The following is a 55661-nucleotide window of genomic DNA, read 5'->3' on the forward strand; positions in this document are numbered from 1 at the left end:
GGGCGTGGCCGCGGTGATGGCGAGCCTGCCAGAAGGCGCGCCCTGCGACGCCGCACGACCGGTGCCAGTGCTGATGATCCATGCGACCGCCGACCCGGTGCTGCCCTTCGACGGGGGCGCCGTCGCCCGGCCGCAGGGGCTGCCCATGCCGGTGCGCCTGGCCGGGCCCGTGATGTCGGCGGGCGAGACGGCGGCCCTGATCGCGCACCGCAACCGCTGTGGTGCCGCGCGGACGATCGAGCTCCCCGACCTTGCACCCGACGACGGGATGCGCGCGCGCCAGCGCACCTACGAGGGCTGCGCCGCGCCGGTGACACAGATCGTGATCGAGGGCGGCGGCCATGCCTGGCCTGGCACACGGCTCGCCTCGGGGGTGGAGGCGGCACTGGGCCCGCCCGCGCGCGACGTCTCGGCCACGCTTGAGATCGAGGCCTTCGCGCGCGAGAACCTGGCAGCCACGCCCGGCGGCTGACCGCCCGGGCTATCGCGCCCGCACGCGGCCCATGCTATGCGGTGGCGCATGGCAAAGACCCAAACCCACCGCGCGCCCGCCCTGCCCTCGAAGCAGCAGATCCTCGACTGGCTGGCCGAGAACCCCGGCGCGGGCGCCAAGCGCGACATCGCGCGCGCCTTCGGCATCAAGGGCGCGGCGCGGGTCGAGTTGAAGCGCCTGCTGGCCGAGATGCAGGAGGAAGGCGCGTTGGAGCGCCGCCGCCGGCGCGTCACCCGCAAGGGCCACCTGCCGCCCGTCACCGTGCTGATCGCGGGTGCGCCGGACGCCGAGGGCGACATCCTCGCGACGCCCAAGGGCTGGGAGGGCGAGGCGCCGCCGATCCTCTACGTGCCGCGCAAGGGCGATCCCGCGCTGGGAGAGGGGGACCTCTTCCTCGCCAAGCTCCACCCCGTCGAGCCTGCGGAGGAGGGTGGCCCCGCCTACGAGGCGAGGCTGATCAAGCGCCTCGCCCATGGGGCGCGCAGGTTGCTCGGCATCTATCGCGCGGCGGCCGAGGGCGGGCGGATCGTGCCGGTGGACAAGAAGGCCGATACCGAGTGGCTGATCCCCGCCGGCGCCGCCAACGGGGCGCAGGACGGCGAGCTGGTCGAGGCGGTGCAGGAGGGGCATCCCCGCTTCGGCCTGCCGCGCGGGCGGGTGACGGCCCGGCTGGGCGACCCGATGGCGCCGCGCTCGATCTCGCTCATCGCGATGCACCAGCACGGCATCCGCTACGAGTTCCCCGAGGAGGTCCTGGCCGAGGTGGGACGCATCGAGCCCCCGACACTGGCGGGGCGCGAGGACCTGCGGGCCCTGCCGCTGGTGACCATCGACCCCGCGGACGCGCGCGATCATGACGACGCCGTCGCCGCCATGCCCGATGACGACCCGAAAAACCCGGGTGGCCATGTCGTCTGGGTCGCCATCGCCGATGTCGCCTGGTATGTGCGGCCGGGCTCGGCGCTCGATCGCGAGGCGCGCAGGCGGGGCAATTCCACCTATTTCCCCGACCGCGTGGCGCCGATGCTGCCCGAGGCCCTGTCGGCGGACCTGTGCTCGCTGCACGAGGACGTGGACCGGCCCTGCCTCGCGCTGCGGATGGTGCTGGACGCCGAGGGCAACAAGATCGCCCACCGCTTCGCGCGCGCCATGATGCGCTCGCGTGCCTCGCTGACGTATGCGCAGGTGCAGCAGGCCGAGGACGGTGCGCTGGACGCCGCGACCGCGCCGCTGCTGCACGACGTGGTGAAGCCGCTCTTCGCCGCCTATCGCGCGGCGGCGGCGGCGCGCGACCGGCGCCAGCCGCTCGATCTCGACCTGCCCGAGCGGAGGATCGTGCTGGACGAAGACGGCCATGTGGTGAGCGTAGACTTCCGCGACCGATTCGATGCCCACCGGCTGATCGAGGAGTTCATGATCCTCGCCAACGTCGCCGCCGCCGAGACGCTGGAGTCGGTGCGGCGCCCCCTGCTCTACCGCGTGCACGAGGAGCCGAACCCCGAGAAGCTTGAATCCCTGCGCGAGATGGTCGAAGCGGTGGGCCTGACGCTGGCGAAGGGCCAGGTGCTCAAGACCGCGCATTTCAACCGGCTGCTCCATGCCGCAGCCGGCACGCCGCATGCCGAGATGGTGAACATGGGCGTGCTGCGCAGCCAGACGCAGGCCTATTATGCGCCCGAGAACTTCGTCCATTTCGGACTGAACCTGCGGCGCTACGCGCATTTCACCTCGCCGATCCGGCGCTATGCCGACCTCGTGGTGCACCGGGCGCTGATCGCGGGGCTGAAGCTGGGCCCGGGCGGGCAAACGCCGGACGAGGTCGAGGCCCTGTCCGAGACAGCCGAGCACATCTCGGCCACCGAGCGCACCTCGATGGAGGCCGAGCGCGACACCAACGACCGCTATCTCGCGGCTTTCCTTGCCGACCGGCAGGGGGCCGAGTTCGACGCGGTGATCTCGGGCGTCGCGCGCTTCGGGCTGTTCGCGAAGCTTGCAGACAGCGGCGCGGACGGGCTCATTCCGATCTCGACGCTGGGTGACGAGTATTTCCGCCACGACCCCGAGAGCCAGACGCTGACCGGCGAGCGCAGCGGCATGGTGCTGGGGTTGGGCCAACGGGTGCGGGTGCGGCTGCGGGAGGCCGACCCGATCACCGGCGGGCTGATCCTCGAACTCCTGTCGGTCGAGGGCGAGCCGATGCGCCGCCCGCGCGGCGACGGGCGAGGCCGGGGCAAGGGCACCCCCAAGCGCAGGCTCGCGCGCGACAAGATCGAGAAGGCCCGCGCCGCCCGGCGGGAAAAGCGGACGCGCTGAAACCCGCCTTCACACGCCGATACGTCGTCAAGCCTCTGATTTGCGGGGCAGAGAAAACGCGCATCCCCGGCGCCGCCGGAAGGCTGCCGCTGCGGGGTCAGCTCAGTTCGACCGCCCGGATCAGCTTGCGCTCGAGCACGCGCAGGACCTGCACGAGATCGCGTCCCCGCTTGAGGATGCGCCCGTCCATCCCGACGACCGAATAGGCGCCCTGCCGGGCCGCGTCGCGCGGGCGTTTCTCGATGGTGTAGAGCGGCCGCTCGGCGCTGCGGCGGAAGATCGAGAATACCGCGCGCTCGCGCAGGTGGTCGATGCCGTAGTCCCGCCATTCGCCGATCGCAACCATCCTCCCATAGATCCTGAGGATCACGGCAAGCTCGGCCCGGTCGAAGGTGATGACGCCCGCGTCCCGCACGGGCAGGAACTGGTATGGCGGCTCGATCTCCATGGTAGCAGGATGACACCCCGCCGGCGGCAATTGCAAGCCGTTTGGCACGCATCCCGCGCCGGGCGCCGGCCGGGCACTGCGCCCGCCGCAGCGCGGAAATGCAGAACGGCCACTGGAAAGAAACGAGCAGGGGCGGTAAAGGCGACTGACCGCTCCAACCCAGACAGGTGCCCTTCCGATGCGCGACTTCCAGCTTCCCGGCCGCTCGCCCCTCTATGTCTCGAACGCGATCTGCGCGACGTCGCATCCGGTGGCCGCGAAGGTCGCGATCGACATCCTCGAGGCCGGGGGCAACGCGGTCGACGCAGCCATCGCCGGCGCCGTGCTGCTGGGGCTGGGAGAGCCCGCCATGACGGGCATCGGCGGCGACATGTTCGCCCTCGTCAAGCCCGCGGGCAGCGAGACGGTGATCGGCATGAACGCCTCGGGCCGCGCGCCCAAGGGCGTCTCGGCCGACGCGCTGCGGGCGAAGGGCTGGAGCGCGATGGACGTCAACGACGCCAACTCCATCGTCGTGCCGGGCGCCATCCGCGGCTTCGAGAGGCTTGCGGCCGACCACGGGCGGCTGGGGCTCGACCGGCTTCTGGCACCGACAATCCGCTATGCGGAGGAAGGGCTCAGGGTGGTCCCCCGTGCCGCCTTCGACTGGGCGCGCGGCGAGCCGCGGATGCGCGGCGCGATGCGCCGCCACTACCTGCACGGCGACCGGCCGCTGCGAGAGGGCGACCTGTTCCGCCATCCCGGCCAGGCCGAGGTGCTGCGGCGGATCGCGAAGGACGGATCGCGCGCCTTCTACGAGGGCGAGGTGGCCGAGGACATGGTGTCCTCGCTGAACGCGCTGGGGGCCGCGCACACGATGGAGGACTTCGCGGCCTGCGAGGCGGTTTATGTCGATCCGGTCGCGGGCACCTATCGCGGCGCCGAGCTGATCGAGCTGCCGCCGAACGGCCATGGCGCGACCGCCATCCTGATGGCGCAGATCCTGGGGCATTTCGATGTGGCGGCCCTCGACCCGCTGGGCGCGGACCGCGCGCACCTCGAGATCGAGGCGGCGAAGCTCGCCTATGCCGCGCGCAACGAGGTGATCGCGGACCCCGACCACATGACCTACCGGATCGAGGATTTCGTCTCGCCGCGTCTTGCCGCCGAGTTCGCCGCGCGGATCGACCGAACCCGCGCGATGGCCTGGCCGACCGACCCGATCGGCCACCCGCACAAGGACACGATCTACATTACCGTGGTGGACCGCGACCGGATGGCGGTGTCGCTGATCTATTCGGTCTACCACGACTTCGGATCGTGCCTCGCGTCCGAGAAGTTCGGCATCAACTTCAACAACCGGGCGGCGGGCTTCGTCCTGACGAAGGGCCATCCGAACGAGATCGCGGGCGGCAAGCGGCCCATGCACACGATCATTCCGGGGATGCTGAAGCGGGACGGCCGCGTGGTCATGCCCTTCGGCGTGATGGGCGGGGCCTATCAGCCGCACGGGCATGTGCGTCTGGTCTCGAACATCCTCGACTTCGGCATGGACGTGCAGGCGGCACAGGACGCGCCGCGGCTGTTCCACCAGGACGGCGTCGTCGGCATCGAGCGCGGCTATGCCCGCGAGGTCTGGACGGCGCTGGAAGCCATGGGCCACCGCACCGGCCCGCGCGAGGTGGCGATCGGCGGCAGCCAGGCGATCTGGATCGACCACGAGCGGGGCCTGCTGATCGGCGGCACCGACCCGCGCAAGGATGGCGTCGCGCACGGCTATTGACGGGCGACGGGGGCCTCGCGCCCCACGCCCGACGGCGTCGCAATCAGTGCCTGCTTTCGGGGTCCAGCACGTAGTTCGCGCCGTCATGGGCGGCGAAATACTCGGCGATCTCGGGGTGCTCGACCGGCTCGCCCGACTCGTCGGGCAGCAGGTTCTGCTCCGAGACATAGGCGACGTAGTAGCTGGTCTCGTTCTCGGCGAAGAGATGGTAGAAGGGCTGGTCCTTGCGCGGCCGCACTTCCTCGGGGATCGACTGCCACCATTCCTCGGTGTTGGCGAAGACCGGATCGACGTCGAAGATGACGCCTCGGAAGGGGTAGAAGCGATGCTTCACCACCTGCCCGATCCTGAACTTTGCCACCGCGCGGAGCATCGGCTCCATTTCCCTTGATTCATGCATCCCGGTGGTCTAGCGCCACCGGGCCGCTGTGTCGATATTGCAGCGCCGCAATGCCGCAGCCCGGACCGTCATGCTCGCTCAGATCTTCTCGATCACCGCTCCCGTCTTTCTGCTCGCGCTTGCGGGCTATTTTTGGGCACGAATGCGGGCGCCGTTCGATCTCGACTTCGTCACGCGGCTCTCGCTCACCTTCTCGGTTCCCTGCCTGATCTTCGCGACGCTGGTGCGGGCCGAGATCGACCCCGCCGCCTTCCGCGACATCGCGGTCGCAAGCCTTGTCGCCTATGCCGCGATCACCCTGGCCGTCGCGCCGATCCTGTGGCTGGGCGGGCTGTCGCAGCGGACGTTCCTTGCGCCCGTGATCTTCGGTAACACGGGCAATGTCGGGCTTCCCGTCGCGCTCTTCGCCTATGGCGAGCAGGGGCTGGCGCTGGCGATGGTGGTGTTCGCGGTGATGGCGATCCTGTCCTTCACGGTGGGCATCTACATGGTCGCGGGCGTGGGCCGCCCGTCCGAGGCGCTGAAGCAGCCTCTGGTCTACGCCTCGATCCTGGGCGGGCTGTTCGCGGTGATGGACTGGGACCTGCCGGAATGGCTGATGAGCGCGCTGGGGCTTGCGGGACAGATCGCGATCCCCTTGATGCTGCTGACGCTGGGCGTCTCGATCGCGCGCCTCAGGGTCGGCGACATCGGGCGCGCGGCGCTGGTGTCGATCGCGAAATACGCGGTCTGCGCGGGCGTGGCGTTCGCGACGGCCCGGGTCGTGGGACTGCCCGAGGTCGCGGCGGGCGTGCTGCTGCTGCAGCTGGCGATGCCGGTGGCGGTAACGAACTACATGCTGGCCGCGCGCTACAAGTGCGACCCCGACGCGGTCGCGGGGCTGGTCGTCGTCTCGACGGTCCTGTCGCTCGGCGTCATTCCGGCGGCGCTCGCCTTACTGCTCTGAGCGCGTCGGGGGATTCCCGGCCTGAGGATTCTGCGCTAAACTGCCGGCCAAATGGCAAGAACCGAGCAGCCCATCCTCTCCGCCGCCCGTCTTGCGGGTGTCCTGGCCACGGCGCTTCTGCTGGGGTCCTGTGCGTCCACGCCCTCGGGTCCGCCGCGCAGCCAGGACGACATCTGCGCGATCTTCGACGAGCGTCCGGACTGGCGCGACGCCACGCTGGCCTCGGCGGCGCGCTGGGGCGCGCCGGTCGAGGTGCAGATGGCGATCATGTGGCGCGAATCGAGCTTCCGCGGCGACGCCAAGACCCCCAAGAAATACGCGCTGGGCTTCATCCCCTGGGGCCGCATCTCCTCGGCCGAGGGATACAGCCAGGCGATCGACGGCACCTGGGACTGGTACCGCCGCGAGACGGGCAACGGCGGCGCCGACCGCGACGATTTCGAGGATTCGGCCGATTTCGTCGGCTGGTACATGGCCAAGACCCGCGACACCAACGGGCTGGCGATGCAGGACGCATTCAACCAGTACCTCGCCTATCACGAGGGCCACACCGGCTATCGCAGCGGCAACTGGCGCTCGAAGGGCTGGCTGATCGGGGCAGCCGACCAGGTGGCGTCGCAGGCGAACCGATACCGCGCGCAGCTGGCAAGCTGCTGAGCGCTCAGCGCCAGAGACCGCGCCAGACGCGCGCGATCGCGCTGCCGCGCTCCTCGATCTCGTCGATCACCGGGTCGACATTGCGCCGGAACGCGAGCCGCGCGAGCCGCCAGAGCGTGATCAGCGCAAGCGTGAGTACCGTCACGAACACGATGTTGAACCAGGGCGTGAGGTCCTGATCCGGGCCCTCGGCGCGCTCGAGGTCGATGGCGTTCGGGAACCACGAGAAATAGGGCACGCGCCAGCCGTAATGGGTGACGATCACCCAGCGCGGCGCGTCCTCGGTCGACTTGAGGTTCTCGGCGCGCGCTGCCACGTCGGCGCTGTCGAACTTGAGATACCAGGGGAAGGACCAGTCGGTGTCCTCGTTGCGGTAGACCCGCTCGCCGCCACTGGGCGTGATGGTGTTGATCCGCATCTGGTCGCGCGTGATCAGCACCTCCTTGCCCTGCGGATCGGTGCGCTCCTCGGCCACGCGCACGACCTCGGTCCCCAGCACGCGCACGATGTCGCGCGATGGCAGGCTGTAGTGCAGCGCCGCCGCGTAGGCACCGATCAACAGAAGGGCAAGCGTCCAGCGGACATAGGTCATCGCGCGGCTCCGGATGCGGGGGCGTCAGTTGATGAAGAAGGCGAGGAGCGCGATCACGATCAGCGGCAGGAAGATCACGCCGACCAGCAGGCGCTTCTCGAGCGAGCGCTCGTACTGCGCGAGGCCGCGGTCGACATAGTCCTCCTGCGTCAGCGGCTGGCCGCGGCTCTCGGCGTATTCCTCCTCGAGCGCGCGGCGCCGCGCCCAGCGCATGTACCAGTCGAGCGCGGCATAGAGCCCGACCAGGAGCCCGAACAGCACGACGCTGGCGATCACGATCCTCAGCATGGATGCGCTCCTTCCTCCCGGTCAGATATAGCCGCCCGCGGCGCGCCGATCAAAGGGGCGCCCGTACCACGGCGAAGGAGACAAGATTCGAGAGCTTGGACATCTCGGCGCCTCCCGGTGCGACCACCCCGCAGGAGGCGGGCGCCGCCCCCGGCGGCTCGCGCAGGCAGTAGTCGAAGCTGCCCATGTCGAGATTCATCGCCATGCGCGGCGCGAGTTCGGCCACCACGGCGCGCGCGGCCTCGTGCAGCGTGAGCGGCCAGCGGCTCTGCCACAGGCCGATGCCGGCCGCGTCCTCGACGATCAGGCGCCGGATGTAGGCGGGTGCGTTCTCGACCTCGGCGACATCACTGTGGCCATCGACGACCAGCAGGTGGCTCTGCATCAACGACACGCCCGACGCCACCGCCTCGCGCAGGAAGCGGGCGCGGGCCTCGAAGCCGGTCAGGTCGTGCATCGCGCCGCCAAGCGGCACGGCGCCGCGATGCGCGAGGCGCGCCGTGCGCCCGTCGGGCTCGATGATCAGGATGCCATCCATCCGCGCGAGATGCCGCCCGATCAGCTCGCCCCGCCGCACGAACAGTCCGACGGGATCGGGGCGCCCGCCCTCGCGGCTCTCGCGGGCGGTGTAGGCGCCGGTGACCGTCACGCGTTCCTCGCCTGGCGCGGGGTCGGGAAGCGGCAAATCCTCGGGCAGCAGGTGCAGGGCGAAGCGCGCCTCGCCCCAGCAGGAATGCCAGACCAGCGTCGGCGACGGCGCGGGGCAGGCCGCAGCCTGCGCGCCAAGGACGGCAAGCGCCGCCGCGAGGACACCCGCGGCAAGCGGCAGGAGCGCGCCGACCCGCGCCATGGCCGATCGCGCGCGGGCACGAAGCCAATCGTGACGCCGTGGCATCACCGGACGGGCACCGAAGCCGGCGACGGTTGCGGTCTCCGCGCCCACCAGGCCGCAGGCCCGCGCCCGGCCTGCCGCCAGAGGAGCGCGCGGATCGGCCACCCGCCGGCGCGATGCCGGGCGCGTGCCCCCCGCCCGGCAGAGCCCGCGCGTTTGCCCGGCCGGGCCCCGCCATTCGGCGCATGGAAACACATCGCAACCGAAGGGCCGAGCCGGATGGTGGCAGGCAGGCTGCGGTCGTTGCTGGGGCCGCCATGGCCACACGCGGCGAAAGGCTGGGCGCGCGTCGTTCCGGTCATCGCCATCCCCCGTGCATCGGCACGCATCCTTGTGCGCTGGCCCCACGAAAAGCAATCCCTTCCAATGGCGCGCAACCGATCGAGGCGAGCAAGACTTAGGCGGGGCAACGCGCCTGCGACGACCGCTTCGTCTTGCGCGCCGGCTCGACGCCTCGGGCACCGCGGGCAAGGCGCGGCGACAGGTCCGAGGGTGGCGGCGCGCGGGAGTGCGGATGGAAGGAAAATGGCGGACCGGCGCGCGGCCGGTCCGCCAGGATGCGGGATCGGACGGACCTCAGTCGCCGAGGACTCGGATCGGCAGCCGCGGCGCCGCGTCGACCGCCAGCGTCTCGCCGCAGTCATGGACGAAGCTCACCGCGATCGCGGCCCGGCCCGCCGGCACCTCCGCCGGCACCCGAACGCCGAAGGCCAGATCGCCCTCGGGATCGAGCACTGGCGGAGCCCCGATCGTCGCCTCGGCCTGGAACCAGCGCCCGGCCGCATCGACGACGAAGGCGTCGAGATCGACCGGCGCGCAGTTCCGCCCGGTCGGGCGGACGGGGTCGAGGCGGACCTCGCTCCATCCTCCCGGCCGGGCATCACTGGCGCGGTGCCGCTCGCCGGGGAAGGCGAGGACGGAACCCGCCCGAACCTGCCCGCCAGCGGGCGCCGCGCCCCCGGCCGCATGCGCCTCGACCGCCGCGAGACGGCCCGAGAGCGCCTCGACCCCCGCCGCGATCCCGTCGATCGCCACAGGCAGGGCCGCCAGCCGCTCCCAGTTGTCGCGCGCCCAGACGAGCGCCCCGGTCAGGAACACGATCATCACCCACTGGTCCTTCAGCTTGCGCAGCGTCGTCCACGCCTCGCGGACCGCCGCCTTTCCCGCAGTATCGGCTGTCATGCTTGCCCCCTTCCGGCGCCGCCGGGGCGGGAGCGATGCCGAAAGCGGCATCGCGCGCCCGGCCGGAGCCATCGTTTCTTGATGTTGTTGATTGTCGGGAGCGGAGCGAACGGGCCGCAGCCAGAGGCACCGTCGCGCTCCGGCGGCCGCGGGGAGAGGGCGGTCGCTGCCGCCCGGTCCCCCGCCACGCAGCCACACTAGCGGCCCATAACAAACAAAGGGTTAACGCCAGTCCGTGCATGGCGGTCTTGCGCGCGCGCCCCTTGCGGGGGGCGGGCGCGGCGGATATCGGTGGTGCGGTCACGACCACGGAATCCCCCATGCCCGCGAGCGCCGCCGCGCCTCCCGCCCTGCCCGACAGTGCCCGCTCGTGGCGGCGGCTCGCGCTGTCGTTCCTCATGGCGGCAATAGGCGGCGTGGGGCTGTGGTCCACCGTCGTGGTGCTGCCGACCATCCAGGCCGAGTTCGGCGTCGACCGCGGCGGCGCCTCGCTGCCCTTCACCGCCACGCTGATCGGCTTCGCGGCGGGCGGCGTGGTGATGGGCCGGGTTGCCGACCGTTTCGGCATCGCGGTGCCACTTGGCCTGGGCGCGGTGATGCTGGGCGCAGGCTATGTCGCGGCGGGGCTGTCGCAGAGCTACTGGCAGTTCCTGCTGGCGCAGGCGCTGCTGATCGGGATGCTGGGCAGCTCGCCCAGTTTCGGGCCGCTGGTCGCGGATGTCTCGCACTGGTTCCGGCGCCGGCGCGGCATCGCAGTGGCGATTGCCGCCTCGGGCAGCTATGCGGCGGGAGCGATCTGGCCGCCGGTGATCCAGTGGGCGACCGAGGCCTGGGGCTGGCGCGCGGCGCATATGGGCGTGGGCCTTTTCTGCCTCGTCACGCTGCTGCCGCTGTCGCTGATGATGCGCGAGCGCCCGGTGCTCGACGACACGCCCCTACCCGCGCGCAGGGCGTCGGGCGGGACGCGGCGCTCGGTGATGGCGCCGGGGAGACTGCAGGCCCTGCTCGCGCTGGCGGGCGTGGCCTGCTGCGTCGCCATGTCGATGCCGCAGGTGCACCTGGTCGCCTATTGCGTAGACCTGGGCTACGGCCCCGCGGTGGGGGCCGAAATGCTGTCGATGATGCTGGGGCTGGGCATCGCGAGCCGCCTCGCCTCGGGCTTCATCGCCGACCGGATCGGTGGCCTGGGGACGCTGATCCTGGGTTCGGCCCTGCAGGCCGTGGCACTGGTGTTCTTCCTCCCGTTCGACGGGCTCGTCTCGCTGTACCTCGTCGCGGCGCTGTTCGGCCTCAGCCAGGGAGGCATCGTGCCGAGCTATGCGCTGATCGTGCGCGACCATTTCCCGGCCCGCGAGGCCGGCAGCCGCGTCAGCATCGTGCTGATGTCGACCGTTCTGGGCATGGCGCTGGGAGGCTGGATGTCGGGCGAGATCCACGACCTCACCGGCAGCTATGCAGCGGCCTTCCTCAACGGCATCGCCTGGAACCTGCTCAATCTCGGCATTGCGCTGTGGCTCATGATGGCCGGTCGCGGCGGGGCCTCAGCGCGGCCGCAGCCAGTGGCGGTCTGACGGCATGGACAGCGCGGCGACGATCGTGGCGGTGGGCGCGGGCTTCCTGCTCGGCGGCATGGTCAAGGGGGCGATCGGCCTCGGCATGCCGGTGGTGGTGCTGGCGATCCTCGCACCGATGATCGGGCTGAAGGCCACCCTCGCGGTGCTGGTGTTTCCCGCGGTCGCGGCCAATATCTGGCAGGCGCTGGCGGGGCCGATGCTGCGCGACCTGGTCGCGCGGCTCTGGCCGTTCCTTGGCGCCGCGGTCGCGGGCATCTGGCTGGGCGTGAGCGTGCTGGCCGAGGCAGATACCGACATGCTCGAGGCGCTGCTGGGCGCCATGCTCGCCACCTATTCGGCCTTCGCGCTGCTGACGCCGCAGCTACCGCCACCCGGACGGCGCGAGGTCTGGCTGTCGCCGCTCGCGGGCGGCACGGGCGGCCTCATGTTCGGCATGACGGGCATCTTCATCGTGCCCGGCATCCTCTATCTTCAGACGCTGGGGCTGGGGCGCGACGCCTTCGTGCAGGCGCTGGGGCTCACCTTCCTCACCATCGGCGCCACCATGGGGCTGGCGATGGGCAGCCACGACCTGCTCTCGCCCGAACAGGCGGCGGTGTCGGCGGCGGCGATCCTGCCGGCCTTCGCGGGCATGTGGATCGGCCAGCGGGTGCGGCACCGCATTTCCGAGTCGCTGTTCCGGCGCGTGTTCTTCGTGGCGCTTCTGGTGGTCGGCGTCTACATGATCGCCCGCATCCTCGGCTAGGCCAGCAACCTCGGCAGCGCCAGCACCACCCCGGGCGCGGCAAGGATCAGCGCCACTCGCACCAGTTCCGCCGCGAAGAAGGGCAGCACGCCCAGGAAGGTCTCGCGCATCGCGACGCCCCCGGAGAGCTGCGAGATGATGAACACGTTGAGCCCCACCGGCGGCGTGATCAGGCCCAGCTCGACCACGATCAGCGCGAGGATGCCGAACCAGACCTTGAGTTCGGCCGCGTCCATCCTGAAGGCCGCGCTCGCGGCGGTGGCATAGTCGCCGCCGTTCAGCTCGACCAGCGCGGGCCAGAAGAACGGCACGACGACCAGGATCATCGCCAGGCTCTCCATGAAGCAGCCGAGCACGATCAGCGCCAGCAGCATCACCACCAGCACCGTCATCGGGTCGAGCCCGGAGGTCCCCGCCCACTCGGCCAGCGCCGCGGGCAGGCCGGCGCGGGTGAAGAAGCCCTTCAGCACCTCGGCACCGAACAGGATGAAGGTGATCATGCCGGCGGTCACCGCAGTCTCGCGCAGCGCCTCGGCGGCGCCGCCAAGGCCCAACCGCCCGTCGCCCGGCCGAAGCATCGCGTAGGCCGCGATCACGAAGACGCCGAAGGCCGCCGCGGGCGTGGGCGTGAACAGCCCCGCGCCGAGCCCCAGGATGATGGTGCCGAAGATCAGCACGACCGGCACGAGGCGGCGGTAGGCGCGGGCGCGCTCGGCGCGGCCCAGCTCGGGCGGCAGCGGCGCGAGGCCTGGCGAGAGCCGGACCCTCAGCCAGATCACCCCCACGAACCCCGCGACCGCGATCAGGCCCGGGACCAGCGCCGCGCGGAACATCTCGATGATCGAGGCCTCGACGATGATGGCGTAGATCACCAGCGCCACCGAGGGCGGGATCAGGATGCCCAGCGTCCCCCCCGCCGCCAGCGTTCCCGTCGCGAGCCGCGGGCTGTAGCCGAGCGCCGCGAGTTCCGGCAGCGCCACCCGCCCCATGGTCGAGGCGGTGGCCAGCGACGAGCCACAGACCGCGCCGAAGCCCGCGCAGGCCCCAACCGCCGCCATCGCGACACCGCCGCGCACCCGGCCCAGCGCCGCGCTCATGCCGCGGAACAGATCGCCCGAGAGATCGGCCTTCGCCGCCAGCAGCCCCATCAGCACGAACAGCGGCACGACCGACAGATCGTAATTCGCCACGTTCTGCCAGAGCAGCGTCTTGAACTGCAGCAGATACGGCTCGAAGCGCAGATATGGCAACTCCAGCGACAGCGCGTAATTGCCGCCGATGCCCACCGCCACCATGGCGAGGCCCACCGGCATCCTGAGCGCGAGCAGCAGGAACAGCGCCCCGAGCCCGAGGACGCCGATCAGGTGCGGATCGTTCATGCCTCGCCTCCGGGGGCCAGCACCGCCTGCACGGCCGCGACCAGCGCCCAGAGGCCGAGCGAGACCAGCCCCGGCAGGTAGAACGGCCATTCCGGCCAGCCTAGGATCGGCGAGAGCACCCCGTCCGCGCGCGTCTCGGCCATGCCGTCCACCATCATGACCGCAAGGAACAGCGCAAGCCCCGCCATGCAGCCCAGCCACAGCCGGTCGAGACCACGCCGCGCCGCGCCCGGCAGGGCGGACACGAACAGATCAACGGCGACATGGCCCCGCCGCGCCTGGCACCACGGCAGCAGCATCAGGGCCGCCGCCGATACCGCGAGGCGCACGAAGTCCTCGTAGCCCGGCAGTCCCGCGACGCTGCCGCCCCAGAGCAGGGCCACCCGGTGGGCGGCGAAGAGCGCGATGTTGGCGGTCGTGACCAGCACGATCAGCGCCAGCACCACACCCCCAGCGACCGCCCAGGCGGCCGCGAGACGCGTGACGAGCCCGACTACCCCGCGCGGCGCGGCGCCCGCGCCGGATGCGCTCACGCCTCAGTTCCCATGCGCGGCCATGGCGCGGCGGGCCTCGTCGACCAGCGCCTGCCCGTCGATGCCCTGCGCGGTGATCTCGGCCACCCAGCGGTCGGTGACGCTCGCGGCCTTCGTGATCAGCTCCTCGTAGGCGGCGCCGTCCAACTCGACCACCTGACCGCCGGGCGAGCCCGCCTGCAGCGCCTTGCCCGGCGCCTCGACCTCGTCCCAGACTGCGCCGATCTCGGCCGCGAGGTTGGCGCCGGAGTTGGCGTCGATAATGGCGCGCAGATCCTCGGGCAGCCCCTCGTAACGCGCCTTGTTCATGGCGAACAGGAACACCGCGGCACCGAAGCGCAGGCCCCCCGGCCCCTCGACCGAGGCGGCCGTCAGCTCGTGCAGCTTGAGCGGCGGCACGATCTCGAAGGGCACCAGCGCGCCGTCGACCACCTTTTTCGACAGCGCCTGCGGCAGTTCGGGCACCGGCATGCCGACGGGCTCGGCGCCCCAGGCCTCGATCATCCAAGCCCCCGTGCGCGAGGGCGTGCGCAGCTTCTTGCCGGCGAGATCCGCGGCCGATGCGATCGGCCCGTCGACCATGTGCAGCGCGTTGCCGGCATGGCTGTGCACCAGCAGCGGATGGACATCCGCGAAGTCGGGCGCCAGCGTCGGCATCATGTCCTGGATCGCCAGCGTTGTCTGCTTCGCCGAGCCCTGGTGGATGCCCGGCAGCTCGAACACCTCGACGCGCGGGAACACGCCCGGCGTGTAGCCCGGCAGGGTCCAGACCACGTCCACCACGCCGTCACGCACCTGGCGGTAGAGCTCGGGCGGCTTGCCCCCCATCGACATGGCGGGAAAGATCTCGACCTTGATGCGGCCCTGGGACGCCTCCTCGATCCGCTGCGCCCAGGGCTCGATCAGCCGCGTCTGCGCGGGCGCCTTGGGGCCGAGGAAGTGCTGCACCGTGAGCGTGACCTCCTGCGCCGCCGCAGGCAGGGCCATGAGCGCGCCGACCAGCGCGGCGCCGAGGGTGAGATGGGCTTTCATCCGGTCCTCCCGTTGGATGCCCGTCCGCGTCTGCCGCGCGGAGCGGGGGGTTGCGCGGGGCTCAATATGGCAGCCCCACGTAATTCTCGGCCAGCACGGTCTGCGCCGCGCGCGAGGCGAACAGGTAGTCGAGCTCGGCCTCCTGCATCCGCGCGCCGAAGGCGCCCGTCTCGGGGAAGCGGTGCAAGAGCGATGTCATCCACCACGAGAACCGCTCGGCCTTCCAGACGCGCGCGAGCGCACGGTCGGAATACGCTGCCAGACCCACCTCGTCGCCGCCACGGTAGAAGCCGATCAGCGCGTCCGAGAGGTAACGGATGTCCGAGGCCGCGAGGTTCAGCCCCTTCGCCCCGGTGGGCGGCACGATATGCGCGGCATCGCCCGCGAGGAACAGCCGCCCCCAGCGCATCGGCTCGGCCACATAGGAGCGCAGCGGCGCGATGGACTTCTCGATCGAGGGGCCGGTGACCAGGGCCGCCGCAACCTCGGGCGGCAGGTGGCGGGACAGCACCTCCCAGAAGCGCTCGTCCGGCCAGTCCGCGACCCGGTCGCTCAGCGGTACCTGCACGTAATACCGGCTGAGGCTGCGCGAGCGCATCGAGCAGAGCGCGAAGCCCTCGACATGGCGGGCATAGATCAGCTCCTCGGCCGCCGGCGGCGTGCGCGACAGCACGCCCAGCCACCCGAACGGGTAGACCCGCTCGAACTCAGCCAGCCGCGCCGCGGGGATCGAGCGGCGCGAGACCCCGTGGAAGCCGTCGCAGCCGGCGATGAAGTCGCAATCGAGCCGCCGCGCCTCGCCCCCCTCGCGCCACGTCAGCCACGGTGCGTCCGTGTCCGCGCCGTGGATCGCCACGTCCTCGGCCTCGTGGATCACGGCCCCGCCCATCGCGCCGCGCGCGTCATAAAGGTCGCGCGTCACCTCGGTCTGGCCGTAGAGCGTGACGCCATGGCCCGCGAGCGCCGCGAGGTCGATGCGGTGGAGCCGGTCGCCATGTGCGATGGCGACGCCGCCATGGACCTCGGCCTCGCGGTCGAGCCGCTCGGCCACCCCCGCCTCTCGCAGCAGCGCGACGGCGCCCTGCTCGAGCACCCCCGCGCGGATGCGGCCCAGCACGTGCTCGCGCGTGCGCCGCTCAAGCACCACGCTGGAGATCCCCGCGCGGTCCAGAAGCTGCGCAAGCAAAAGCCCCGAAGGCCCGCCGCCGATGATGCCGACCTGCGCTCGCATCCCCGTCCCCGACATCCGTGATCGCGCGGCTAGTCGCCCCGCGCCCGCATTGGTCCTTCTGTCTGACCGCTGCGGCGGCGAAAGACAAGCCGGTCGCTGGGCCCGCCCGCCTCAGCGGCGCGCTCGGCACGCGAACGGCGCGCCGAGGCCGCGGACCTCGAGCGTCTCGCCCCGGCGCAGGAAGTCGGGAGCGGCCGTGCCGCCCCGGTCCCAGCTCACGGCGAGCACCCCGCCCCGCATCTCCAGAAGGCCCGCGCGGTAGCTCCCCGGCGCCATCAGCTCGATGCTGCCGAGGCGGGTGACCACCAGCCGCGAGGCGCCACAGTCCCATTCGCCCACGATGTCCGGCGGGATCCCCTCGACCGCCGCCGCGGGCACGGAGACCAGGGCCACGGACGCCACCGCGATCATGGCGGTCAGCGAATGGCGCACGCCTCTCCCTCCGGTTTCCGCTCCCCGCCCAGCATACCGGCCACCCGCCGCGCGACAAGCCGGTCAGAGCGCTGTTGACGTGACGTCACATGTCGACCCGCCGACGCAGCACCCGAATGCGGCTGGACATTCCGGGCTGCGTGGCGTCAGTGTCATGGTCGCGCCGCGTTCGCGGACGCTTCAACCAGACACAAAACACAGGGAGACCGTCATGCTGATCACCCTGCCATCGCGGATGGCCAGATCGGCGGCGCTCGGCGTGCTTTCGGCTGTTCTTGCGCTGTCGCCCGTCGCGGGCCGCGCCGAGACGCCGGCCGACACGCTCGTCATTGCCGACAAGATCGACGACATCGTATCGCTCGATCCGGCCGAGAGCTTCGAGTTCTCGGGCAACGACCTCTTGAACAATGCTTATGACACGCTGGTCGAGCTCGATCCGCGGAACCTCGGCCCGCTGGTGCCCGGCATCGCCGAGAGCTGGTCGCTGGCCGATGACGGCGTGACCTACACGTTCAAGATCAAGTCGGGGCTCAAGTTCCACTCCGGCAACCCGATCCGGGCCGAGGACGCCGCCTGGTCGATCCAGCGCGCGGTAAAGCTGAACAAGACCCCGGCCTTTATCCTGACGCAGTTCGGCTTCACGCCCGAGAACGTGGACGGCCTGGTGACCGCCTCGGGCGACACGCTGACCATCGTCACCGACAAGCCCTATGCGCCCTCGTTCTTCTACAACTGCCTTACGGCGGTGGTCTCGTCGGTCGTCGACAAGGAGACGGCGCTGGCGAACGAGGCCAATGGCGATCTGGGCTATGAATGGCTCAAGACCAACACCGCCGGCTCGGGCGCCTACGCGCTGCGCTCCTACAAGCCGTCCGAGAGCTACGTGCTCGAGGCCGTGCCCGGCTACTGGCGGGGCGAGCCCGCGCTTCGCCGGGTGTTCGTGCGCCATGTCGCCGAGCCCGCCACCCAGCGCCTGCTGCTGGAGAAGGGCGACATCGACATCGCCCGCAAGCTGACCCCCACCGATGTCGAGGGTGTCTCGTCGAACGACGCCATCCGCATCTCGAACGAGCAGCGCGGGCGGATCTTCTACCTCGCCGCGAACCAGAAGGACCCGCGTCTCGCCAATCCCAAGCTGGTCGAGGCGATGAAGTACCTGATCGACTATCAGGGCATGGCCGACAGCTTCCTCAAGGGCAGCTACATGGTCCACCAGGCCTTCCTGCCGCGCGGCTTCCTGGGCGCGCTGGAGGAGACGCCCTACTCGCTCGACATCGAGAAGGCCAAGGGGCTGATCGCGGAATCGGGCGTCACGGACCTGAAGTTCACGCTGCACGTCCGCAACGATCAGGAGCGCCTCGAGATGGCGCAGTCGATGCAGAACACCTTTGCGCAGGCGGGCATCACGCTCGAGTTCAAGACCGGCACCGGCAAGGAAGTGCTGGGCGACTACCGCGCCCGCACGCACCAGCTCGTGCTCGAGGCCTGGGGGCCGGACTACCCCGACCCGCACACCAACGCCGACACCTTCGCCCGCAACCCGGACAACTCGGACGAGGCGAAGCTCACCGGCGTGCTGGCCTGGCGCAACGCCTGGCCGGCGGCCGAGGTCAACGACCTAACCAACGCCGCGGTGCTCGAGAAGGACGCCGACAAGCGCGCGAGCATGTATATCGAGATCCAGCGCATCCACCAGCGCGCGGCGCCCTTCGCCGAGATGTTCCAGCGCATCGAGCCGGTGGCGATGCGCAAGAATGTCGAGGGTTTCTCGGGCGGCGGCTCGATCCACTCGGCGTTCTACTGGACCGTGACGAAGTGACGGACATGCGGGCGGCCGGCATTCCCGGCCGCCCGTTCCACCGATGACCGACACCGCATCCCTCCCCCGCCGCAACGGCTCGGCGCCCGCCCTTCGCCTTGCGAAGCGGGTGGCGGGGCTCGCGCTCACCCTCGCGGCCACCTTTCTCGGGCTTCTCGCCATCACCTTCGTGATCGGGCGCGTCATCCCGATCGACCCGGTGCTCGCGGTCCTTGGGGAGCGCGCGACCGCCGAGCAATACGAGGCCGCGCGCGAGGCGATGGGCCTGAACCAGCCTCTCTGGGTGCAGTTCGGGCTCTATGTCCGCGACGCGCTGAGCGGGGATTTCGGCAAGTCCCTCGTGACCGCGAAGCCGGTGCTCGAGGACGTCGCGCGGGTCTTTCCGGCGACGCTCGAGCTTGCGACCATCGCGACGATCTTCGGCGTTCTCTTCGGCATCCCCGCGGGTGTCATCGCGGCCACCCGGCCGGGCAGCCTCGCTGACCAGCTCGTGCGGCTCATCGGCCTCATGGGCTATTCCATGCCGGTGTTCTGGCTGGGCCTGATGGGCCTTCTGGTGTTCTACGGCGAGCTCGGCTGGGTCGGCGGGCCAGGGCGCCTCGATACCAGTTACGAGTTCATGTACGAGCTCGATGTGCCGGCGCGCACGGGCATGATCCTGATCGACACCGCCCTGGCCGGTCAGTGGGAGATCTTCGCCAACGCGCTGTCGCACATCCTGCTGCCGGCGGGCGTGCTCGGCTACTACTCGATGGCCTATATCAGCCGGATGACACGCAGCTTCATGATCGACCAGCTCGGGCAGGAATACATCACCACGGCCCGCGTCAAGGGCATGCCGGAATGGCGCGTGGTCTGGGTGCACGCGCTGAGGAACGTCATGGTGCCGTTGATAACGGTGATCGCGCTGTCCTATGCGAACCTGCTCGAAGGCTCGGTGCTGACCGAGACGGTGTTCGCCTGGCCGGGCCTCGGCCTCTACATCACGCATGCGCTGTTCTCGGCCGACATGGCGGCGGTGATGGGCGGCACGATCGTGGTGGGCACGGTGTTCATCCTGCTCAACATGCTCTCGGACGTGCTCTACCGGCTCATCGACCCGAGGGCGCGGGCATGAGCGGGCTGCGCGCCTGGCTCATCGACCCTGCGCCGCGCTCGCCGATGCAGGCGCGGGCGGGGCAGCTCTGGCTCGGCTGGCTCAGGCTCGCGCGCAACCCGCTCGCGCTGATCGGGCTTCTCATCATCGTCGCGCTGCTCGCGGCGGCGGCGCTCGCGCCCTGGATCGCGACGCACGACCCCTACGCCCAGAACCTCGCCGGGCGCCTGCAGCCGCCGCTCTCGCCCGGCCACTGGCTCGGCACCGACGAGTTCGGCCGCGACATCTGGAGCCGGCTGGTGCACGGCGCGCGGATCACGCTCTACATCGTCGCGCTGGTGACGGTGACGGCGCCGGTGGTCGGGCTGATCATCGGCACGGTCTCGGGCTATTTCGGCGGCATCGTCGATACCGCGCTGATGCGGCTCACCGACATCTTCCTCGCCTTCCCTCGCCTCATCCTCGCGCTGGCCTTCGTCGCGGCCCTGGGGCCCGGCATCGAGAACGCGGTGCTCGCCATCGCGCTGACCGCCTGGCCGCCCTATGCCCGCGTCGCCCGGGCCGAGACGCTGACCGTGCGCGGCGCCGACTTCATCGCGGCCGTCCGCCTCCAGGGGGCGGGGGCGGGACGGATCGTGGTGGGCCATGTGATGCCGATGTGCGTGCCCTCGGTCATCATCCGCGTGACGCTGGACATGGCGGGGATCATCCTCACCGCGGCGGGGCTCGGCTTCCTCGGCCTCGGCGCGCAGCCGCCGCTGCCGGAATGGGGGCTTATGATCGCCTCGGGCCGCAAGTTCCTGTTCGAGCAGTGGTGGGTCGCCACCATGCCGGGGCTTGCGATCTTCATCGTCTCGCTCGGCTTCAACCTGCTGGGCGACGGCCTACGCGACGTGCTGGACCCGCGGAGCGCCACGAGATGAGCCTCCTCGAGGTCGAGAACCTCCGCGTGACCTTCGCGACCGAGGCCGGGCCGGTCGAGGCCGTGCGCGGCGTCTCGTTCCGCCTCGACCGCGAGCGGCTCGGCATCGTGGGCGAGTCCGGCTCGGGAAAGACCATGACCGGCCGCTCGGTCCTGCGCCTGATCCGCCCGCCGGGGCGGATCGAGGCCGACCGCATGGCGTTCGGCGGCGTGGACCTGATGCGCATCTCCGAGCGCGAGATGCGCGCGCTCCGCGGCCGGCGCATCGCCATGGTGATGCAGGACCCCAAGTTCTCGCTCAACCCGGTGATGCGGGTGGGCGCGCAGCTGACCGAAGGCCTGCGCCTGCGCGACGGCATGTCGGCCCGCGAGGCGCGCGCGAAGGCGCTCGAGGCGCTCGAGGCCGTGCAGATCCGCGACCCCGAGCGCGTGCTCGACGCATACCCGCACGAACTTTCGGGCGGCATGGGCCAGCGCGTCATGATCGCTATGATGCTGATCCCCGAGCCGGACCTGCTGATCGCCGACGAGCCGACCTCGGCGCTCGACGTCACCGTGCAGGCGGAAGTCTTGCGCATCCTCGATGCCCTGGTGCGCGAGCGCGGCATGGGGCTGATGTTCATCAGCCACGACCTCAACCTGGTGGCGCGCTTCTGCGACCGGGTGCTGGTGATGTATCGCGGCCGCATCGTCGAGGAGATCGAGGCCCAGCGCCTGTCGCAGGCCACCCACCCCTACACCCAGGGCCTGCTCGGCTGCCTGCCAAAAATCGGCGGAGCACGCGGCCCCCTGCCCACGCTCGCGCGCGACGCTGCCTGGTCGGAGTGAGCCGATGGCGCTGATCGAGATCGACGACCTCCACGTCACCTTCGAGGCCAAGGGCCGCCCGGTCCACGCCGTGCGCGGCGTGAGCCTCGCCGTCGAGGTGCGCGAGTCGTATGGGCTCGTGGGCGAGTCGGGCTCGGGCAAGTCCACCATCCTGCGGGCGATCTGCGGCATGGCCCCGGTGACCGGCGGCGCGATCCGCATCGACGGGCGCGCCCTTGCCCCGCGCCGCGACCGCGGCTTTGCCCGCCGGGTGCAGATGGTATTCCAGGACCCCTATGCCTCGCTCCACCCGCGCCATACCGTCGACCGCACGCTGGGCGAGCCTCTGGCAATACACGGGCTCGCGCGCGGGGCAGAACGCGGGCGGCGCATCGTGCAGGCGCTGGCCGATGTCGGGCTCGACGCGGCCTTCCGCTTCCGCTTCCCGCACCAGCTCTCGGGCGGGCAGCGCCAGCGCGTCGCCATCGCCCGTGCGCTGATGCTCGAGCCCGAGATCCTGCTGCTCGACGAGCCCACCTCGGCGCTCGACGCCTCGGTGCAGGCCGAGGCGCTCAACCTGCTCTCGCGGCTGAGGGCCGAGCGCGGGCTCACATTCCTGATGGTCAGCCACGACCTCGCGGTGATCGACCACATGTGCGACCGCCTCACGGTGATGAAGGAGGGCCGCGCCGTCGAGAACCTCGACCATGCCCAGCTCGCCCGCCACGACATGAAGGCCAGCTACACCCGCGAGCTTTTCGCCGCCACCACCGAGCGGATCGCCGCCGCCGAGTGATGGCCTGCGCCTGCGCCCCACGCCCCCGCCCGATGCAGCGGTTTCCCAAGCTTGATCCGGGGTCACGGCATGACGGGGCCAATCGCTCGGCGTCCCGGATCAAGCCCGGGACAGAGAGATCGTTCGCCCCCCGCCATCCTCGCTGCACGGCCCCCTCACCCTCGCTGCCCCGGCCCCGGGCCGGGGCCTCGCGGGGGCTCCCTCACCCCCGCGACATCGCCGCGACCAGTTCAAGGTGGCTCGACCAGCGGAACTGGTCGACCGGCTGCACCCAGTCGATGTGATAGCCGCCATCGATCAGGATCCGCACGTCGCGCGCGAAGGTTGCGGGGTTGCAGCTCACCATCGCCAGCCGCGGCACGGCCGAAGCCGCGATTTCCTCGGCCTGCGCCTTGGCCCCCGCCCGCGGCGGGTCGATGACCAGCGCCTCGAACCGCGCAAGCTCGGCTGCCCTCATCGGCCTGTGGAACAGGTTGCGCCGCTCGCAGGTCACGCGCCGCAGGCCCGGCGCGGCGCGCCAGGCCGTATCGAGCGCGGCCAGCGCCGCGGCCTCCCCCTCGACCGCATGAACCTCGGCCCGCTCGGCCAGCCGCAGCGCGAAGGTCCCGCAGCCGGCGAACAGGTCCGCCACGCGGCCCGCGCTGCCCACGGCCTCCGCCACCGCCGCAGCCAGCGCCGCCTCGCCCTCGCGCGTCGCCTGCAGGAAACCGCCCGGCGGCGGCACGACGCGAGCGCGGCCCATCGGCTGCGCGGGCTCCTTCAGCGTAACCACGGGCTCACCCGCGACCGACAGGCGCGCGAGCCCCGCCCGCGCAGCCACCCCCGCCAGCAGCGCCCGCCCCGGCCCGTCGAGCGCCTTCACCCCTTCGAGCGCGGCGTCCACCCCCTCATCCGAGGCGGTCAGCACGATCCGCACCTCGCCCTTTCGGCTCGCCGCGCGCTCGACCAGCTCCACCAGCCGTGGGATCGCCGCCACGAGCGAGGGGTCCGCGACCGGGCATTCGGTGACCGGGACGATCGTCTCGCTCTGCCCCTCGTGGAAGCCGATCATCGCGCCCTTTCTGAGCCGCCGCGCGGCCAGCGTGATCCGCCTGCGGCTCGCGGGCGGCGAGGTCAGGGTCTCGCGCACCTCGACCCCCGCGATCCCCCGCGCGGCCAGCGCCGAGGCGACGAGCCCGCGCTTCCACCCCGCCACCAAGCCATCCGCGGCATGCTGCAACACGCAGCCCCCGCAGGTGCCAAAATGGCGGCAGACGGGCGCGATGCGCTCGGGCGAGGCCGCGATCACCTCGGCCACGCGGGCGCGCGTGCCGTGGCGGATGACCCGCACCCGCTCGCCCGGCAGGGCGAAGGGCACGAACAGGGCGCCCCCTTCGGTCACCCCGTCGCCCTGCGCGCCCAGCCGCTCGATCGTGACCTCGTCGCTCATCCCCACCCTCTCCACCCCCGCGCCCGCCCGCCGCCGCCGGGAGGCGGCGGCGGGCGGGGGCGGGGCCGTCGCGCGGCCGCGAGGGTGGCGCGCAGCGCCACCCGAGTGCCGTGCAATCCCCTGGGCAGCGCACTGCCCGCCGGAACGCGACGCAACCCTTAGCCGCGCAACCCCGGATGCGGTACAGCCTATGCACGACCGCAGCACGCGCCGCCGCCACCGCGCACCGGCCCGCGCCGCCCGTCAGCCGGGCTTGCGCGCCGCGATCAGGAATTCCCGGTTGCCGTCGGCGCCGGTTATAGGGCTCTCAACCTCGCAGGTCACCTCCCAGCCTTGCGCGCCCAGCCAGTCACGAATGCGGGCGCGCACGGCGGCGTGGATGGCGGGGTCCTTGACGATGCCGCCCTTCCCCACGGCGCCGGGCCCGGCCTCGAACTGCGGCTTGATGAGTGCCACCAGCGCCGCGCCGGGCTTCGCCAGCCGCATTACCCCCGGCAACGCCTTCTCGAGCGAGATGAACGAGACGTCCGTCACGATCCAGTCCACCGGCGGCACCAGGCCGTCGGGAATCGTGCGGGCGTTCACACCCTCGAGGTTCACCACACGCGGGTCGGCCGCGAGCCGCGGGTGCAACTGCCCATGCCCCACATCGAGCGCGAATACCCGCCGCGCACCGCGCGCGAGCAGCACTTCCGTGAAGCCCCCCGCCGAGGCGCCAACATCGAGCGCGTCGCCCGCCGGCGCCAGCCCGAACGCATCGAGCGCGTGGAGCAGCTTGAGCGCCGCGCGCGAAACCCACGGGTTCGACGCGCCGGCCAGTTCCACTTGCGCCCCCTCCGCCACCTGCTGCGCGGGCTTCGTTGCAAGCACGCCGTTCACCAGCACCAGCCCCTCGGCGATCATCGCCTGCGCCCTTGCCCGGCTCGATGCGAGGCCGCGTGCGACGAGGTGCTGGTCGAGGCGGGTCATTCCTCGGTGAAAAAGTTCTCGTCAATTTCGGAGAGGACGATTTGACGAACAGGGCGAACGCCAACGGAGTGCTTGATCATCAACCTCGCAAGAGCTTGCCCGTCCGGCAGCACGATGCGCTGCGCCACTCGATCCACATATGCTTTTGCATCGCCAGAGAAACTTGAAGTCGTTACGAAGACGCCCTTTGTTGCACCCTCTCCAGTCAGAGAACCGACAAATTGCTGGATTGCGGGTCGCCCAACTTTGACATCCAACGAGTAGCGCTTTGCCTGAACATACACCGCATCGAGGCCAAGGGCGTCCTCGTTGATGATCCCATCGATCCCCCCGTCCCCGGCCCTTCCGAGACGGTGGCCGGCGCCCTCGCGCCCATTGCCGTATCCCATCGCAACAAGGAGATCAACGACGGCCGACTCGAAGAATCGCGGCGACCCGCCAAGCAGTCGGGTCACGAGTTCGTCGGCCAAATCCGCCTCTATCTCGGCGACCGCCTGCGAAATTCGGTCCTCCGGGGTAGCGAGCGAGATTCCCACGTCGAGAGCAGTTCCAGACGCCCCAACACCGTCGTCGCCACTCGCGGCTCGGCGGCGCCATTCGTCGAACCCCTCAAATGAGGCAAGAATAGAATTATCGATCCATTCAGGATTCGTCGCCAGCAGTTCTTGTCCCACCTTCGTCAACTCATGATGGTTTCGACGCGGCGAGTGCAGCAATCCCGCTTTTGAGAGATACGTGCGCGCCCAATGGGCGCGGTCTGCGACCACCGTCTTCTTGCCGGACGGGAGAAGTTCCGCGGCCTCCTCCTCAGTCAACCCAAAATACGAAATCAAGTCGGGGATGCAGTCCCGAACCGACCGATGCCCCGACGCGATGGAGCGCATCAACGGCAGCATGAATTTCTGGTAATCTGGAATAGCCATCACAGCATTACCGCCTCGATACTTGAAACGGATTTACGCCCGCGCCGCCGCCTCCGCCTGGCCCAGCGCCGCCAGCGCCGTGCGCACGATGTCGGGGGCGCAGAGGCCCGCGAGCTCGTACATCCGGGCCGGGCTGTCCTGGTCGAGGAACACGTCCGGCAGCACCATCGGGCGAACCTTCAGCCCGTGCTCCAGCATCCCCTCATGCGCCAAAAGGTGCAGGACGTGGGAGCCGAAGCCGCCGACCGACCCCTCCTCGATGGTGATCAGCGCCTCGTGGTTGCGGGCGAGGTTCAGGATCAGGTCGCGGTCCAGGGGCTTGGCGAAGCGCGCATCCGCGACCGTGGTCGGCAGGCCGCGGGCGTCGAGTTCCTCGGCCGCGCGCATCGCCTCCTGCAGGCGGGTCCCGAGGCTGAGGATCGCGATCTTGCCGCCTTCCTTGACGATGCGGCCCTTGCCGATCGGCAGCGGCACGCCCCGCTCGGGCATTTCGACGCCCACCCCCTCGCCGCGCGGGAAGCGGAAGGCGATGGGCCCCGCGTCATGAGCGCGCGCGGTCGCGACCATGTGGACGAGTTCGGCCTCGTCGGCCGCGGCCATGATGACGAAGTTCGGCAGGCAGCCCAGATAGGCCACGTCGAACGAGCCCGCATGGGTCGCGCCATCTGCCCCCACCAGCCCCGCGCGGTCGATCGGGAAGCGCACCGGCAGGCCCTGGATCGCGACGTCGTGCACCACCTGGTCGTAGCCGCGCTGCAGGAAGGTCGAATAGATCGCGCAGAAGGGCTTCATCCCCGACGCCGCCAGACCCGCGGCGAAGGTCACCGCGTGCTGCTCGGCAATGCCGACATCGAAGGTTCGCGCCGGGAAGCGCTTCTGGAACAGGTCCACCCCCGTGCCGTCCGGCATCGCCGCGGTGATGGCGATGACCCGGTCATCCGCCTCGGCCTCCTTGATCAGGCTCTGCGCGAAGACCTTGGTGTAGCTGGGCGCGTTCGAGGGCGACTTCTTCTGCTCGCCGGTGATGACGTCGAACTTGGCTCGCGCGTGCCCCTTGTCGGGCGCGTTCTCGGCGGGCGCGTAGCCCTTGCCCTTCTTGGTGATGGCGTGGATCAGCACGGGCCCGTCGGCGTAGTCGCGGACGTTCCTCAGCACCGGCAGCACCTGGTCGAGGTCGTGCCCGTCGATCGGGCCGATATAGGTGAAGCCGAGTTCCTCGAACAGCGTGCCGCCCACGGTCATGCCCTTGGCGAATTCCTCCATCCGCCGCGCACCCTCGCGGAAGGGGGCGGGCAGGAGGTCGAGCGCGCGTTTCGCCGCCTCGCGGAAGTCGTGGTAGCCCTTGCCGCTGAGGAGCCGCGAGAGATAGGCCGACATGGCGCCCACGGGCGGCGCGATCGACATCTCGTTGTCGTTGAGGATCACGATCAGCTTCGACTTCACGTGGCCGGCGTTGTTCATCGCCTCGTAGGCCATGCCCGCCGTGATCGAGCCGTCGCCGATCACCGCGATCACGTCGCCCACGTCCGTGGCGCCGAGGTCGCGGCCCACCGCGAAGCCCAGCCCCGCCGAGATCGAGGTCGAGGAATGCGCCGCGCCGAAGGGGTCGTAGGGGCTCTCGGCCCGCTTGGTGAAGCCCGACAGGCCGCCGCCCATCCGCAGGGTGCGGATGCGGTCGCGCCGCCCGGTCAGGATCTTGTGCGGGTAGCACTGATGGCCGACATCCCAGATCAGCTTGTCGCGCGGCGTGTCGAACACCGCGTGGATCGCCACGGTGAGCTCGACCACCCCAAGCCCCGCGCCGAGATGGCCGCCGGTCACCGAGACGGCCGAGATCGTCTCGGCCCTGAGTTCGTCCGCGAGCCTGTGCAACTCGGCGTCGGACAGGCGCTTGAGGTCGGCCGGCGATCTCACCTGGTCGAGAAGGGGCGTCTGGGGGCGGTCGTTCAACAGTCGTCTCCCATGTGGCGGCCGCGCTGCGCGTCACCGGCTCTCTAGTCGGAAACCGCAGCGGCTGACAATGCCGTCCCGATCATTCCGCGTCGAAGGGCGCGGTCGCCGCAGCGCCACCCGACGAAGATGCAACGATCTTCTCGACCTTCAATTCGGCGTCGCGCAGCTTGCCCTCGCAATGCGCGCGCAGGGCTTCGCCGCGCTCGTAGAGCGCGATCGACTGCTCGAGCGGCACCTGCCCGCCCTCGAGGCTCTGGACCACCGCCTCGAGCTCCTTCAGGGCGTCCTCGAAGCTCAGCTCCGCGATCTTCGGTGCGCTCATCGTTCAGCCCTCCGCATGCGCGATCAGCTCGTGCAGATGCGCGGCCAGGCTCTCGGCGAGGCCGTCGAGATCATACCCCCCCTCGAGCGTCGAGACCACGCGCCCGCCGCAGCACTCGGCCGCGACCCTGCAAAGCTCGCGCGTGACCCATGCGAAATCCGAATCGAGCCAGTTGAGATTGGCGAGCGGGTCGTTCACATGCGCGTCGAACCCGGCCGAGATCATCACGAGCTCGGGGCCGAAGTCGCGCAGGGCGGGCAGGATGGTGCCCTCGTACGCCAGGCGCATGTCGCGCCCGCCCGACATCGGCCTCAGCGGCGCGTTCACGATGTTGCCGACCCCGCGCTCATGCGCCGCGCCCGTGCCCGGGTAGAGCGGCATCTGGTGCGAGGACGCGAAGAAAACGCGCGCGTCCTCCCAGAAGATGTCCTGCGTGCCGTTGCCGTGGTGGACGTCGAAATCGACGATGGCGACCTTCTTCAGGCCCAGCACGTCGGTTGCATGGCGGGCGCCCACGGCCACGTTGTTGAACAGGCAGAACCCCATGGCGCGCTCGCGCTCGGCATGGTGGCCGCATGGGCGCACGGCGCAGAAGGCCGCCTTCACCTCGCCCTTCACGACCGCCTCGACCGCGTCGATGTTCGATCCCGCGGCATGGCGGGCGGCCGCGAGGCTGCCGGGCGACATGTGGGTGTCTGGGTCGAGGCTGACCGAGCCGGACGCCGGAGCGGCGCGCTTGATGCGCTCGACATAGGCGTCCGTGTGGGCTCGCTTGAGCGCGTCGTCCCCCGCGGCCGAGGCCTCGCGCCGGAGCAGGTGGTCGAACTCGGCGCGGTGCAGCACGCGGTCGACTGTCTCGATGCGGGCCACGCGCTCGGGATGGCCCGGGGGCGTGACGTGCTGGTGGCTCGACGGATGTGTCAGGATCAGGACGCTCATGGCGCGACACTAGACGCCCCGCGCCGGGCGCGCAAATGCGCCGTGCGGCCGCTCAGGACGCCGGCGCATAATGCCGCCCGTTCCACTGCCAGACGGCACTGCCCCGACGCCCCGTGACGAGGATGTCGCGCACCCCGCGCGTGCGCCCGGCGGCGGCATCGACCTCGAAGGCGAGCAGCCGCGCGACCGGCCGCCAGCCCGTCCCCTCGCGGAAATAGATGTCGAACGAGCATCCGGCCGTGCCGCAATAGAGCTCGGACGAGTTGTTCCAAATCACGTCGAGATCGCCGTCGCCGTCGAGGTCGATCTCGGCATAGCGCACGTCGCGGAGCTGCTCCGCGCGGGTCTCGGTGGCGGCGACGAGGGACGGGTCATGGTCGGTCTGGCGGTAGATCGTATCGGGCGCTGGCCCCGTCGGCAGGCTGACCGAGGGGGCGAGCGTCTCTGGCGCGCCGGTGGTCGGCCCGGCCGCGCCGGGGGCGGCGGGATCCGGCGACATGATCTCGCCCGGGACGGGCGCGCGGGCCACGCGGGTATCGCCCTGCCCGGCCGGCCGCCGCGGCAGCGCCGCGAGATCGGCCTGGATGCGCCGCGCGAAGGCGTCGTCGATCTCTCCGGTGACCGGCAGGCCGCGCAGGCGCTGGTAGTCGAGGACCGCGGCCCGCGTCCTCGGCCCGAAGAGGCCATCGACCGGGCCGGGACGGAAGCCCAGACGGTTCAGGCCCGCCTGTGCCTCGGCGACCGGCATGGCGTGCCGCTCGGCCGCCGGAGGGTAGTCGCCGCGCGTGCCGGGCGCGCAGCCCGCCAGCGGGATGCCGAGCAGCACGAATGCAATGGCCACGTCTTTGAGGATCTTTCGCATAGCGCGCATTCCATCGGTTCCCGATCGGTTTATCAAGCCCGCCCGAGCCCCGGCAGCGCGGCGAGGCAGGCCTCGAGCGCCTCGCGCCGGATCGGCTTGGGCAGATGCGCCGCGAAGCCGGCCGCGATGTAGCGTTCGGCCTGGTGCGGCATGGCGTTGGCGGTCACCGCGATGGCGGGAACCTTCGGGCGGTGCTGGAGGGCCTCGATCCACCGAAGGCCCGCGACCAGCTCGATGCCGTCCATCCCCGGCATCGAGATGTCGAGCAGCGCCGCGTCGAACGCCCCCGCCTCGTAGGCCGCGAGCGCCTCGACCCCGCTCTCGACCATCGTGACCTCGGCATCGAGGGGCGCGAGGCACGCCATGAGGACCATCCTGTTCACCCGATTGTCGTCCGCCGCGAGGATGCGGAGGCCAGCCCTCGGGCGGGGCGACGCGGCGGCGGGCAGGTCCGCGCCCGGATCCGGCGGCGCCACGGGCAACGGCAGGATCACGCGCACCTCGGTCCCCTTGCCGGGCCGCGAGCCGAGCGAGACCTCGCCCCCCATCGCGTCCGCGAGCCCCCGCACGATCGCGAGCCCGAGGCCGGTGCCGCCGAATTCGCGCGTCGTCGAGGCGTCGGCCTGGGTGAATCGCTCGAACACCCGCGCGGCCTGCTCGGGACTCATGCCGATCCCGGTGTCGCGCACCTCGAAAATCACTTTCCCGGCATCGTCTGGCGCGCCGCTCACGTGGACCGCAACCTCGCCCGACGGCGTGAACTTGATCGCGTTGCCGACGAGGTTGTGCAGGATCTGCTGCAATCTGACCGGGTCGCCAATCCGCATCCGCGGCAGGGCGGGATCGACACGGACATCGAGCGAGATGCCCTTCTCAGACGCCTTGATGGCATGGACCGGTTCGATGCGCCGTGCGATCTCGTCGAGCGCGAGGCGCGTGTGCTCCAGCGTCATGCGCCCGGCTTCGATCTTCGAGACGTCGAGAACGTCGTCGAGGATGCTCGTCAGCATGTCGCCCGATTCGGCGATCGCGGCCAGCATCTTGCGCGCGCGGGGCTCCGGCACCAGCGCCTCGAGGGCCGCCGCCATGCCGATCACGCCGTTCATCGGCGTGCGAATCTCGTGGCTCATGGAGGCGAGGAAGGCGCTCTTTGCCGCGTTCGCCGCCTCGGCACGCAGGCGCGCGGCCTCGAGCTCGCGCTGCTGGCGCTTCAGGGCCGTGATGTCCACCCGGAATCCCACGCGCCCGCCCTCGGCGGTCGGCGATTCGACGACCCTGTACCAGCGGTCGCCGGGAAGCTCCTGCTCGACCACCGTGCAGACGCCCTCGTGGCGGTGGAGCCGCTCCGCCAGCCAGTCCTCCTCGCGCCCGACGGCCTGGGGATACTGGCCGCGCGCGAGGCCGTGGCGCAGGATCTCCTCGAAGCTCGCGCCGGGGCGGATGGCTTCGGCGCTCTCGGCATAGATCTCGCGATAGCGCCTGTTGGAGAGGACGAGGCGGTCGGCCGCGTCGAACAGCGCGAAGCCGTCCGGCAGGGCCTCGACGGCATTGCGGAGCCGCGTCTCGGCCCGGGTCGCACGGGCGAGCGCGCGCAGCTCCTCGGTCACGTCGCGCAGGACCCCGAACAGGCCGCTGATCCGGCCATCGCCGCCGCGCTCGGCGCGCCCGATGGCGTTGACCGCGCGCAGCCGGCCGTCCGGCAGGCGCAGCCGCACCTCGAGATCGTAGGGTGCGCCGGCATGCAGGGCCCGCTGGAACGCCTTGCGAAGCTCGGCACGGTCGGCCGGGTCGTAGCCGTCGAGGGCTTCGCCGACCGTGGGTCCATCGGCGCGCGGGGTCAAATCGTGGATGCGCCAGGCCCCCGCCGACCAGTCGATCCGCTCGGCCCCGACACGCCAGTGCCAATGCCCGATCATCCCCAGCCGCTCGGCCATCTCGAAGAGCGCGAGGTCGCGGTGCGGAGCCGCCGGCCCCGGACGCGTGCCGCCTGCGGCCGCCCCGGGCGCGGGAGGGCTCGCAAGCGCGCCCGTGCCCGCGGCTTCGCCTTGCCGGGCCGTCGGGGCCATCTGCGGATCGTCGTCGGGCGTGGTGTCGCGATGCATGCGGCGCAGTCTCGCAGCCATTCGGTAATCAAAGATTAACCAATCGACCGATGGAGACCGGCAGCGCGCTGGTGCGGCCGCCGACCGGAAGGTCAGTCGGGCGTCAGCATGTAGCCCGCGCCCCGCACGGTCTGCAGGTAGCGCGGGGCCTTGGGGTCCGCCTCGATCTTGCGGCGCAGGCGGGTAATCTGCACGTCGACCGCGCGTTCCTGCACGTCGTTGTTCTGTCCGCCCAGTTCGGCCGCGAGGCGCGCGCGCGTCACGGGCTCGTTCGGCTGGCGGGCGAAGACGCGCATCAGCGCCTGCTCGGTCGTCGTCAGCCGCACCAGTTGCTCGCCGCTGGTCAGCTCGCCGCGCAGGATGTCATAGCGCAGCGGCCCCAGCGCGAGGACGCGCGGCGGAGCCTCGGCCTCGGGCTGCGGCACGGCGCGGCGCAGGATCGCGGCGATCCTGAGCAGCAGCTCGCGCGGCTCGAAGGGCTTGGCGAGATAGTCGTCCGCGCCCGCCTCGAGCCCCTCGATCCGCTCGCCCGTCTCGGCGCGCGCGGTCAGCATCAGCACGGGCGCATTGATGCGCTCGCGCATCCGGCGCAGGAAGCTCACGCCGTCCTCGCCCGGCATCATGACGTCGATCACCAAAAGATCGAAGGCGAGGTTCACGAGGATCCGCTCGGCATGCGCCGCGTCGCGCGCCGAGGTCACGAGATAGCCGTTGCGCATCAGGAAGCGCTTGAGCAGGTCGCGGATGCGCTGATCGTCGTCGATCACCAGGATGTGCGGGGGCTGCTCGGGGATCTCGATCATCTCCCCTCCCTCCCCACCAGCGAGAGCACGGCGTCGCGGCCGTGCTCGTCGATCATCCGCTCGAGCACCTTGCGGAAGCCCGCCACGGCGTCGGGCCCCGCCTCGGAGAACGCCCGGCGCAGCCGCTCGCGCTGCGGCGCCGACAGCGAGCGTTCGAGCTCGTCGCCCGCCGCCGTCAGGTTCAGGTGCCGCTGGCGGCGGTCGGCCTCGCCGGTGGTCTGGCTGACCAGGCCGTCTTCGACCAGCTGCCGCAGAACCCGGTTCAGCGACTGCTTGGTGACACCGAGAATGTCGAGCAGCCCCGCCACGGTGATGCCGGGGCGGCGCTTGATGAAGTGGATCGCGCGGTGATGCGCCCTGCCGTAGCCCCGTTCGGCCAGCACGGCGTCCGGGTCCGACGTGAAGTCGCGATACGCGAAGAACAGCAGCTCGATGCCCTGCCGCAACTGCTCGTCGGTCAGGAAGAGAAGCTGCTCCGGACGACTCGGTGTCTGGCCGGCACTGCCGGGCACGCCGCGCAGACCCGGAATCCCCCTATCCCGGCTCATCACCACTTGCCTCACGATTTACGTCAGCCTTATTGACTGATTGATAGCGCGATGTTACGCACGCCGCAAGATGCGCGAGCATATTCTGCTCGATTGACGTCTTCATGCGAAAGAATCGTTCCCGTGGCAACCCCACGGGTGGAGATCCCTAGGAGAATCCCACTATGGCGACTGCGAGTGCCTATGACGACCGCGACGGGTTCATCTGGATGGATGGCAACCTGATCGAGTGGCGCTCGGCCAAGGTGCACGTGCTCACCCATGCGATGCATTACGCCTCGGCGGTATTCGAGGGCGAGCGCGCCTATGGCGGGCGCATCTTCAAGTCCGAGGCTCACTCGCAGCGGTTGCTCGACAGCGGCACGGCGGTCGACATGCCGATCCCCTGGACGGTCGAGCAGATCGAGAAGGCCAAGGCCGACACGATGCGCGCGAACGGGCTCAGCGACGCCTATGTCCGCGTCCTGGCCTGGCGCGGCTCGGGCCTCGACATGGGGGTGTCGGCTGCGCGCAACCCGGTGCGGATGGCGGTCGTCACCTGGGAGTGGGGCGCCTATTATGGCGACGCGAAGATGAAGGGCGCGAAGCTCGACATATCGAAGTGGAAGCGCCCCTCGCCCGAGACGATCCCGAGCCATGCCAAGGCCGCAGGGCTCTACATGATCTGCACCATGTCGAAGCACGCGGCCGAGGCGAAGGGCTGCTCGGACGCGCTGATGATGGACTATCGCGGGTATGTTGCCGAGGCGACCGGCGCGAATGTCTTCTTCGTCAAGGACGGCAAGGTGCACACGCCGATGCCCGACTGCTTCCTCAACGGCATCACCCGCCAGACCGTCATCGGAATGATGAAGGACAAGGGCATCGAGGTGATCGAGCGCCACATCATGCCCGAGGAACTCGAGGGCTTCGAGCAGTGCTGGCTCACCGGCACCGCCGCCGAGGTCACCCCGGTGGGCGAGATCGGCCCCTACCGCTTCGAGGTAGGCGCGCTGACGCGCGACATCGCGCTGAGCTACGAGCAGCTCGTGCGCGGCAACCACTGAGGCGCGGCCGGCGATGCGCGCGCAGCGCATCGCCGCCCGGTCCTTGCCGGCCTGCCGCGCCCCGACCCGCCCGCTCCGCCGCAGTTGGCCGCCTTCGCGGGAGCGCGGATCGGTTCCACCACCCGTCGCACCGCCCCCCGGCGCCGGGCGCATTCGGGAACGGCGGCGGCGGCCGCGCGTTTCGGTGTCGCGCAGGGGGCGCTGGCTGCGCGCGCTGCCGGGGGCATTGCCGCCATCTCGGCGCAGCGCGGACACTCTCGGGCGCAGTGACAACCTGCCCGCCGGGGTCCGCTCATGGTGCCGATCAGCCCGCTCGCCACGCTTGCCGCTGTCGCGGCCGGCATCCTCGCCGCCCTTGAATGGCTTGGCGTCCCCGCCCTCAGGGCGATAGCGACCCACTGGTTCCTGTTCCTGCCCGGGCTCGTCGTCGTAATGGGCATGGCGGGGGTGATCGGGCGGGGCTTCGGCCTGCACAACATCTCCCACGAGGACCCCGAGCTTGCAGCCCGCTACGGCGCCGGGCATGGCTGGGGCATCCATCGCAACAGCCCCGCCATCTTCGGGCAGGCGGCGCTCGCGGCGTCGCTTGTGCATGTCTGGGGCTTCGCCTTCACGCTGGGGATCGACGGCGTGCCGGACCGAACTCTGGCGGCCGCGGCGCCCGAGATCGGCACGGCGGTAGCGCTCTCGGCCCTGCTGGGGCTGGTCTGCGGCGCGGTGCCGGTCAACCGCGCGGTCACCGGCCCGCGCCAGCCGGGCGAGGGCTGGCGCAGCCTGCTGGGCGCGGGGCTCGGGGTCGTCGCGGCCTGGGGGATGCTGTGGCTCGCGATCCGCATCGAGCCGCTGGCCGGCGCACTGCTCGGCCCTTGGGCGGACGGGGACACCGTGGCGCTGGGCATTCCCGGGGTCCTGATCTGCGCGGCACTGCTGGGCTATCCCAAGCTTCTGCCGGCGATCGCGCTCTCGGCGCTGGGCACGCTTCTGCTGCTGGGGTATGCGGCGGTCTCGATGCTGCCCGACTCGTGGCAGTTCGGGGCGCTGCTGGCGCTAGGGGGCTGGCTGGTGCTCGCGAATGGCGTCATCGACCGGCTGCGCCATGGCGAGGCGCGGCTGAAGTTCGAGGTCCCCGGCATCGTCGATCCCGGCGGCCAGAGCCATTACCTGCCGGGCCGCCAGCTCGACCTGCGCGCGCTCTATCCCGATTCGGCCGAGGCGACGGACATCGCCCGCTTTCGGGCCGACCAGCGCGCGCGGGCACCCGAGACGCAGACTGACCCCGACGAAGCCTTCGCGGCGAAACCCGGACGCGTGGCCCCGCTCGCCGCCCTCGCCGCATGGCGCGCACGCACGGCGCCCCCGCCGCTCCAGCCGCCTGAGCGGATCGACGGGACGGCGCTGACCGAGGCAGGCCTCGACGCGGGGGTCGTGGGCGAGGCCCTCGCGCGTGCGCGAGCTTTCGGGTCCGCGTCGGCGCAGGACGCCGAGGACCAAAGCCGGCGCCCGAGGCCCAAGCTGGTGCTGATCACGACCTCGGGCGGGGCCTACCGGGCCTCGTTCTGGACCGGCATCGTGCTCGACGCGCTGAGCACGCTCGAACGGACCGGCGCGCAGCCGGGCTTCGCCGCAAACGTGCGGCTGATCACCGGGGCCTCGGGCGGCATGGTGGGCGGGGCCTATTTCGCAGCGATGGCCGGCCCCGGCAGCGGTGCGCAGGGCTCGGTCTGCGCCCGGATCGAGTCCGACATCCTTGCGGTGCAGGACGCATCGGGCCCCTTCGCCGGGCGCTATCCCCATCCCACGCGCTTTCCAATCCCGCGCGACAGTCTGTCGGCCGTGGCGCAGCGGCTGGTACAGCGCGACCTGCCGGGCCTTCTGCGCCCGGGCGTGTCGCGCATCGACCGGGGCACGGTGCTCGAAGACCAATGGGCGACGCTCGACTGTTCCTTCGCGGACCTCCGCCAGGGCGAGGCGGATGGCTGGCGGCCGTCGCTGATCCTCTCGCCCATGCTGGCCGAGACGGGGCAGCCGCTCCTGATCTCGAACCTCGACATGGACCTCGTGCGCCGCGACGCATATGGCGAGACCGTGCAGTTCTTCGACTGGTTCCCGGCCGCGCAGGCGACGTTCCGGGTCAAGACGGCGGTGCGGCTCAACGCGGCCTTCCCCTACATCGCCCCCGCCGCCGCCCTGCCGACGCGGCCCTACCGTCGGGTGGTGGATGCCGGCTACTACGACAATTACGGCGTCGACCTCGCGGCGACCTATCTGGCACGCCCCGAGATCCGCGACTGGGTGCTGGACAACACCTCGGGTGTCATCGTGATCCAGCTGCGCGCCTTCCCCTTCACCCTGCCGCTGACCGCACAGGCGGGCGCGGTGGGCCGGGCGCTGCAATGGCTGACGACGCCCGTCGAGGCGATGCTGGCCGCGCGCGGCTCGACCATGACCTTCCGCAACCGCCAGAGCCTGAGGCAGGTCCGGCTCGATTACCGCGACCGCGCCTGGCCCGACCGGCCCGCCTTCGCGCGCCCGGATTTCGTCGAGAGCCTGAGCTTCGAGGTGGATTCGCAGACCAGCCTCAACTGGTACCTGCCCGGCCGCGAGGTCGCGGAGATGCGCCGCGCCTTCCGCGCCGAGGCGATGCAGAAGATCGTGGCCGCCCTCGTCGAGGCATGGTGGCGCTAGCGCGCCATCAGACCTTGAGCACCCGGATCGGCGCGCCCGACATCCATGCCGCGATCGCCTCGACCGTCTGGCGGTAGAAGATCTCCCAGGTCTGGCGGCTGACATAGCCGACATGGGGCGTAAGCAGCAGGCGGCCTTCTGCGATCAGCTGGGGGTCGCGGATCGGGTCGTCCCGCGGCACGGGCTCGGTGTCGTAGACATCGATCGCCGCCCCGCCCAGCCGCCCGGCCCGCATTGCGTCGAGGACTGCGTGCGCGTCCGCGATCGGCCCGCGCGAGGTGTTCACGAGGAACGCGTCCGGCTTCATCCAGCCAAGCTCGGTCGCCCCGATCAGCCCGCGCGAGCGTTCGGACAGCACGAGGTGGATCGAGACGACGTCCGACGCTTCCAGCAGCGCCCGCAGGCTCGGCGCCCGCTCGACGCCCAGTTCGGCGCAGCGTGCCTCGGTCAGGTTCTGCGACCAGGCCGCGATATCCATCCCGAAGGGCCGCGCGAGGGCCGCCACCTGCGCGCCCAGGCGGCCGAGCCCGACCAGCCCCAGCCGAAGCCCCGCCAGATCGCGGCCAAGCCCCGCCTGCCAGCCCCCCGCCGCCATCGCGTTCGCCTCGCGGACCAGCCCGCGGGACAGCGCGAGGATCAGCAGCATCGCCATCTCGGCCGTGGTTGTGCCGCGGCTCTCGGTGCCGCAGACGGTGATGCCCCGTTCGGCCGCCGCGGCGAGGTCGATCGAGAGGTTCCGCGCCCCGGTGGTCACGATCAGCCGCAGGTTGGGCAGCGAGCGGATCAGGCTGCCCGGCAGGGGTGTGCGCTCGCGCATCACCGCAAGCACCTCGAAGGGCGCGAGCCGCTCGACCAGCGCCCGATGGTCCGTGAGAGTGTCGCGAAAGACCGTGATCCCAGCCCCGCTGGCCTCGAGCACCGACCAGTCGGCGCTTTCCAGCGCGACGCCCTGATAGTCGTCCAGCACTGCGATCTTCATGGCGACCCCTCTCCGCTCCAGCCTTCGCCGTCGAGATATGCCCCGATCGGCGCCCGCTGGCCAGCGGATCGAGACCCTCGGGCCGGCCATCGCCGCGCCACGCGGCGGACGGCCGCGCCGGGGCCGGGGGTCAGCGGCCCCCGGCGGGCACGGCGGCTCCGTTCCACCCGGACCCGAGCCGGAACAGCCGGCGCAGGCAGGCGCGCCCATTCAGGGCCGCCTCCTCGACCAGCGTCAGGGTGGTCGGCCAGGGCGCGCGGATCCGGCCCGCGACCTCGCCCTCGCCAAGGCTCAGGGTCGCGCCGAACTTCGCCGCGAGCTTCTGCATCCGGCGGTTTCCGACCATGCACGCCATGTGGACCGAGCCGACGCACCGGTTGCGCGCCAGCACCAGCGCCTTGCGCATCAGCATCACGCCGAGGCCGCGGCCCTGGAACGCGCGCTCGATGCTCATCGCGAGGTCGGCCTCGCCGGTATGGGGATCGGGATGCACCATCAGCTCGACCGCGCCGCGCAGGGTGCCGTCGACCTCGCAGCCCAGGATCCGGGTCCGCGCCCAGTCGATCATGGCGCAATGGCGCCGGATCGCGGCATCGTTCAGGTCGCCGCAGAAGCGCATCCGGCGGTCATGCCCGGCGAGCCGAAGGAAATGCGCCTCGAGCGCGGCGAGATCGTCGGGGCCCAGCGTGCGGATGTCAGCCCGCGGTGGGGGAAGAATCTGCGTCGTCGGGGCGGGAGGCACAAGCGAGGCGTGCCAGCCCTTCGGACCGATGGCGGTGGAACACATGGAAGACCTCCGTCGCGGTTCGCGTCACGTCCATCTTCCTCCCGGCGCAGGGGTCTCGGCGCCCCTCGTTTTGCACTGCACAACGCAGGTGGGGCGGCAGCCGGCACAGGTCAAGGAGCGCGTGGCGCGCGACTGCGACGCGGCGATGCAGGGCTGCAACGGTCACGAGACCGCCCCCCGTTCTGGCCGCGCCACGGCGATTCGGGCTGCGCCCTTGTTGCGTCGCGGCGGAACCGCTATGTTCAGGGCAGTTGCAGGGTCGTGAAACGGTGGCCATCCCGGCCCCGGCGCCTCTCCGACGGAGGGTAGTTCTGACTGCTGAAATCTCCATGAGTGCCGCTGGCACTCGTCCTTCCGCCCCCGCCATCGGCGGCATTGCGGACGCAACCGGGAGCGACGCTCTCCTCTCCCTCATCGTCACATCGCTCGACCAGGACAGCGCCGAGGAGATCGTCACGATCGACCTCAGCGGCAAGTCGTCGATCGCCGACCACATGGTCGTGTGCTCGGGCCGCTCGTCGCGCCACGTCGCCGCGCTGGCCGAGAAGCTGATCGAGCGTCTCAAGGCCGAGGCCGGCATCGTTGCGCGGGTCGAGGGCAAGGAGGCCGCCGACTGGGTGCTGATCGACGCGGGCGACGTGATCGTCCATGTCTTCCGGCCCGAGGTGCGCAGCTTCTACCAGCTCGAGAAGATGTGGCAGACCGAGCCCGACAGGACGGCGCGCCGCATCTGATGCCACGCCGATGCGCATGACCATCGCCGCGGTCGGGCGGATGCGCGCGGGCCCGGAGGCGGAGCTTGTGCGCGATTATCTGGCGCGCGCCACCCAGGCGGGCCGCGGGCTGGCGCTGGGTCCCTTCGACGTCATCGAGATCGACGAGCGCAAGGCGCGCGAGCGCGCGGCGCAATCGGCGCGCCTGATCGAAGCCGCGCCGACCGGGGCGCATGTGATTGCGCTCGACGAGCGCGGGAGCACGATGTCGAGCCCCGATCTCGCCGCCCTGCTCGCCCGCCTGCGCGATGCGGGAACTGCCGGCTGCAGCTTCTTGATCGGCGGCGCGGACGGGCATGACGAGGCCCTGCGCCGCCGCGCCGACCGGCTCATCAGTTTCGGGCCGATGGTCTGGCCGCATATGCTGGCGCGGGCGATGCTGGCGGAACAGCTCTACCGCGCGGTGTCGATCCTCGGCTCCGGCCCCTATCACCGCGAGTGATGCATGAACGAGCTGCGCTTCTGGTTCGATCCAGCCTCGACCTATTCCTGGCTCAGCGTGCTGCGGATCGACGCGGCCGCGCGCGACGCGGGGGTGCGGGTCCGCTGGCAGCCCTTCCTCCTCGGCCCGATCTTCCGGGCGAAGGGCTGGGAGACCTCGCCCTTCAACCTCGACCCCGCCAAGGGCGCACATATGTGGCGCGACCTCGAGCGCCGCGCGGCGGGTCTGGGCCACCCGGTGCGTCGGCCCGACGCCTTCCCGGCCAACAGCCTGCGCGCGGCGCGAGTGATGACCGCAGCGATCGACCAGCCGTGGCTTCCGGCCTTTGCCCGCGCGGTGATGACCGCTCAGTTCGCGCGCGGCGCGAACATCGCCGAGGATGCGACGCTGGAAGCCGCGCTGCGCGAGGCGGCTGCCGGGCCGGAATGGCTGGCCCGCGCCGAGGCGCCCGCCGTCAAGGACGCCCTGCGCGCCGCGACCGGGGAGGCTGCGGCCGTGGGCATCTTCGGCGCGCCGAGCTTCACCGTCGGACGCGAGCTCTTCTGGGGCGACGATCGGCTCGACGAGGCGCTGGCCTGGGCCCGGGGACGCCATCCGCTGCAGGCGGATGCGCGCCTTGCCCCCGAGGGGCCGAACGACTAGACCGCTGGAAACGGAACCCGAGCAGGAAGGGCGGCACATGGCGACACGACCCGTGGTCCTATGCATCCTCGACGGCTGGGGCCTCGGCGAGCGGCGCGACGCCAATGCGCCGGTTCTCGCCGATACGCCGAACTTCGACCGCATCTGGCAAGACTGCCCGCACACCACCCTCTCGGCCTCGGGCGAGGATGTGGGGCTGCCCGCCGGCCAGATGGGCAATTCCGAGGTGGGCCACACCAACATCGGCGCTGGCCGCGTCGTCTGGATGGACCTGCCCCGGATCGACAAGGCGATCGAGGATGGCAGCTTTGCCCTCAATCCCGCCTTCGACCGCTTCGCCGACACCCTGCAGGCCACGGGCGGCACCGCACATGTGATCGGGCTGATGAGTCCCGGCGGCGTGCATTCCCACCAGCACCATTTCGCCCGCACGGCGCGCCAGCTTGCCCGGCGTGGCCTGCGGGTGCGGCTCCACCTGTTCCTCGATGGCCGCGACGTGCCGCCGAAATCCGCGCTGCCGCAGCTCGCCGCCTTCGAGGAGGAACTGGGCGACGCCGCCGAGATCGCCACCGTGACCGGACGCTTTCACGCGATGGACCGCGACAGGCGCTGGGAGCGCGTCGAGGCCGCGTGGCGCGTCATCGTCCGGGCCGAGGGCCACCGTGCCGCCAGCGCGCGCGAGGCGATCGAGGCCGCCTACACACGCGGCGAGACCGACGAGTTCGTCGAGCCCACCGCGATCGGCGCCTATCCCGGCATCGCGGCGGATGGCGACGGCCTCGTCTGCGTCAACTTCCGCGCCGACCGGGCGCGCGAGATCCTGATGGCGCTGCTCGACCCCGCCTTCGACGGCTTTGCCCGCGCGCCGCAGCCGCGCTTTGCCGCGGCGCTGGGGATGGTCGAGTATTCGGACCGGCTGAACGGGCTGATGGACACCCTTTTCCCGTCCGAGCGGATCGCGAACACACTGGGCGAGTGGGTGGCGGCGCATGGCCTGCGGCAGTTCCGGCTGGCCGAGACCGAGAAGTATCCGCATGTCACCTTCTTCCTGAATGGCGGCATCGAGGTGCCCGCAGCGGGCGAGGACCGCTTCATGGCCCCCTCGCCGCGCGTCCGGACCTACGACCTTGCCCCCGAGATGGCGGCGGCCGAGGTGACCGGACAGCTGTGCGAGGCCATACGGGCGCGCTATGACCTCATCGTCGTGAATTACGCGAACCCCGACATGGTGGGCCACACCGGCAGCCTCGAGGCCGCGATCCGGGCCTGCGAGGCGGTCGACCGGGGGCTAGGCGCCGCGCTCGCCGCGCTGCGCGAGACCGGCGGGGCGATGCTGGTCACCGCCGACCATGGCAATTGCGAGGTGATGGTCGATCCCGAAACCGGCGGGCCGCACACCGCGCACACGACCAACCCGGTCCCTCTGATCCTGGTCGAGCCCGAGCGCGCTGCCGGGCATGGCCTCGCGACCGGCGGGCGGCTTGCCGATCTGGCGCCGACGCTGCTCGGGCTCATGGGCCTGCCGCAGCCGCCGGAGATGACCGGCCGCTCGCTGCTGACGGAGCCCGGCGCGTGAGCCGGGCGGGCGCGGCATCGGCACTCGCGCTCGCCCTGACGCTCGCGCTCGGCGCGCCCTTCCCCGCCGCTGCATCCGACCCTGCTTCAGTCATCGAGGACGCAAGGGCAGACCTCACCCGCGCGGGGCGCGCGCTCGAGCGCGCCTCGACCCCGCCCGAGAAGCTCGAGGCGCTCGGCCGCGCCGCCGCGGCGGCGGAAACTGCCCTTGGGGCCTACCGGCTCCTGCTGCGCGCGCTCGCGGCCGAGGAGGCGTCGCTCGCCGCTGCAATGGCCGGCGACCGCGAGAGCGCGGCACGGCTCGTCTCGGCCCTCGACAGCCTCTCGCGCGCGCCGCGCTCGGCGCTGCTCGCCTATCCCGGCGGCCCCATCGAGGCGATCCGCGCGGCGAGCCTGATGGCCGCGATCGCGCCGGAACTCGACCGCCGGCGCATCGATCTCGCGCTGCGGCTCGACCGGCTCGCCGAGCTTCGCCTGCGCGAGGAGGCGGCGCGGGCCGAGGCGGAGACCCTGCTGGCCGAACTCCAGCACCTCCGGGCCGAGGCCTACCGGGCTGTGCGCGAGCATCACGGCCGCGCGCCCGCCGACCGCGCGCTGGCGGCACAGGCCGCGGCGGCGTCGGCCCGGGCGCGCGACCTCGCCGGCCTCGCCGATGCTCTCGCCGGCCGGGGCGCGACGGCGACGACGGCAGGGACGACAACCTCCGCACGTGGCGCCGCCGCCGGTTTTGGCGAACCGCCCACCCCTCTGCCGTTGCCCGTCGCGGGTCGGATGACCGCGGGATTCCGCGACCCCGACCCCTGGGGGCGGCGCGGCGCCGGCCTGACCCTGAGCGCCCCGCCCTGGGCCGAGGTCCGCGCGCCCGTGAACGCGACGCTGCGCTATGCCGGGCCGCTCACCGACTATGGGCAGGTTGCGATCCTCGAACCGCGGCCCGGCTGGCTGATCGTGCTGGCGGGCCTCGGACGGATCACGAGGGCGCCCGGCGAGACGGTTCTCGCCGGCGAGGCACTGGGCGATCTGGGCGGCCTTCTGCCCGAGAACGAGGAATTTTTACTTGAAGCGACCGGTAAGGATGGTGAGATCCTAGACCGGAAGCTTTATATCGAGGTGAGGCGCGATGGACAGCCCATCGACCCCGAGCCTTGGTTCGGCAATGGCGGCAAGCGAGGCCCTTAGTTCATGCGCAAGACCATTCTGGCCCTGATGGCGGGCGTCGCTCTCGGTGTCTCGGCTCCGCACTTCGCATCCCTGACCCACGCGCAGGAAAACAGTGCCCGCACGACATACGAGTATCTTGACCTGTTCGGGGACATCTTCCAGCGCGTCCGGACCTCCTACGTCGAGGAGGTCAACGAGAAGAAGCTGATCGAGGCGGCGATCAACGGGATGCTCGCCTCGCTCGATCCGCACTCGACCTACCTGCCGCCCGCGAACTTCGAGGACATGCGCGAACAGACGCGCGGCGAGTTCGGCGGGCTCGGCATCGAGGTCACGATGGAGAACGGCTTCGTAAAGGTCGTGGCCCCCATCGACGACACGCCGGCCGCGCGCGCCGGCATCGAGTCGGGCGACTTCATCACCCATATCGACGGGGAATCGGTGCTCGGCCTCACCCTCTCGGACGCGGTCGACAAGATGCGCGGGCCGGTGGGGTCGGAGATCACCGTCACGATCGGGCGCGAGGGCGCCGAGGAGCCCTTCGACGTCACGATCGTGCGCGACACCATCAAGATCCGCGCGGTGCGCGCGCGCGCCGAAGGCAATATCGGCGTCATCCGCATCACCACGTTCAACGAGCAGACGACCGAGAACCTGCGCGAGGGCATCGAGCAGGTGACGGCAGAGATCGGCGCCGACAAGGTCGCGGGCTTCATCATCGACCTTCGCAACAACCCGGGCGGCCTGCTGACGCAGGCGATCGAGGTTTCGGACGCCTTCCTCGACAAGGGCGAGATCGTCTCGACCCGCGGCCGCGACCTCGAGCAGGCCGAGCGCGTGAACGCGCAGCCGGGCGACCTCGCGGGCGGCAAGCCGCTGGTGGTGCTGATCAACGAGGGCTCCGCCTCGGCGTCCGAGATCGTTGCGGGCGCGCTGCAGGATCAGCGCCGCGCGATCATCGTGGGCGCCAAGAGCTTCGGCAAGGGCTCGGTCCAGACCATCATGCGGCTGGGCGACAAGGGGGCCGTCAAGCTCACCACGGCGCGCTATTTCACGCCCTCGGGGCGGTCGATCCAGGCGCTTGGCATCGAGCCGGACATCCTCGTCGAGGAGCGCAAGATCGCCAGTGCCGACGAGGAACAGCCGCGCCAGCTCCGCTCGGAGGCCGAGCTCCGCGGCAGCCTCTCGAACGAGCTGTCCGAGGACGAGAAGAAGCTGCTCGAGGACGAGCGCGCGCGTCATGAAGCGACGGCGAAGCTGCGCGCGGACGACTTCCAGCTCGCCTATGCCATTGACCTGCTGAACGGGCTTGCGATCTACGACCGCGGCCAGAACTGAACGGTCTTGAGCCTCCCCGCGTCCTCCGGCTGGCCGCCGGGGGGCACGGAGCCCGGATGTCCGAGATGACTTACTCCGCTCCGCCGACCGACATCGCGCGCCTTCCCTACCGGCCATGCGTTGGGCTGGTGCTCCTCAATTCTTCCGGGCACATCTTCGCCGGGCAGCGGATCGATTCGACCTACGATGCCTGGCAGATGCCGCAGGGCGGGATCGACCAGGGCGAGACGCCGCTCGAGGCCGCCCTACGCGAGCTGCGCGAGGAGACGGGGATCGACCCTTCGAGTGTCAGGGTGCTGCGGGAGAGCAGCCGGTGGCTCACCTACGATCTCCCGGCGCATCTGGTGGGACGTCTCTGGGGCGGACGCTTCCGCGGCCAGAGCCAGCGCTGGTTCGCGATGCGCTTCAAGGGCGACGACAGCGAGATCGACATCGAGACCCATGAGCCCGAGTTCAACCGGTGGGCCTGGATGAACCCGGCCGACCTGATTCACCGCATCGTGCCGTTCAAGCGTGACACCTATTCGGCGGTCTTCGCCGAGTTTGCCGATCTGCTGGCCTAGCCGCCGCGGTGCTGCGCGTGCGCGGTCAGATGATGTTGTACGTGTCCCCCGGCGTCCGTGTGCGGCGGATGTCGTCGCCGGAGCTCCCGGACGCCCCCTCGGGAACGAAGACGAACTCCGTTCCGAAGCGATAGACGGTGGCGCAGCCGCTCTCCCCCCCGCCCCAGTCCATTTCCCACTGGCGGCAGATCGACGCGCCCGAGGGGCCGCCACCGCGGATGCTCCACTGGCCGCGATTGCGCTCAACGGCGCCATCCTTGGTCCTCGACTGTCCGACCAGTTCGCCATTGCGGCCGACATACACGTGCCACAGACGCTCGGCGCCGACGTGGCTCAGGGTCGAATCGGTCAGGTAGATCTCGATCTCCGCGGCGGTGAGCGGCAGCGTCCCCCGGTCCACCACATCGCCTGACGTCACGACCTTCTCATCGTCGGGCGTCAGGTCGGCGGACGCGCAGGCGGCGAGCAGCGCTGCCGTCAGGATGACCGCGCCAGTCCGATGTGTCCCCGTCACCATGACGCCACCATGCATTTACTTCGCCCGGCACGGACATATTCCGATCCCACGCCGGAAGCGCAAGCGTTCTGCGTTCCATGGCACCGCAACAGGCGCCGCGGAGAGCCCCGAACGCGAAGCAGCGCGCCGGACCACGCCGGCGCGCCGCATCGTTGGGATTCATGGCTCGCGCGCGCGTCAGGCGCCGAGTCGCTCTGCGATCGACCTGATGTCGTTGAGCCGGAGCGCCTCGAGCTGCGCCCGCTCGGCCGGAGCCTCTGCCGCCGCCGCCGCAAATGCCTCGATCTTCTCGTCGAGCCAGGACCTGGTCACCCTCTCGGCCTCGACCGCTTCCTCGGCCAGCACCGAGACGGCGTCGGGCGAGATTTCGGCAAAACCGCCGGTCACGAAGTAGCTTTCCTCGCCCGCGCTGCCACGGACCGTAACGAAGCCCGGCCGCAGTGTTGTCAGGAACGGCGCGTGGTTGGGCATCGCCGTCATGTCGCCGGCCATACCGGGAACAGTCACTGACTCCGCCTCGGCCGAGGCGAGCTTGCGCTCGGGGCTCACCAGCTCGAATTTCATCATCTCTGCCATCTGGTCACTCCCCCTCGACGGGGCTCCGGTCTCTGTGCCGCGCCCGTCACCCCGGCCCGCGGCCATGGCTGCCGGCCCGAACCTGACGGCCGGGCCGCACCGGTCATGGCCTCATCAGGCCGCTGCGGCCATCTTCTCGGCCTTGGCGATCACGTCGTCGATGTCGCCGACCATGTAAAAGGCGGCTTCCGGCAGATGGTCGAACTCGCCCGCCACGACGCGCTTGAAGCTGTCGATGGTCTTCTCGAGCGGCACCTGCACGCCGGGGAAGCCGGTGAAGACCTGGGCGACGTCGAAGGGCTGGCTAAGGAAGCGCTGGATCTTGCGCGCGCGCGCGACCGTCAGCTTGTCTTCCTCCGAGAGCTCGTCCATGCCGAGGATCGCGATGATGTCCTGGAGCGCCTTGTAGCGCTGCAGGATGCCCTGCACGTCACGCGCGACCTGGTAGTGCTCGTCGCCGATCACCGCGGGGTCGAGCAGGCGCGAGGTCGAGTCGAGCGGGTCCACGGCCGGGTAGATGCCAAGCTCGGCGATCTGGCGCGAAAGCACCGTGGTCGCATCGAGATGGGCGAAGGAGGTCGCCGGTGCCGGGTCGGTGAGGTCGTCGGCCGGCACGTAGATCGCCTGCACCGAGGTGATCGAGCCCTGCTTGGTCGAGGTGATGCGCTCCTGCAGCGCGCCCATGTCGGTGGCCAGCGTCGGCTGGTAGCCCACCGCCGAGGGAATGCGGCCAAGAAGCGCCGACACCTCGGAGCCTGCCTGGGTGAAGCGGAAGATGTTGTCCACGAAGAACAGCACGTCCGTGCCCGACTGGTCGCGGAACTGCTCGGCCAGCGTAAGACCCGTGAGCGCGACGCGGGCGCGCGCGCCCGGCGGCTCGTTCATCTGGCCGTAGACCAGCGCCACCTGGCTGTCGCCGAGATTGTCGGGCTTGATGACGCCCGACTCGATCATCTCGTGATAGAGGTCGTTGCCCTCGCGGGTGCGCTCGCCGACGCCCGCAAACACCGAGAAGCCCGAGTGCACCTTGGCGATGTTGTTGATCAGTTCCATGATCAGCACGGTCTTGCCAACTCCCGCGCCGCCGAACAGGCCGATCTTGCCGCCCTTGGCGTAGGGCGCCAGCAGGTCCACGACCTTGATGCCGGTGACCAGGATCTCCGACTCGGTCGACTGGGCGACGAACTCGGGCGCCGGCTGGTGGATCGGGCGCGTCTCGGTCGCGTCGACCGGGCCCTTCTCGTCCACCGGCTCGCCGACCACGTTGAGGATCCGTCCCAGCGTCGCGTTGCCCACCGGCACCGCGATCGGCGCGCCGGTGTCGGTCACCTTCTGGCCGCGGACCAGACCCTCGGTCGCGTCCATGGCAATGGTGCGCACCGTGTTCTCGCCGAGATGCTGCGCCACCTCGAGCACGAGGCGGTTGCCGTTGTTCTCGGTCTCGAGCGCGTTGAGGATTGCGGGCAGGTGGTCGTCGAACTGGACGTCGACGACGGCGCCGATCACCTGCGTTACCTTACCGACAGCCTTGGCCATTCGTCGTCTCCCGTGGTCGTCAGAGCGCCTCGGCGCCCGAGATGATCTCGATCAGTTCCTTGGTGATCGCGGCCTGGCGCGAGCGGTTGTAGACGATCGTCAGACGGTCGATCATCTCGCCCGCGTTCCGGGTCGCGTTGTCCATCGCGGTCATGCGAGCACCCTGCTCGGAGGCCGCGTTCTCGAGGAGCGCGCGGAAGATCTGCACCGCGAGGTTGCGGGGCAGCAGATCCGCGAGGATCGCGTCCTCGTCCGGCTCGTATTCGTAGCCCGTGCCCGTGTCCGCGCCCTCGGCCTCGTCGAAGGTCGCGGGGATGACCTGCCGGGCCGTCGGCACCTGGCTGATCACCGACTGGAAGCGGTTGAAATAGACGGTCGCGACGTCGAACTCGCCCGCGTCGAAGCGGTGCAGCACGTCCTGCGCGATCGACTGCGCGTTGGCGTAGCCCACGCGCTTGACGTCCGAGAGGTCGACATGGCCGACGAACAGGTCGGCATAGCCGCGCTTGAGCTGCTCGCGCCCCTTCTTGCCGACGGTGAGGATCTTGACCGTCCGGCCCTCGGCCCGCAGGCGCTCGATGTCAAGGCGCGCCTGCTTGACGATCTGGCTGTTGAAGCCGCCGCAGAGGCCGCGCTCGGAGGTCGCCACGATCAGCAGATGCGTGTCGCTGCGGCCGGTTCCCGTCAGCAGGCGAGGCGCGGTCGGGCTGTCCTTCGACGCGCGGGCAAGGTTCGCGAGAACCGCGTCCATGCGCTCGGCGAAGGGACGCGCGGCCTCCGCCGCCTCCTGCGCGCGGCGCAGTTTGGCGGCGGCGACCATCTGCATCGCCTTGGTGATCTTCCGGGTCGACTTGACCGAGTTGATCCGGTTCTTCAGGTCCTTGAGGCTCGGCATCTGCCCAAGTCTCCTCCAGCCGCGGCAGGGTTACGCGAAGGTCTTCTTCACGCTCTCGATCACCGCCTTGATCTGCTTCGCCAGATCGCCCTCGACCTTGCGGTCGTTGTCGCGGATGTCGTCGAGCAGGGCACGATGGTTCGTGCGCAGCTCGTTGAGCAGCGCCTTCTCGAAGCGGCCCACCTCCGACACCTTCATGTCGTCGAGATAGCCCTGCGTGCCCGCGTAGATCACGCAGACCTGCTCGGCGTTCGTCAGCGGCGAGTACTGCGGCTGCTTGAGCAACTCGGTCAGGCGCGCGCCGCGGTTCAGAAGCTTCTGCGTCGCCGCGTCGAGGTCCGAGCCGAACTGCGCGAAGGCCGCCATCTCGCGGTACTGCGCCAGCTCGAGCTTGATCGAGCCCGCGACCGACTTCATCGCCTTGGTCTGCGCGGCCGAACCCACGCGGCTGACCGACAGGCCCACGTTGATGGCCGGGCGGATGCCCTGGTAGAACAGCTCGGTCTCGAGGAAGATCTGCCCGTCGGTGATCGAGATCACGTTGGTTGGGATGTAGGCCGAGACGTCGCCCGCCTGCGTCTCGATGACCGGCAGCGCGGTGATCGAGCCCGCCCCGTGGTCGTCGTTGAGCTTGGCCGCGCGCTCCAGCAGCCGCGAATGCAGGTAGAACACGTCGCCCGGATAGGCCTCGCGCCCCGGCGGGCGGCGCAGCAGCAGCGACATCTGGCGGTAGGCGACGGCCTGCTTCGACAGGTCATCGTAGATGATCAGCGCATGCATGCCATTGTCGCGGAAGTATTCCGCCATCGCGCAGGCCGAGTAGGGCGCCAGATACTGCATCGGCGCCGGCTCAGACGCGGTCGCGGCCACGACGATCGAATACTCGATCGCGCCGGTCTCCTCGAGCTTCTTCACGAGCTGGGCGACGGTCGAGCGCTTCTGGCCGATCGCGACGTAGACGCAGTAGAGCTTCTTCGACTCGTCCTTGCCGGCGGCCTCGTTGTAGCTCTTCTGGTTGAGGATCGCGTCGAGCGCCACGGCCGTCTTGCCGGTCTGGCGGTCGCCGATGATCAGCTCGCGCTGGCCGCGGCCGATCGGCACGAGGCTGTCCACCGACTTGAGACCCGTGGCCATCGGCTCGTGCACCGAGCGGCGGGGGATGATGCCCGGCGCCTTGACGTCGGCGATCCGCCGCTCGGCCGCCTCGATCGGGCCCTTGCCGTCGATCGGGTTGCCGAGACCGTCGACCACGCGACCCAGCAGACCCTTGCCGGCAGGCACGTCGACGATCGCACCGGTGCGCTTGACGGTGTCGCCTTCCTTGATGTCCTGGTCGGTGCCGAAGATCACGACGCCGACATTGTCGGTCTCGAGGTTCAGCGCCATGCCGCGGATGCCGCCGGGGAACTCGACCATCTCGCCGGCCTTGACCTGGTCGAGACCGTAGACGCGCGCGATGCCGTCACCGACCGACAGCACGCGGCCGATTTCGGAGACCTGCGCCTCCTGGCCGAAGTTCTTGATCTGCTCCTTGAGGATAGCAGAGATCTCAGCTGCCTGGATGCCCATCACCCGACCTCTTTCATGACATTCTGCAGGGAAGCGAGCTTCGAGCGGATCGACGTGTCGATCATCTTCGAGCCCACCTTCACGATAAGACCGCCGATGAGATCCTCATCGACCTTGACGTTCAGCTTGACCTCGCGGCCGGTCGCACCCTTCAGCGTCTCCGCGAGGTTCGCGAGCTGCGCGTCCGACAGCGCGCGTGCCGCCGTGACCTCGGCGGTCAGCTCGCCGCGATGCTCGGCCATCAGCGCGCGGAAGGTCGCGATCAGCTGCGGCAGGACGAACAGGCGGCGCTTCGAGGCCATCAGGCCGATCAGGTTGGCGGTGAGACCCGACAGGTCCAGCGCCTTGCCGACCGCGGCCATGGCGCGGCTCTGGTCGTCGCGGGCGTAGATCGGGCTCGCGATAAGCGAGCGCAGGTCCTCGCTCGCCTCGAGTGCCTCGCCGAGCCGCGCGATGTCCGCCTCGGCCGCCTCGAGCGCCCCGCTCTCCTGCGCCAGCTCGAACAGCGCGGTCGCGTAGCGCCCGGCGATGCTGGCGGAAAGGGAGGATGTTTCCGACACGGTCTGCCTTCCCGGTTGCGCCCGGCGCGGCGCCGGGACGCGCCTGCCGGACAAATCGATCATTGCACCGGGACGCGCCGGAACCGGCCCCCGGAGATGCGCCCGTCAGCTAGCACAGGGGTGGTGCGCATGCAACATCGCGCCGTGCCGGGCTGCGCGGGTTATTCAGGGGATTCGGATCTTTGTGAAGGGGGCACGGTCGGGCACGGGAACGGGCACATCGTCGCAGCGCCCGCCACGACGTGCGCCGGCCGGCGCGCGCGGGATGGCCGCAGCGAGTCAGGCGGCCCCGGCCCGGTCGATGCGGCACTGGAAGCAGCCGTTCCGCGCCGAGCGCACATGCACGAAGGTGATCGCCCCATCGTCCAGCAGGGCCGCCGCGCGCTCCGCGAGGGTAGCGGCGGGGACGACCGCGCCAGTGCCGTAGACGATGCGTTCGGCCGCGTCGTAGCCGCGCAGCATGTAGTCGGGGCTCGAGGTCAGGATCGGCGGCAGACCCTCGCCCTGCCAGGGCGCGCAGGGCTCGGCGCAGAGGAAGACCGGTCCGGTCTCGGCATAGGGCTGCCGGGCGCCGAAGGGCGAATGCGCGAGGATCAGCATCCCGGCGCCTTCGGGGATCATGCTCAGGCAATGCCGGCAGGGCGCCCCGGCACCGTCCGAGACGGCGCGCTCGGGCCGGTTGCCATGGGCGTCGAGGCCGCCCGCCTGCAAGGCGCGGACCAGCGCCGTGGGAATCGGGGTCACGCGAATCTCGGTCATCGTCGGGCTCCTGTGCCGGGTGTGCGGCCGAAGATGCCGGCGCGGCGCCGGCAAGCCCACCCGGTTCTTGCGGCGCGGCGCAGGTTGGCCCCGCGCGGCGCCTCAGAGGAAGCTTTGCGGGTCGATGTCGATGACCACGCGCACCGCGGCGGGCACCTTCACAGCCGCGACCCAGCCGCGGATCGCCTCCTGCAGCGCCGCGCCCTTGGGCGCCTTGACCAGAAGCCGCATCCGCACCCGGCCCCGCACCCGGGCGATGGGCGCGGGCGCGGGGCCGTAGACCTCGGCCCCCGCCCGCTCGACCAGGGGCGCGGCGCGGCCGAGCGCGCGCGCGACCTCGGTCACCCGCGCCTCGTCCTCGCCCGACACGATGACCCCCGCGAGGCGCCCGTAGGGCGGCATGCCCGACAGGTGCCGGATCTCGGCCTGGCTGCGCCAGAAAGCCTCGGCGTCGCCTGAAACGATCGCGCGCATCACCGGGTGGTCGGGGCTCGCAGTCTGGATCAGGGCGCGTCCGGCCCGTTCCGAGCGGCCTGCGCGGCCCGCCACCTGGTGCAGGATCTGGAAGGTGCGCTCGGCTGCCCGCAGGTCGCCCCCCATCAGCCCCATGTCGGCGTCGATCACGCCAACCAGCGTCAAGAGCGGGAAATTGTGCCCCTTCGCCACCATCTGGGTGCCGATCACGATGTCGGCATCGCCCGCCGCGATCGCCGCGAGGCGCGCCTTGACCGCCTCGGGCCCGGCGATCAGGTCGGAGGAGAGCACCTCGACCCGCGCGCCGGGGAACAGGTCGGCCGCCTCCTCGGCCAGCCGCTCGACGCCGGGCCCGCAGGCCGCCAGGCGGTCGTCGCGCCCGCAGCTCGGGCAGGACTGCGGCACGGGCTCGGTGTGGCCGCACTGGTGGCACATCAGCTCGGACCGGAAGCGGTGCGTCACCATCCACGCGTCGCAGTCCGGGCAGCCGAAGCGGTGGCCGCAGGCGCGGCACAGCGTCAGCGGCGCATAGCCCCTGCGGTTCAGGAAGAACAGCGCCTGCTCGCCGGCCGCGAGCCGGGCCCGCGTGGCCTCGGCCAGCCGCGTCGTGATCCAGCGGTCGCGCCCTGGCGCCTCGCTGCGCAGGTCCACCGTCTCGATCGCCGGCAGCACGGCACGGCCAAAACGGTCGGGCAGGTCGATGCGGCGGTATTTCCCCGCCTCGGCATTGGCCCAGCTTTCCAGCGAGGGTGTGGCCGAGGCCAGCACCACCGCCGCGCCCTCGACCGAGGCCCTCAGCACACCCATGTCGCGGGCGTGGTAGAGCACCACGTCCTCCTGCTTGAACGAGGCTTCGTGCTCCTCGTCGATCACCACGAGGCCGAGATCGGCAAAGGGCAGGAACAGCGCCGAGCGAGCGCCAACGACGAGCCGCGCCTCGCCAGAGGCGGCCCCGTGCCAGACGCGGCGGCGCTCGGTCCCGGTCACGCCGTGGTGCCACTCGGCCGGCCGCGCGCCGAATCGCGCCTCGACGCGGGCGAGGAAGCCGGGCGTGAGCGCTACCTCGGGCAGCAGCACCAGCGCCTGGCGCCCGCGCGCGATGCATTCGGCCACCGACTCGAGATAGACCTCGGTCTTGCCCGAGCCGGTCACGCCCCTGAGCAGCGTGGCAGAGAACCCGCCCGCCGCGATGTCGGCGCGCAGCGCCTGCGCCGCCGCCGCCTGGTCGTCCGACAGATGCCCGCCGGGCGGCTGGCCGAACATCGGCGCGAAGGGTGGATCGGCGGGCACCGCCGATGCCGCCAGCGCGCCCATCGCCTCGAGCCCCTTGACGACGCCGCCCGAGACGCCCGCCAACCGCGCAAGTTCGACAGGCGCAAGGCCCGCGCCGCCCAGTTCCCCCAGCACCTCGATCACACGCGCGCGCGCCGGCGTGAGCCGCCCGGGCGGCGGCCCTGCGAGACGCAGCACCGTCCGCATTCGCGGCGGCTGGCCGAGATCGGGCACCCGCGTCGCCAGCCGCAGCATCATGCCGGGCGGCGTCATCGTGTAGTCCGCAGCGCGATCGAGGAATCGGCGCAGCCCCTCGCGCAACGGCGCCACCTCGAGTCGGGCCGCCACCGTCTTGAGCCGCGCCGGGGCGACGTCCCCCGCCCCCTCGCCCCAGACCACGCCCACGGCCCTGCGGGCGCCCAGCCCGACCTCGACGAATTCTCCGGGCTCGAGCGCCATTCCCTCGCCCACCAGGTAGTCGAGCGGGCCCGGGAAAGGCATGGGCAAAAGCACGCCGACGCGCGAACCGGGCCCGAATCGCCGCGCGCCGCTCACCGTGTCATGACCCCGGAATCGGGGGTTGGACCGCCCCGCGCCCTTCGGCTAGATTGCCGCCCGACACCGACCCCCGCAGGGCGGTGATGCCGGCAGGCTGCCCCCCGGGACCGCAGAGGACGAACCCCAATGAAATTCTTCATCGACACGGCCGAGATCGACGAGATTCGCGATCTGGCCGCCACCGGCATGGTCGACGGCGTGACCACCAACCCCTCGCTGATCGCCAAGTCGGGCCGCAACATCCTCGAGGTCACGAAGGAGATCTGCGAGATCGTCCCCGGCCCCGTCTCGGCCGAGGTGACCGCGACCGAGGCATCCGCCATGATCGAGGAAGGCCGCTTCCTCGCCGGGATCGCGCCCAACATCGCGGTCAAGGTGCCGCTGACCTGGGACGGGCTCAGGGCGTGCAAGGCGCTGTCGGATGACGGGCACATGGTCAACGTGACGCTCTGCTTCTCGGCCAATCAGGCGCTGCTGGCGGCGAAGGCGGGGGCAACCTTCATCTCACCCTTCCTCGGGAGGCTCGACGACATCAATCTCGACGGGATGGAGCTGATCGCGGACATCCGGCAGATCTACGACAACTACGACTTCAAGACCCAGATCCTTGCTGCCTCGATCCGCACGGTGAACCACGTGGCCGAAGCCGCCAAGATCGGCGCCGACGTGGCGACCATCCCGCCCGCCGTGCTGAAGAAGCTCGCCGACCACCCGCTTACCGACAAGGGGCTCGCGGCCTTTCTGGCAGACTGGGCCAGGACCGGCCAGTCGATTCTCAAGTGACGGGCGCGCGCAGATGAAGCTCCAGGACCCCTCGGCCACCGGCAGCGCGGCGGGCGCGGTCGTGCTCGACGCCGAGGAACGCGACCTGATCCGCTCGCTGATCCTCGCCGACCCCGAGCTGGTGCTGTCGGACGACCAGGTGATGCGGGCGCTGATCCGCGCGACGGGCCCGCTCGACCGCAACGTGGTCGACCTGCGCGACAAGCTGGTCGAGCGGCTCGAGCAGCGGCTCTCCAAGCTCGTCCATGCCAACCGCTCGGTGATCGCCGCGGCCTACGAGAACGTCGCCTCGACCCAGCAGGTGCACCGCGCGGTCACGCAGCTTCTCGAGGCCCGCGATCTCGACGACTTCCTGCGGCGGCTGACGCAGGACGTGCCGCGCATGGTGTCGATCGACGCGGTGCGGCTCTGCCTCGAGGCGGATGTCGACGACATCCGCCCGGCGGCAGGCGTGGCGGGCGATCTTGGCGGGCGCGTGCTCGCGCTGCCGATCGGCATGGTCGAGACCTATCTCACGCTCCACCCCGACGCGCGGGCCGGGCGCATCGTGCTGCGCGAGGCGAGCGAGGAGTCGGACCTGCTGTTCGGGTTCGAGCGCGTGGCCTCCGAGGCCCTGCTTCGGCTCGATCTCGACGGCGCGGCGGGGCTGCTGGCGCTCGGCTCGACCGATCCCGACCGCTTCACGCCCGAACAGGGCACCGACCTGCTCGAGTTCTTCGCAGGCGCGGTGGCGCGGCTGGCGCTCGCGCATCTCTCGCGGCTCGATCCGGGGGCGTGACATGGCGCCCGCCCGCCCGGACGCGGCCAGCCGCCGATGAGCGAGCCGTCCGAGGGCGCGGGCGATCTTCTGGCCCGGTGGCTCGCGCAACTCTCGGCCGTGCGCAGGGCGAGCCCCAAGACCGTCGAGGCCTATGGGCGCGACCTGCGCGCCTTCCTTGGCTTCATGGGCGCCCATACCGGCGGCGGCATGGGCAGGACGGCG

General features: G+C 70.8%; 55 protein-coding genes (2 of these 55 running past the window's edge). 24 read left to right on the forward strand and 31 right to left on the reverse strand.

The features are described 5' to 3' along the window. Together M1105_RS08210 and rnr are read left to right on the forward strand one after the other, a co-directional pair. On the forward strand, window positions 1–472 hold the 3' portion of the coding sequence (locus tag M1105_RS08210; RefSeq protein ID WP_249579859.1) for an alpha/beta hydrolase family esterase. 476 nt of this gene lie to the left of the window's left edge; 472 of the gene's 948 nt are visible here — the last part of the coding sequence; the start codon falls outside the window, past its left edge; it ends in the stop codon at window positions 470–472. A gap of 48 nt (window positions 473–520) precedes the next feature. Continuing rightward, entirely contained in the window at window positions 521–2806 is a 2286-nt protein-coding gene (gene rnr / locus M1105_RS08215; RefSeq protein WP_249579860.1) for a ribonuclease R, read from the forward strand. 97 nt (window positions 2807–2903) lie between these two features. On the opposite strand, the gene M1105_RS08220 is transcribed toward rnr, so the two are convergent. Then, window positions 2904–3254: a DUF2794 domain-containing protein gene (locus M1105_RS08220; RefSeq protein WP_249579861.1), complete on the reverse strand. Its 351-nt coding sequence runs from the start codon at window positions 3252–3254 to the stop codon at window positions 2904–2906. 178 nt (window positions 3255–3432) lie between these two features. Here M1105_RS08220 and M1105_RS08225 point away from each other — a divergent pair, with 178 nt between their 5' ends. Beyond that, the gene (locus tag M1105_RS08225; protein WP_249579862.1) at window positions 3433–5016 is read left to right on the forward strand and encodes a gamma-glutamyltransferase family protein; all 1584 of its coding nucleotides are present in this window, start codon (window positions 3433–3435) and stop codon (window positions 5014–5016) included. Window positions 5017–5059: 43 nt separating this feature from the next. Here the strand turns inward: M1105_RS08225 and hspQ are convergent, their stop codons facing one another. Beyond that, window positions 5060–5389: a heat shock protein HspQ gene (hspQ, locus tag M1105_RS08230; RefSeq protein ID WP_249579863.1), complete on the reverse strand. Its 330-nt coding sequence runs from the start codon at window positions 5387–5389 to the stop codon at window positions 5060–5062. A gap of 97 nt (window positions 5390–5486) precedes the next feature. Here hspQ and M1105_RS08235 point away from each other — a divergent pair, with 97 nt between their 5' ends. Together M1105_RS08235 and M1105_RS08240 are read left to right on the forward strand one after the other, a co-directional pair. Next, window positions 5487–6362, forward strand: coding sequence for an AEC family transporter (locus M1105_RS08235; RefSeq protein ID WP_249579864.1), 876 nt, complete (start codon window positions 5487–5489; stop codon window positions 6360–6362). Window positions 6363–6413: 51 nt separating this feature from the next. After that, on the forward strand, window positions 6414–7019 hold the full coding sequence (locus tag M1105_RS08240; RefSeq protein WP_249579865.1) for a transglycosylase SLT domain-containing protein: 606 nt from the start codon (window positions 6414–6416) through the stop codon (window positions 7017–7019). A 4-nt stretch (window positions 7020–7023) separates the two neighbouring features. Here the strand turns inward: M1105_RS08240 and M1105_RS08245 are convergent, their stop codons facing one another. The 4 genes from M1105_RS08245 to M1105_RS08260 all read right to left on the reverse strand — a co-directional run bounded on the left by M1105_RS08245 (window position 7024) and on the right by M1105_RS08260 (window position 9973). Further along, on the reverse strand, window positions 7024–7611 hold the full coding sequence (locus M1105_RS08245; RefSeq protein WP_249579866.1) for a DUF1523 family protein: 588 nt from the start codon (window positions 7609–7611) through the stop codon (window positions 7024–7026). Between the two features lie 24 nt (window positions 7612–7635). After that, entirely contained in the window at window positions 7636–7899 is a 264-nt protein-coding gene (locus M1105_RS08250) for a hypothetical protein (RefSeq protein ID WP_249579867.1), read from the reverse strand. Between the two features lie 49 nt (window positions 7900–7948). Beyond that, a complete protein-coding gene (locus tag M1105_RS08255) occupies window positions 7949–8749 on the reverse strand; it encodes a hypothetical protein (RefSeq protein ID WP_249579868.1) in 801 nt (266 codons plus the stop codon). Between the two features lie 618 nt (window positions 8750–9367). Further along, a complete protein-coding gene (locus tag M1105_RS08260; protein ID WP_249579869.1) occupies window positions 9368–9973 on the reverse strand; it encodes a hypothetical protein in 606 nt (201 codons plus the stop codon). 320 nt (window positions 9974–10293) lie between these two features. On the opposite strand from M1105_RS08260, the gene M1105_RS08265 reads away from it, so the two are divergent. Continuing rightward, a complete protein-coding gene (locus M1105_RS08265) occupies window positions 10294–11544 on the forward strand; it encodes an MFS transporter (protein WP_249579870.1) in 1251 nt (416 codons plus the stop codon). Between the two features lie 4 nt (window positions 11545–11548). After that, window positions 11549–12292: a sulfite exporter TauE/SafE family protein gene (locus M1105_RS08270; protein ID WP_249579871.1), complete on the forward strand. Its 744-nt coding sequence runs from the start codon at window positions 11549–11551 to the stop codon at window positions 12290–12292. Here M1105_RS08270 and M1105_RS08275 read toward each other — a convergent pair. From M1105_RS08275 to M1105_RS08295, 5 genes are all read right to left on the reverse strand, one after another. Beyond that, window positions 12289–13671: a TRAP transporter large permease gene (locus M1105_RS08275; protein ID WP_249579872.1), complete on the reverse strand. Its 1383-nt coding sequence runs from the start codon at window positions 13669–13671 to the stop codon at window positions 12289–12291. The two genes, M1105_RS08270 and M1105_RS08275, sit on opposite strands and share 4 nt — an antisense overlap. Further along, window positions 13668–14204 (reverse strand): TRAP transporter small permease, encoded by a 537-nt coding sequence (locus M1105_RS08280; RefSeq protein WP_249579873.1) that lies wholly within the window; start codon window positions 14202–14204, stop codon window positions 13668–13670. The genes M1105_RS08275 and M1105_RS08280 overlap by 4 nt, the downstream gene beginning before the upstream one ends. Before the next feature lie 3 nt (window positions 14205–14207). Beyond that, window positions 14208–15236, reverse strand: a complete 1029-nt coding sequence (locus tag M1105_RS08285) for a TRAP transporter substrate-binding protein (protein WP_249579874.1) — start codon at window positions 15234–15236, stop codon at window positions 14208–14210. A 61-nt stretch (window positions 15237–15297) separates the two neighbouring features. Continuing rightward, the gene (gene pobA, locus M1105_RS08290; protein ID WP_249579875.1) at window positions 15298–16467 is read right to left on the reverse strand and encodes a 4-hydroxybenzoate 3-monooxygenase; all 1170 of its coding nucleotides are present in this window, start codon (window positions 16465–16467) and stop codon (window positions 15298–15300) included. A 111-nt stretch (window positions 16468–16578) separates the two neighbouring features. Further along, window positions 16579–16899, reverse strand: coding sequence for a hypothetical protein (locus tag M1105_RS08295; RefSeq protein ID WP_249579876.1), 321 nt, complete (start codon window positions 16897–16899; stop codon window positions 16579–16581). Between the two features lie 211 nt (window positions 16900–17110). On the opposite strand from M1105_RS08295, the gene M1105_RS08300 reads away from it, so the two are divergent. The 5 genes from M1105_RS08300 to M1105_RS08320 are packed head-to-tail and all read left to right on the forward strand — an operon-like array spanning window position 17111 to window position 22339. Continuing rightward, window positions 17111–18718, forward strand: coding sequence for an ABC transporter substrate-binding protein (locus tag M1105_RS08300; protein ID WP_249579877.1), 1608 nt, complete (start codon window positions 17111–17113; stop codon window positions 18716–18718). 43 nt (window positions 18719–18761) lie between these two features. Continuing rightward, window positions 18762–19835 (forward strand): ABC transporter permease, encoded by a 1074-nt coding sequence (locus M1105_RS08305; protein ID WP_249579878.1) that lies wholly within the window; start codon window positions 18762–18764, stop codon window positions 19833–19835. Continuing rightward, window positions 19832–20737, forward strand: a complete 906-nt coding sequence (locus M1105_RS08310) for an ABC transporter permease (protein WP_249579879.1) — start codon at window positions 19832–19834, stop codon at window positions 20735–20737. The genes M1105_RS08305 and M1105_RS08310 overlap by 4 nt, the downstream gene beginning before the upstream one ends. After that, window positions 20734–21564, forward strand: coding sequence for an ABC transporter ATP-binding protein (locus M1105_RS08315; protein ID WP_249579880.1), 831 nt, complete (start codon window positions 20734–20736; stop codon window positions 21562–21564). The genes M1105_RS08310 and M1105_RS08315 overlap by 4 nt, the downstream gene beginning before the upstream one ends. A 4-nt stretch (window positions 21565–21568) precedes the next feature. Next, a complete protein-coding gene (locus M1105_RS08320; protein ID WP_249579881.1) occupies window positions 21569–22339 on the forward strand; it encodes an ABC transporter ATP-binding protein in 771 nt (256 codons plus the stop codon). Window positions 22340–22541: 202 nt separating this feature from the next. Here M1105_RS08320 and M1105_RS08325 read toward each other — a convergent pair whose 3' ends face one another. The 10 genes from M1105_RS08325 to M1105_RS08370 form a co-directional block, all read right to left on the reverse strand. Continuing rightward, entirely contained in the window at window positions 22542–23768 is a 1227-nt protein-coding gene (locus M1105_RS08325) for a class I SAM-dependent RNA methyltransferase (RefSeq protein ID WP_249579882.1), read from the reverse strand. Window positions 23769–24011: 243 nt separating this feature from the next. Beyond that, window positions 24012–24737: a TlyA family RNA methyltransferase gene (locus M1105_RS08330; protein ID WP_249579883.1), complete on the reverse strand. Its 726-nt coding sequence runs from the start codon at window positions 24735–24737 to the stop codon at window positions 24012–24014. Then, the gene (locus M1105_RS08335) at window positions 24734–25660 is read right to left on the reverse strand and encodes a restriction endonuclease (protein WP_249579884.1); all 927 of its coding nucleotides are present in this window, start codon (window positions 25658–25660) and stop codon (window positions 24734–24736) included. The genes M1105_RS08330 and M1105_RS08335 overlap by 4 nt, the downstream gene beginning before the upstream one ends. Window positions 25661–25693: 33 nt before the next feature. Next, complete coding sequence (gene dxs / locus M1105_RS08340; protein ID WP_249579885.1) at window positions 25694–27610, reverse strand: 1-deoxy-D-xylulose-5-phosphate synthase; 1917 nt, start codon at window positions 27608–27610, stop codon at window positions 25694–25696. 82 nt (window positions 27611–27692) lie between these two features. Continuing rightward, on the reverse strand, window positions 27693–27935 hold the full coding sequence (locus tag M1105_RS08345) for an exodeoxyribonuclease VII small subunit (protein WP_249579886.1): 243 nt from the start codon (window positions 27933–27935) through the stop codon (window positions 27693–27695). 3 nt (window positions 27936–27938) lie between these two features. Beyond that, entirely contained in the window at window positions 27939–28874 is a 936-nt protein-coding gene (locus M1105_RS08350) for a histone deacetylase family protein (RefSeq protein ID WP_249579887.1), read from the reverse strand. Window positions 28875–28926: 52 nt separating this feature from the next. Continuing rightward, a complete protein-coding gene (locus M1105_RS08355; RefSeq protein WP_249579888.1) occupies window positions 28927–29745 on the reverse strand; it encodes a peptidoglycan-binding domain-containing protein in 819 nt (272 codons plus the stop codon). A gap of 23 nt (window positions 29746–29768) precedes the next feature. Continuing rightward, complete coding sequence (locus M1105_RS08360) at window positions 29769–31838, reverse strand: hybrid sensor histidine kinase/response regulator (protein ID WP_249579889.1); 2070 nt, start codon at window positions 31836–31838, stop codon at window positions 29769–29771. 92 nt (window positions 31839–31930) lie between these two features. Next, window positions 31931–32632: a response regulator gene (locus M1105_RS08365; RefSeq protein ID WP_406600611.1), complete on the reverse strand. Its 702-nt coding sequence runs from the start codon at window positions 32630–32632 to the stop codon at window positions 31931–31933. Window positions 32633–32637: 5 nt separating this feature from the next. Continuing rightward, window positions 32638–33189, reverse strand: coding sequence for a MarR family winged helix-turn-helix transcriptional regulator (locus M1105_RS08370; RefSeq protein ID WP_249579891.1), 552 nt, complete (start codon window positions 33187–33189; stop codon window positions 32638–32640). A gap of 164 nt (window positions 33190–33353) precedes the next feature. Here M1105_RS08370 and M1105_RS08375 point away from each other — a divergent pair, with 164 nt between their 5' ends. After that, window positions 33354–34235, forward strand: a complete 882-nt coding sequence (locus tag M1105_RS08375; protein ID WP_249579892.1) for a branched-chain amino acid aminotransferase — start codon at window positions 33354–33356, stop codon at window positions 34233–34235. Window positions 34236–34529: 294 nt separating this feature from the next. Continuing rightward, on the forward strand, window positions 34530–36920 hold the full coding sequence (locus tag M1105_RS08380) for a hypothetical protein (RefSeq protein WP_249579893.1): 2391 nt from the start codon (window positions 34530–34532) through the stop codon (window positions 36918–36920). Window positions 36921–36927: 7 nt separating this feature from the next. Here M1105_RS08380 and M1105_RS08385 read toward each other — a convergent pair whose 3' ends face one another. Both M1105_RS08385 and M1105_RS08390 read right to left on the reverse strand, forming a co-directional pair. Continuing rightward, window positions 36928–37899, reverse strand: a complete 972-nt coding sequence (locus M1105_RS08385; RefSeq protein ID WP_249579894.1) for a D-2-hydroxyacid dehydrogenase family protein — start codon at window positions 37897–37899, stop codon at window positions 36928–36930. 130 nt (window positions 37900–38029) lie between these two features. Further along, window positions 38030–38686 (reverse strand): GNAT family N-acetyltransferase, encoded by a 657-nt coding sequence (locus M1105_RS08390; RefSeq protein WP_249579895.1) that lies wholly within the window; start codon window positions 38684–38686, stop codon window positions 38030–38032. Window positions 38687–39015: 329 nt separating this feature from the next. On the opposite strand from M1105_RS08390, the gene rsfS reads away from it, so the two are divergent. The 7 genes from rsfS (at window position 39016) to M1105_RS08425 (ending at window position 45180) form a co-directional block, all read left to right on the forward strand. Beyond that, complete coding sequence (gene rsfS / locus M1105_RS08395; protein ID WP_249579896.1) at window positions 39016–39420, forward strand: ribosome silencing factor; 405 nt, start codon at window positions 39016–39018, stop codon at window positions 39418–39420. A 10-nt stretch (window positions 39421–39430) separates the two neighbouring features. Then, window positions 39431–39901 (forward strand): 23S rRNA (pseudouridine(1915)-N(3))-methyltransferase RlmH, encoded by a 471-nt coding sequence (rlmH, locus tag M1105_RS08400; RefSeq protein ID WP_249579897.1) that lies wholly within the window; start codon window positions 39431–39433, stop codon window positions 39899–39901. Window positions 39902–39904: 3 nt separating this feature from the next. Beyond that, complete coding sequence (locus M1105_RS08405; protein WP_249579898.1) at window positions 39905–40543, forward strand: 2-hydroxychromene-2-carboxylate isomerase; 639 nt, start codon at window positions 39905–39907, stop codon at window positions 40541–40543. Between the two features lie 37 nt (window positions 40544–40580). Beyond that, window positions 40581–42119 (forward strand): 2,3-bisphosphoglycerate-independent phosphoglycerate mutase, encoded by a 1539-nt coding sequence (gene gpmI, locus M1105_RS08410; RefSeq protein ID WP_249579899.1) that lies wholly within the window; start codon window positions 40581–40583, stop codon window positions 42117–42119. After that, window positions 42116–43297 (forward strand): murein hydrolase activator EnvC family protein, encoded by a 1182-nt coding sequence (locus M1105_RS20825; RefSeq protein ID WP_249579900.1) that lies wholly within the window; start codon window positions 42116–42118, stop codon window positions 43295–43297. Before gpmI ends, M1105_RS20825 begins: the two co-directional genes overlap by 4 nt. A 3-nt stretch (window positions 43298–43300) precedes the next feature. Then, the gene (locus M1105_RS08420) at window positions 43301–44617 is read left to right on the forward strand and encodes a S41 family peptidase (protein ID WP_249579901.1); all 1317 of its coding nucleotides are present in this window, start codon (window positions 43301–43303) and stop codon (window positions 44615–44617) included. A gap of 65 nt (window positions 44618–44682) precedes the next feature. Then, window positions 44683–45180, forward strand: a complete 498-nt coding sequence (locus M1105_RS08425; protein WP_249579902.1) for an RNA pyrophosphohydrolase — start codon at window positions 44683–44685, stop codon at window positions 45178–45180. Window positions 45181–45205: 25 nt separating this feature from the next. Here the strand turns inward: M1105_RS08425 and M1105_RS08430 are convergent, their stop codons facing one another. The 8 genes from M1105_RS08430 to M1105_RS08465 all read right to left on the reverse strand — a co-directional run bounded on the left by M1105_RS08430 (window position 45206) and on the right by M1105_RS08465 (window position 53893). Continuing rightward, window positions 45206–45712 (reverse strand): hypothetical protein, encoded by a 507-nt coding sequence (locus M1105_RS08430; protein ID WP_249579903.1) that lies wholly within the window; start codon window positions 45710–45712, stop codon window positions 45206–45208. Between the two features lie 162 nt (window positions 45713–45874). Next, window positions 45875–46273: an ATP synthase F1 subunit epsilon gene (gene atpC, locus M1105_RS08435; protein ID WP_249579904.1), complete on the reverse strand. Its 399-nt coding sequence runs from the start codon at window positions 46271–46273 to the stop codon at window positions 45875–45877. A gap of 114 nt (window positions 46274–46387) precedes the next feature. Next, on the reverse strand, window positions 46388–47809 hold the full coding sequence (gene atpD / locus M1105_RS08440) for a F0F1 ATP synthase subunit beta (protein WP_249579905.1): 1422 nt from the start codon (window positions 47807–47809) through the stop codon (window positions 46388–46390). Window positions 47810–47828: 19 nt separating this feature from the next. Then, window positions 47829–48704 (reverse strand): F0F1 ATP synthase subunit gamma, encoded by an 876-nt coding sequence (locus M1105_RS08445; protein ID WP_249579906.1) that lies wholly within the window; start codon window positions 48702–48704, stop codon window positions 47829–47831. 30 nt (window positions 48705–48734) lie between these two features. After that, window positions 48735–50273: a F0F1 ATP synthase subunit alpha gene (gene atpA, locus M1105_RS08450; protein WP_249579907.1), complete on the reverse strand. Its 1539-nt coding sequence runs from the start codon at window positions 50271–50273 to the stop codon at window positions 48735–48737. Continuing rightward, window positions 50273–50833, reverse strand: a complete 561-nt coding sequence (locus M1105_RS08455; protein WP_249579908.1) for a F0F1 ATP synthase subunit delta — start codon at window positions 50831–50833, stop codon at window positions 50273–50275. Before M1105_RS08455 ends, atpA begins: the two co-directional genes overlap by 1 nt. Before the next feature lie 279 nt (window positions 50834–51112). Next, window positions 51113–51592, reverse strand: coding sequence for a DUF1203 domain-containing protein (locus M1105_RS08460; protein WP_249579909.1), 480 nt, complete (start codon window positions 51590–51592; stop codon window positions 51113–51115). 102 nt (window positions 51593–51694) lie between these two features. After that, window positions 51695–53893: a primosomal protein N' gene (locus tag M1105_RS08465; protein WP_319936778.1), complete on the reverse strand. Its 2199-nt coding sequence runs from the start codon at window positions 53891–53893 to the stop codon at window positions 51695–51697. 129 nt (window positions 53894–54022) lie between these two features. Here M1105_RS08465 and fsa point away from each other — a divergent pair, with 129 nt between their 5' ends. The 3 genes in view from fsa to M1105_RS08480 are tightly spaced (at most 36 nt apart) and all read left to right on the forward strand, a layout consistent with a single transcriptional unit that may run on beyond the window. Next, the gene (gene fsa, locus M1105_RS08470) at window positions 54023–54679 is read left to right on the forward strand and encodes a fructose-6-phosphate aldolase (RefSeq protein WP_249579911.1); all 657 of its coding nucleotides are present in this window, start codon (window positions 54023–54025) and stop codon (window positions 54677–54679) included. 13 nt (window positions 54680–54692) lie between these two features. Beyond that, a complete protein-coding gene (locus M1105_RS08475; protein ID WP_249579912.1) occupies window positions 54693–55457 on the forward strand; it encodes a DUF484 family protein in 765 nt (254 codons plus the stop codon). Window positions 55458–55493: 36 nt separating this feature from the next. Next, on the forward strand, window positions 55494–55661 hold the beginning of the coding sequence (locus M1105_RS08480) for a tyrosine recombinase XerC (protein ID WP_249579913.1). It continues 756 nt past the right edge of the window; the window shows 168 of its 924 coding nt (coding positions 1–168); its start codon is at window positions 55494–55496; the stop codon falls past the right edge of the window.

The organism is Thermohalobaculum sediminis, assembly GCF_023487995.1.
Lineage (GTDB): Bacteria > Pseudomonadota > Alphaproteobacteria > Rhodobacterales > Rhodobacteraceae > Thermohalobaculum > Thermohalobaculum sediminis.

Excerpts from the sequence above, each read along its gene's own strand:
- rnr (WP_249579860.1), top strand. The coding sequence starts at position 521 with ATGGCAAAGACCCAAACCCACCGCGCGCCCGCCCTGCCCTCGAAGCAG.
- M1105_RS08220 (WP_249579861.1), bottom strand. The coding sequence starts at position 3,254 with ATGGAGATCGAGCCGCCATACCAGTTCCTGCCCGTGCGGGACGCGGGC.
- M1105_RS08225 (WP_249579862.1), top strand. The coding sequence starts at position 3,433 with ATGCGCGACTTCCAGCTTCCCGGCCGCTCGCCCCTCTATGTCTCGAAC.
- hspQ (WP_249579863.1), bottom strand. The coding sequence starts at position 5,389 with ATGCTCCGCGCGGTGGCAAAGTTCAGGATCGGGCAGGTGGTGAAGCAT.
- M1105_RS08235 (WP_249579864.1), top strand. The coding sequence starts at position 5,487 with ATGCTCGCTCAGATCTTCTCGATCACCGCTCCCGTCTTTCTGCTCGCG.
- M1105_RS08240 (WP_249579865.1), top strand. The coding sequence starts at position 6,414 with ATGGCAAGAACCGAGCAGCCCATCCTCTCCGCCGCCCGTCTTGCGGGT.
- M1105_RS08245 (WP_249579866.1), bottom strand. The coding sequence starts at position 7,611 with ATGACCTATGTCCGCTGGACGCTTGCCCTTCTGTTGATCGGTGCCTAC.
- M1105_RS08250 (WP_249579867.1), bottom strand. The coding sequence starts at position 7,899 with ATGCTGAGGATCGTGATCGCCAGCGTCGTGCTGTTCGGGCTCCTGGTC.
- M1105_RS08255 (WP_249579868.1), bottom strand. The coding sequence starts at position 8,749 with ATGGCGCGGGTCGGCGCGCTCCTGCCGCTTGCCGCGGGTGTCCTCGCG.
- M1105_RS08260 (WP_249579869.1), bottom strand. The coding sequence starts at position 9,973 with ATGACAGCCGATACTGCGGGAAAGGCGGCGGTCCGCGAGGCGTGGACG.
- M1105_RS08265 (WP_249579870.1), top strand. The coding sequence starts at position 10,294 with ATGCCCGCGAGCGCCGCCGCGCCTCCCGCCCTGCCCGACAGTGCCCGC.
- M1105_RS08270 (WP_249579871.1), top strand. The coding sequence starts at position 11,549 with ATGGACAGCGCGGCGACGATCGTGGCGGTGGGCGCGGGCTTCCTGCTC.
- M1105_RS08275 (WP_249579872.1), bottom strand. The coding sequence starts at position 13,671 with ATGAACGATCCGCACCTGATCGGCGTCCTCGGGCTCGGGGCGCTGTTC.
- M1105_RS08285 (WP_249579874.1), bottom strand. The coding sequence starts at position 15,236 with ATGAAAGCCCATCTCACCCTCGGCGCCGCGCTGGTCGGCGCGCTCATG.
- pobA (WP_249579875.1), bottom strand. The coding sequence starts at position 16,467 with ATGCGAGCGCAGGTCGGCATCATCGGCGGCGGGCCTTCGGGGCTTTTG.
- M1105_RS08300 (WP_249579877.1), top strand. The coding sequence starts at position 17,111 with ATGCTGATCACCCTGCCATCGCGGATGGCCAGATCGGCGGCGCTCGGC.
- M1105_RS08305 (WP_249579878.1), top strand. The coding sequence starts at position 18,762 with ATGACCGACACCGCATCCCTCCCCCGCCGCAACGGCTCGGCGCCCGCC.
- M1105_RS08310 (WP_249579879.1), top strand. The coding sequence starts at position 19,832 with ATGAGCGGGCTGCGCGCCTGGCTCATCGACCCTGCGCCGCGCTCGCCG.
- M1105_RS08315 (WP_249579880.1), top strand. The coding sequence starts at position 20,734 with ATGAGCCTCCTCGAGGTCGAGAACCTCCGCGTGACCTTCGCGACCGAG.
- M1105_RS08320 (WP_249579881.1), top strand. The coding sequence starts at position 21,569 with ATGGCGCTGATCGAGATCGACGACCTCCACGTCACCTTCGAGGCCAAG.
- M1105_RS08325 (WP_249579882.1), bottom strand. The coding sequence starts at position 23,768 with ATGAGCGACGAGGTCACGATCGAGCGGCTGGGCGCGCAGGGCGACGGG.
- M1105_RS08330 (WP_249579883.1), bottom strand. The coding sequence starts at position 24,737 with ATGACCCGCCTCGACCAGCACCTCGTCGCACGCGGCCTCGCATCGAGC.
- M1105_RS08335 (WP_249579884.1), bottom strand. The coding sequence starts at position 25,660 with ATGGCTATTCCAGATTACCAGAAATTCATGCTGCCGTTGATGCGCTCC.
- M1105_RS08345 (WP_249579886.1), bottom strand. The coding sequence starts at position 27,935 with ATGAGCGCACCGAAGATCGCGGAGCTGAGCTTCGAGGACGCCCTGAAG.
- M1105_RS08350 (WP_249579887.1), bottom strand. The coding sequence starts at position 28,874 with ATGAGCGTCCTGATCCTGACACATCCGTCGAGCCACCAGCACGTCACG.
- M1105_RS08355 (WP_249579888.1), bottom strand. The coding sequence starts at position 29,745 with ATGCGCGCTATGCGAAAGATCCTCAAAGACGTGGCCATTGCATTCGTG.
- M1105_RS08360 (WP_249579889.1), bottom strand. The coding sequence starts at position 31,838 with ATGCATCGCGACACCACGCCCGACGACGATCCGCAGATGGCCCCGACG.
- M1105_RS08370 (WP_249579891.1), bottom strand. The coding sequence starts at position 33,189 with ATGAGCCGGGATAGGGGGATTCCGGGTCTGCGCGGCGTGCCCGGCAGT.
- M1105_RS08375 (WP_249579892.1), top strand. The coding sequence starts at position 33,354 with ATGGCGACTGCGAGTGCCTATGACGACCGCGACGGGTTCATCTGGATG.
- M1105_RS08380 (WP_249579893.1), top strand. The coding sequence starts at position 34,530 with ATGGTGCCGATCAGCCCGCTCGCCACGCTTGCCGCTGTCGCGGCCGGC.
- M1105_RS08385 (WP_249579894.1), bottom strand. The coding sequence starts at position 37,899 with ATGAAGATCGCAGTGCTGGACGACTATCAGGGCGTCGCGCTGGAAAGC.
- M1105_RS08390 (WP_249579895.1), bottom strand. The coding sequence starts at position 38,686 with ATGTGTTCCACCGCCATCGGTCCGAAGGGCTGGCACGCCTCGCTTGTG.
- rsfS (WP_249579896.1), top strand. The coding sequence starts at position 39,016 with ATGAGTGCCGCTGGCACTCGTCCTTCCGCCCCCGCCATCGGCGGCATT.
- rlmH (WP_249579897.1), top strand. The coding sequence starts at position 39,431 with ATGCGCATGACCATCGCCGCGGTCGGGCGGATGCGCGCGGGCCCGGAG.
- M1105_RS08405 (WP_249579898.1), top strand. The coding sequence starts at position 39,905 with ATGAACGAGCTGCGCTTCTGGTTCGATCCAGCCTCGACCTATTCCTGG.
- gpmI (WP_249579899.1), top strand. The coding sequence starts at position 40,581 with ATGGCGACACGACCCGTGGTCCTATGCATCCTCGACGGCTGGGGCCTC.
- M1105_RS08420 (WP_249579901.1), top strand. The coding sequence starts at position 43,301 with ATGCGCAAGACCATTCTGGCCCTGATGGCGGGCGTCGCTCTCGGTGTC.
- M1105_RS08425 (WP_249579902.1), top strand. The coding sequence starts at position 44,683 with ATGACTTACTCCGCTCCGCCGACCGACATCGCGCGCCTTCCCTACCGG.
- M1105_RS08430 (WP_249579903.1), bottom strand. The coding sequence starts at position 45,712 with ATGCATGGTGGCGTCATGGTGACGGGGACACATCGGACTGGCGCGGTC.
- atpC (WP_249579904.1), bottom strand. The coding sequence starts at position 46,273 with ATGGCAGAGATGATGAAATTCGAGCTGGTGAGCCCCGAGCGCAAGCTC.
- atpD (WP_249579905.1), bottom strand. The coding sequence starts at position 47,809 with ATGGCCAAGGCTGTCGGTAAGGTAACGCAGGTGATCGGCGCCGTCGTC.
- M1105_RS08445 (WP_249579906.1), bottom strand. The coding sequence starts at position 48,704 with ATGCCGAGCCTCAAGGACCTGAAGAACCGGATCAACTCGGTCAAGTCG.
- atpA (WP_249579907.1), bottom strand. The coding sequence starts at position 50,273 with ATGGGCATCCAGGCAGCTGAGATCTCTGCTATCCTCAAGGAGCAGATC.
- M1105_RS08460 (WP_249579909.1), bottom strand. The coding sequence starts at position 51,592 with ATGACCGAGATTCGCGTGACCCCGATTCCCACGGCGCTGGTCCGCGCC.
- fsa (WP_249579911.1), top strand. The coding sequence starts at position 54,023 with ATGAAATTCTTCATCGACACGGCCGAGATCGACGAGATTCGCGATCTG.
- M1105_RS08475 (WP_249579912.1), top strand. The coding sequence starts at position 54,693 with ATGAAGCTCCAGGACCCCTCGGCCACCGGCAGCGCGGCGGGCGCGGTC.